Annotated in this window: 58 protein-coding genes and 2 tRNA genes (1 of these 60 only partly in view); 20 read left to right on the plus strand and 40 right to left on the minus strand. The window is 45.8% G+C overall.

The features are described from left to right. Window positions 1–724: 724 nt before the first annotated feature. From groL to ACFOEE_RS13235, 3 genes are all read right to left on the minus strand, one after another. A complete protein-coding gene (gene groL / locus ACFOEE_RS13225; protein WP_377125016.1) occupies window positions 725–2,371 on the minus strand; it encodes a chaperonin GroEL in 1,647 nt (548 codons plus the stop codon). A gap of 47 nt (window positions 2,372–2,418) precedes the next feature. Further along, window positions 2,419–2,706, minus strand: a complete 288-nt coding sequence (locus ACFOEE_RS13230) for a co-chaperone GroES (protein ID WP_377125018.1) — start codon at window positions 2,704–2,706, stop codon at window positions 2,419–2,421. A gap of 115 nt (window positions 2,707–2,821) precedes the next feature. Continuing rightward, window positions 2,822–3,283 carry an FxsA family protein gene (locus tag ACFOEE_RS13235; protein ID WP_377125020.1) on the minus strand — a complete coding sequence of 154 codons (462 nt, stop codon included), beginning with the start codon at window positions 3,281–3,283 and terminating at the stop codon, window positions 2,822–2,824. Between the two features lie 169 nt (window positions 3,284–3,452). Between ACFOEE_RS13235 and cutA the strand changes: the two genes are divergently transcribed. The 6 genes from cutA to ACFOEE_RS13265 all read left to right on the plus strand — a co-directional run bounded on the left by cutA (window position 3,453) and on the right by ACFOEE_RS13265 (window position 8,415). Next, window positions 3,453–3,776 carry a divalent-cation tolerance protein CutA gene (cutA, locus tag ACFOEE_RS13240; protein WP_377125022.1) on the plus strand — a complete coding sequence of 108 codons (324 nt, stop codon included), beginning with the start codon at window positions 3,453–3,455 and terminating at the stop codon, window positions 3,774–3,776. Beyond that, window positions 3,776–5,587, plus strand: a complete 1,812-nt coding sequence (locus ACFOEE_RS13245; protein WP_377125024.1) for a protein-disulfide reductase DsbD — start codon at window positions 3,776–3,778, stop codon at window positions 5,585–5,587. The genes cutA and ACFOEE_RS13245 overlap by 1 nt, the downstream gene beginning before the upstream one ends. Before the next feature lie 185 nt (window positions 5,588–5,772). After that, window positions 5,773–6,219: a type II 3-dehydroquinate dehydratase gene (aroQ, locus tag ACFOEE_RS13250; protein WP_377125026.1), complete on the plus strand. Its 447-nt coding sequence runs from the start codon at window positions 5,773–5,775 to the stop codon at window positions 6,217–6,219. A 35-nt stretch (window positions 6,220–6,254) separates the two neighbouring features. After that, entirely contained in the window at window positions 6,255–6,716 is a 462-nt protein-coding gene (gene accB, locus ACFOEE_RS13255; protein WP_377125028.1) for an acetyl-CoA carboxylase biotin carboxyl carrier protein, read from the plus strand. Between the two features lie 20 nt (window positions 6,717–6,736). Further along, window positions 6,737–8,080 (plus strand): acetyl-CoA carboxylase biotin carboxylase subunit, encoded by a 1,344-nt coding sequence (gene accC, locus ACFOEE_RS13260; RefSeq protein ID WP_377125030.1) that lies wholly within the window; start codon window positions 6,737–6,739, stop codon window positions 8,078–8,080. Between the two features lie 258 nt (window positions 8,081–8,338). Continuing rightward, window positions 8,339–8,415: transfer RNA gene (locus ACFOEE_RS13265), tRNA-Ile, on the plus strand. A 525-nt stretch (window positions 8,416–8,940) separates the two neighbouring features. Here ACFOEE_RS13265 and ACFOEE_RS13270 read toward each other — a convergent pair. The 3 genes from ACFOEE_RS13270 to ACFOEE_RS13280 form a co-directional block, all read right to left on the minus strand. Continuing rightward, window positions 8,941–9,252, minus strand: coding sequence for an Arm DNA-binding domain-containing protein (locus ACFOEE_RS13270; protein ID WP_377125032.1), 312 nt, complete (start codon window positions 9,250–9,252; stop codon window positions 8,941–8,943). A gap of 232 nt (window positions 9,253–9,484) precedes the next feature. Beyond that, complete coding sequence (locus ACFOEE_RS13275) at window positions 9,485–9,928, minus strand: hypothetical protein (protein ID WP_377125034.1); 444 nt, start codon at window positions 9,926–9,928, stop codon at window positions 9,485–9,487. Window positions 9,929–10,450: 522 nt separating this feature from the next. Then, the gene (locus ACFOEE_RS13280) at window positions 10,451–12,073 is read right to left on the minus strand and encodes a hypothetical protein (protein ID WP_377125036.1); all 1,623 of its coding nucleotides are present in this window, start codon (window positions 12,071–12,073) and stop codon (window positions 10,451–10,453) included. Between the two features lie 909 nt (window positions 12,074–12,982). Here ACFOEE_RS13280 and ACFOEE_RS13285 point away from each other — a divergent pair. Continuing rightward, on the plus strand, window positions 12,983–13,222 hold the full coding sequence (locus ACFOEE_RS13285; protein ID WP_377125319.1) for a LuxR C-terminal-related transcriptional regulator: 240 nt from the start codon (window positions 12,983–12,985) through the stop codon (window positions 13,220–13,222). A gap of 163 nt (window positions 13,223–13,385) precedes the next feature. On the opposite strand, the gene lepB is transcribed toward ACFOEE_RS13285, so the two are convergent. After that, window positions 13,386–14,060, minus strand: coding sequence for a signal peptidase I (gene lepB / locus ACFOEE_RS13290; RefSeq protein WP_377125038.1), 675 nt, complete (start codon window positions 14,058–14,060; stop codon window positions 13,386–13,388). Window positions 14,061–14,199: 139 nt separating this feature from the next. After that, the gene (locus ACFOEE_RS13295; RefSeq protein WP_377125040.1) at window positions 14,200–14,820 is read right to left on the minus strand and encodes a dUTP diphosphatase; all 621 of its coding nucleotides are present in this window, start codon (window positions 14,818–14,820) and stop codon (window positions 14,200–14,202) included. 97 nt (window positions 14,821–14,917) lie between these two features. Here ACFOEE_RS13295 and ACFOEE_RS13300 point away from each other — a divergent pair, with 97 nt between their 5' ends. Continuing rightward, a complete protein-coding gene (locus tag ACFOEE_RS13300) occupies window positions 14,918–15,553 on the plus strand; it encodes a peroxiredoxin-like family protein (protein ID WP_377125042.1) in 636 nt (211 codons plus the stop codon). Window positions 15,554–15,571: 18 nt separating this feature from the next. Here the strand turns inward: ACFOEE_RS13300 and ACFOEE_RS13305 are convergent, their stop codons facing one another. The 3 genes from ACFOEE_RS13305 to ACFOEE_RS13315 form a co-directional block, all read right to left on the minus strand. Further along, window positions 15,572–15,940 carry a hypothetical protein gene (locus tag ACFOEE_RS13305; RefSeq protein WP_377125044.1) on the minus strand — a complete coding sequence of 123 codons (369 nt, stop codon included), beginning with the start codon at window positions 15,938–15,940 and terminating at the stop codon, window positions 15,572–15,574. A 41-nt stretch (window positions 15,941–15,981) separates the two neighbouring features. Continuing rightward, complete coding sequence (locus tag ACFOEE_RS13310; protein WP_377125046.1) at window positions 15,982–16,653, minus strand: SDR family oxidoreductase; 672 nt, start codon at window positions 16,651–16,653, stop codon at window positions 15,982–15,984. A 202-nt stretch (window positions 16,654–16,855) separates the two neighbouring features. Then, the gene (locus ACFOEE_RS13315; RefSeq protein WP_377125048.1) at window positions 16,856–17,656 is read right to left on the minus strand and encodes a VOC family protein; all 801 of its coding nucleotides are present in this window, start codon (window positions 17,654–17,656) and stop codon (window positions 16,856–16,858) included. 187 nt (window positions 17,657–17,843) lie between these two features. Between ACFOEE_RS13315 and ACFOEE_RS13320 the strand changes: the two genes are divergently transcribed. Next, window positions 17,844–18,218, plus strand: coding sequence for a diacylglycerol kinase (locus ACFOEE_RS13320; RefSeq protein WP_377125050.1), 375 nt, complete (start codon window positions 17,844–17,846; stop codon window positions 18,216–18,218). Window positions 18,219–18,243: 25 nt separating this feature from the next. On the opposite strand, the gene rarD is transcribed toward ACFOEE_RS13320, so the two are convergent. After that, window positions 18,244–19,155 carry an EamA family transporter RarD gene (gene rarD, locus ACFOEE_RS13325; protein ID WP_377125052.1) on the minus strand — a complete coding sequence of 304 codons (912 nt, stop codon included), beginning with the start codon at window positions 19,153–19,155 and terminating at the stop codon, window positions 18,244–18,246. A gap of 86 nt (window positions 19,156–19,241) precedes the next feature. Continuing rightward, window positions 19,242–19,697, minus strand: coding sequence for a thioesterase family protein (locus ACFOEE_RS13330; RefSeq protein WP_377125054.1), 456 nt, complete (start codon window positions 19,695–19,697; stop codon window positions 19,242–19,244). 510 nt (window positions 19,698–20,207) lie between these two features. On the opposite strand from ACFOEE_RS13330, the gene bamE reads away from it, so the two are divergent. The 5 genes from bamE (at window position 20,208) to ACFOEE_RS13355 (ending at window position 25,321) form a co-directional block, all read left to right on the plus strand. After that, on the plus strand, window positions 20,208–20,573 hold the full coding sequence (gene bamE, locus ACFOEE_RS13335; protein WP_377125056.1) for an outer membrane protein assembly factor BamE domain-containing protein: 366 nt from the start codon (window positions 20,208–20,210) through the stop codon (window positions 20,571–20,573). 173 nt (window positions 20,574–20,746) lie between these two features. Next, window positions 20,747–22,567, plus strand: coding sequence for a DNA helicase RecQ (gene recQ / locus ACFOEE_RS13340; protein ID WP_377125058.1), 1,821 nt, complete (start codon window positions 20,747–20,749; stop codon window positions 22,565–22,567). Between the two features lie 27 nt (window positions 22,568–22,594). Then, complete coding sequence (locus ACFOEE_RS13345) at window positions 22,595–22,876, plus strand: DUF3630 family protein (RefSeq protein ID WP_377125060.1); 282 nt, start codon at window positions 22,595–22,597, stop codon at window positions 22,874–22,876. A 142-nt stretch (window positions 22,877–23,018) separates the two neighbouring features. Then, complete coding sequence (locus tag ACFOEE_RS13350) at window positions 23,019–24,662, plus strand: ShlB/FhaC/HecB family hemolysin secretion/activation protein (RefSeq protein WP_377125322.1); 1,644 nt, start codon at window positions 23,019–23,021, stop codon at window positions 24,660–24,662. A 92-nt stretch (window positions 24,663–24,754) separates the two neighbouring features. After that, window positions 24,755–25,321: a mechanosensitive ion channel domain-containing protein gene (locus ACFOEE_RS13355; RefSeq protein WP_377125062.1), complete on the plus strand. Its 567-nt coding sequence runs from the start codon at window positions 24,755–24,757 to the stop codon at window positions 25,319–25,321. Here the strand turns inward: ACFOEE_RS13355 and ACFOEE_RS13360 are convergent, their stop codons facing one another. From ACFOEE_RS13360 to ACFOEE_RS13370, 3 genes are read right to left on the minus strand one after another with little or no spacing between them, the layout of a single operon-like run. Beyond that, window positions 25,322–26,383, minus strand: coding sequence for a succinylglutamate desuccinylase/aspartoacylase family protein (locus tag ACFOEE_RS13360; protein WP_377125064.1), 1,062 nt, complete (start codon window positions 26,381–26,383; stop codon window positions 25,322–25,324). Then, complete coding sequence (gene rimK, locus ACFOEE_RS13365) at window positions 26,370–27,275, minus strand: 30S ribosomal protein S6--L-glutamate ligase (RefSeq protein WP_377125066.1); 906 nt, start codon at window positions 27,273–27,275, stop codon at window positions 26,370–26,372. The genes ACFOEE_RS13360 and rimK overlap by 14 nt, the downstream gene beginning before the upstream one ends. Window positions 27,276–27,288: 13 nt before the next feature. Further along, window positions 27,289–27,717 carry an ATP-dependent zinc protease family protein gene (locus ACFOEE_RS13370; RefSeq protein WP_377125068.1) on the minus strand — a complete coding sequence of 143 codons (429 nt, stop codon included), beginning with the start codon at window positions 27,715–27,717 and terminating at the stop codon, window positions 27,289–27,291. 254 nt (window positions 27,718–27,971) lie between these two features. On the opposite strand from ACFOEE_RS13370, the gene ACFOEE_RS13375 reads away from it, so the two are divergent. Further along, window positions 27,972–28,949 carry a zinc transporter ZntB gene (locus ACFOEE_RS13375; RefSeq protein WP_377125070.1) on the plus strand — a complete coding sequence of 326 codons (978 nt, stop codon included), beginning with the start codon at window positions 27,972–27,974 and terminating at the stop codon, window positions 28,947–28,949. Between the two features lie 38 nt (window positions 28,950–28,987). Here the strand turns inward: ACFOEE_RS13375 and ACFOEE_RS13380 are convergent. Next, window positions 28,988–29,062 (minus strand) — tRNA-Arg (locus tag ACFOEE_RS13380). Between the two features lie 204 nt (window positions 29,063–29,266). Here ACFOEE_RS13380 and ACFOEE_RS13385 point away from each other — a divergent pair. After that, a complete protein-coding gene (locus tag ACFOEE_RS13385; protein WP_377125072.1) occupies window positions 29,267–29,449 on the plus strand; it encodes a helix-turn-helix domain-containing protein in 183 nt (60 codons plus the stop codon). A gap of 204 nt (window positions 29,450–29,653) precedes the next feature. Here the strand turns inward: ACFOEE_RS13385 and ACFOEE_RS13390 are convergent, their stop codons facing one another. From ACFOEE_RS13390 to ACFOEE_RS13415, 6 genes are all read right to left on the minus strand, one after another. Then, the gene (locus ACFOEE_RS13390) at window positions 29,654–30,454 is read right to left on the minus strand and encodes a phosphotransferase (RefSeq protein WP_377125074.1); all 801 of its coding nucleotides are present in this window, start codon (window positions 30,452–30,454) and stop codon (window positions 29,654–29,656) included. Beyond that, window positions 30,444–31,067, minus strand: a complete 624-nt coding sequence (gene pnuC / locus ACFOEE_RS13395; protein WP_377125076.1) for a nicotinamide riboside transporter PnuC — start codon at window positions 31,065–31,067, stop codon at window positions 30,444–30,446. Before pnuC ends, ACFOEE_RS13390 begins: the two co-directional genes overlap by 11 nt. Window positions 31,068–31,071: 4 nt before the next feature. Further along, a complete protein-coding gene (locus tag ACFOEE_RS13400; RefSeq protein WP_377125325.1) occupies window positions 31,072–31,326 on the minus strand; it encodes a YkoF family thiamine/hydroxymethylpyrimidine-binding protein in 255 nt (84 codons plus the stop codon). A 98-nt stretch (window positions 31,327–31,424) separates the two neighbouring features. Continuing rightward, a complete protein-coding gene (locus ACFOEE_RS13405) occupies window positions 31,425–32,795 on the minus strand; it encodes a Gfo/Idh/MocA family protein (RefSeq protein ID WP_377125078.1) in 1,371 nt (456 codons plus the stop codon). A 103-nt stretch (window positions 32,796–32,898) separates the two neighbouring features. Then, complete coding sequence (locus ACFOEE_RS13410) at window positions 32,899–33,969, minus strand: phosphotransferase enzyme family protein (protein WP_377125328.1); 1,071 nt, start codon at window positions 33,967–33,969, stop codon at window positions 32,899–32,901. Between the two features lie 43 nt (window positions 33,970–34,012). After that, complete coding sequence (locus ACFOEE_RS13415; RefSeq protein WP_377125080.1) at window positions 34,013–34,906, minus strand: sugar phosphate nucleotidyltransferase; 894 nt, start codon at window positions 34,904–34,906, stop codon at window positions 34,013–34,015. Between the two features lie 176 nt (window positions 34,907–35,082). On the opposite strand from ACFOEE_RS13415, the gene ACFOEE_RS13420 reads away from it, so the two are divergent. Continuing rightward, window positions 35,083–35,520, plus strand: a complete 438-nt coding sequence (locus ACFOEE_RS13420) for a hypothetical protein (protein WP_377125082.1) — start codon at window positions 35,083–35,085, stop codon at window positions 35,518–35,520. Window positions 35,521–35,568: 48 nt separating this feature from the next. Here ACFOEE_RS13420 and ACFOEE_RS13425 read toward each other — a convergent pair whose 3' ends face one another. From ACFOEE_RS13425 to trmJ, 9 genes are all read right to left on the minus strand, one after another. Continuing rightward, window positions 35,569–36,999, minus strand: coding sequence for an NAD-dependent succinate-semialdehyde dehydrogenase (locus tag ACFOEE_RS13425; protein ID WP_377125084.1), 1,431 nt, complete (start codon window positions 36,997–36,999; stop codon window positions 35,569–35,571). Between the two features lie 90 nt (window positions 37,000–37,089). Then, on the minus strand, window positions 37,090–37,428 hold the full coding sequence (gene fdx / locus ACFOEE_RS13430; RefSeq protein ID WP_377125086.1) for an ISC system 2Fe-2S type ferredoxin: 339 nt from the start codon (window positions 37,426–37,428) through the stop codon (window positions 37,090–37,092). Between the two features lies 1 nt (window position 37,429). Next, entirely contained in the window at window positions 37,430–39,292 is a 1,863-nt protein-coding gene (gene hscA, locus ACFOEE_RS13435; protein WP_377125088.1) for a Fe-S protein assembly chaperone HscA, read from the minus strand. Window positions 39,293–39,339: 47 nt separating this feature from the next. Further along, window positions 39,340–39,864 carry a co-chaperone HscB gene (gene hscB, locus ACFOEE_RS13440; RefSeq protein WP_377125090.1) on the minus strand — a complete coding sequence of 175 codons (525 nt, stop codon included), beginning with the start codon at window positions 39,862–39,864 and terminating at the stop codon, window positions 39,340–39,342. A 71-nt stretch (window positions 39,865–39,935) separates the two neighbouring features. Then, window positions 39,936–40,259, minus strand: a complete 324-nt coding sequence (gene iscA, locus ACFOEE_RS13445) for an iron-sulfur cluster assembly protein IscA (RefSeq protein WP_377125092.1) — start codon at window positions 40,257–40,259, stop codon at window positions 39,936–39,938. A gap of 14 nt (window positions 40,260–40,273) precedes the next feature. Next, entirely contained in the window at window positions 40,274–40,657 is a 384-nt protein-coding gene (gene iscU / locus ACFOEE_RS13450; RefSeq protein WP_377125094.1) for a Fe-S cluster assembly scaffold IscU, read from the minus strand. 53 nt (window positions 40,658–40,710) lie between these two features. Next, window positions 40,711–41,925, minus strand: a complete 1,215-nt coding sequence (locus ACFOEE_RS13455; RefSeq protein WP_377125096.1) for an IscS subfamily cysteine desulfurase — start codon at window positions 41,923–41,925, stop codon at window positions 40,711–40,713. A gap of 23 nt (window positions 41,926–41,948) precedes the next feature. Then, the gene (gene iscR, locus ACFOEE_RS13460; RefSeq protein ID WP_377125098.1) at window positions 41,949–42,440 is read right to left on the minus strand and encodes a Fe-S cluster assembly transcriptional regulator IscR; all 492 of its coding nucleotides are present in this window, start codon (window positions 42,438–42,440) and stop codon (window positions 41,949–41,951) included. Window positions 42,441–42,632: 192 nt separating this feature from the next. Then, a complete protein-coding gene (gene trmJ, locus ACFOEE_RS13465) occupies window positions 42,633–43,367 on the minus strand; it encodes a tRNA (cytosine(32)/uridine(32)-2'-O)-methyltransferase TrmJ (RefSeq protein ID WP_377125100.1) in 735 nt (244 codons plus the stop codon). 294 nt (window positions 43,368–43,661) lie between these two features. On the opposite strand from trmJ, the gene suhB reads away from it, so the two are divergent. Beyond that, complete coding sequence (gene suhB, locus ACFOEE_RS13470; RefSeq protein WP_377125102.1) at window positions 43,662–44,465, plus strand: inositol-1-monophosphatase; 804 nt, start codon at window positions 43,662–43,664, stop codon at window positions 44,463–44,465. 62 nt (window positions 44,466–44,527) lie between these two features. Here the strand turns inward: suhB and ACFOEE_RS13475 are convergent, their stop codons facing one another. From ACFOEE_RS13475 to queA, 7 genes are all read right to left on the minus strand, one after another. After that, complete coding sequence (locus tag ACFOEE_RS13475; protein WP_377125104.1) at window positions 44,528–45,328, minus strand: substrate-binding periplasmic protein; 801 nt, start codon at window positions 45,326–45,328, stop codon at window positions 44,528–44,530. Window positions 45,329–45,406: 78 nt separating this feature from the next. Next, window positions 45,407–47,206, minus strand: coding sequence for a bifunctional diguanylate cyclase/phosphodiesterase (locus tag ACFOEE_RS13480; RefSeq protein WP_377125106.1), 1,800 nt, complete (start codon window positions 47,204–47,206; stop codon window positions 45,407–45,409). 286 nt (window positions 47,207–47,492) lie between these two features. Continuing rightward, window positions 47,493–48,437 carry a protein translocase subunit SecF gene (gene secF / locus ACFOEE_RS13485; RefSeq protein WP_377125108.1) on the minus strand — a complete coding sequence of 315 codons (945 nt, stop codon included), beginning with the start codon at window positions 48,435–48,437 and terminating at the stop codon, window positions 47,493–47,495. Window positions 48,438–48,446: 9 nt separating this feature from the next. Next, complete coding sequence (gene secD, locus ACFOEE_RS13490) at window positions 48,447–50,306, minus strand: protein translocase subunit SecD (RefSeq protein WP_377125110.1); 1,860 nt, start codon at window positions 50,304–50,306, stop codon at window positions 48,447–48,449. A gap of 17 nt (window positions 50,307–50,323) precedes the next feature. Further along, window positions 50,324–50,662, minus strand: coding sequence for a preprotein translocase subunit YajC (gene yajC / locus ACFOEE_RS13495; protein ID WP_377125112.1), 339 nt, complete (start codon window positions 50,660–50,662; stop codon window positions 50,324–50,326). Between the two features lie 159 nt (window positions 50,663–50,821). Further along, window positions 50,822–51,946, minus strand: a complete 1,125-nt coding sequence (gene tgt, locus ACFOEE_RS13500) for a tRNA guanosine(34) transglycosylase Tgt (RefSeq protein ID WP_377125114.1) — start codon at window positions 51,944–51,946, stop codon at window positions 50,822–50,824. 190 nt (window positions 51,947–52,136) lie between these two features. Further along, the gene (gene queA, locus ACFOEE_RS13505) at window positions 52,137–53,177 is read right to left on the minus strand and encodes a tRNA preQ1(34) S-adenosylmethionine ribosyltransferase-isomerase QueA (RefSeq protein ID WP_377125116.1); all 1,041 of its coding nucleotides are present in this window, start codon (window positions 53,175–53,177) and stop codon (window positions 52,137–52,139) included. Window positions 53,178–53,404: 227 nt separating this feature from the next. On the opposite strand from queA, the gene ACFOEE_RS13510 reads away from it, so the two are divergent. Together ACFOEE_RS13510 and ACFOEE_RS13515 are read left to right on the plus strand one after the other, a co-directional pair. Then, the gene (locus ACFOEE_RS13510; protein ID WP_377125118.1) at window positions 53,405–55,918 is read left to right on the plus strand and encodes an EAL domain-containing protein; all 2,514 of its coding nucleotides are present in this window, start codon (window positions 53,405–53,407) and stop codon (window positions 55,916–55,918) included. Between the two features lie 273 nt (window positions 55,919–56,191). Then, window positions 56,192–56,389 carry a hypothetical protein gene (locus ACFOEE_RS13515; protein ID WP_377125120.1) on the plus strand — a complete coding sequence of 66 codons (198 nt, stop codon included), beginning with the start codon at window positions 56,192–56,194 and terminating at the stop codon, window positions 56,387–56,389. Between the two features lie 117 nt (window positions 56,390–56,506). Here the strand turns inward: ACFOEE_RS13515 and ACFOEE_RS13520 are convergent, their stop codons facing one another. Beyond that, window positions 56,507–56,616, minus strand: the 3' portion of a protein-coding gene (locus tag ACFOEE_RS13520) for a hypothetical protein (protein ID WP_377125122.1). It continues 796 nt past the right edge of the window; only the last 110 of its 906 coding nucleotides appear in the window; the start codon falls outside the window, past its right edge; it ends in the stop codon at window positions 56,507–56,509.

Genomic DNA, 56,616 nt, shown 5'->3' on the forward strand with positions numbered 1-56,616 from the left:
GACTGTTATAGTCACTCAGTTACATTTGAGACTCTAAATTTTTGTGCTTCGCTGCAGCGCAGCTTAGCTGTTAGAACTCAACCTGTACGAGTGCCCACACAGATGATTGCTTTAAATTGTTAAAGAACAGTACGAACTTTCAAAGTTCGCCGCGATTCGTTTCGCGGCAGGGATGCGCATCTTACGTCATCCACATTTATTGTCAACACTTAATTTGTTATTTCTTTCGAAGCTTCAAACTCAGTTTTACTCGACTCAACTTTAACTTCGTACTTTGCTTTGCAGCGCCGTTGTCCGTCTCAGTGGATGCGCATTATAGGCAGATCTAATTTTGGATCAAGCGATTTTTTGAAAAAACTTAGAAAAACGGTTCGTTCGGACAAAAAACAAGCTAATCGTTTCAAAAGCGCACATTTTATCACCGTTTTAAGCTCGTATTCGCTCAATCGCAGTGCTCTATTCATGTTTATTGCCTTACTGTCTGCCGCTCAACATGTCGTACGTCTTCATTTTATGATCCTATTGATCGTAAAGATCTCGGCTTTTATCCCTTAAAAGACAAAGACACACCACAAAAGCCGTCGTGCATGAGAATAAAAAAGATATTTGGATGGGTTTCACTGAGTAGAGAAAAGATAAAATAACAAGGGTTTGAAAAGCAAAATGCCAGTTAACTTAGTTAACTGGCATTTTTAGCATTAGCTGCGAATCGAGCTAGCTGGGCTTACATCATGCCCATGCCACCCATTCCGCCCATGCCACCCATATCTGGAGCAGCTGGTGCATCTTTCTTAGGTACTTCAGCAACCATAGCTTCAGTCGTGATCATTAGACCTGCAACCGATGCTGCAAATTGTAATGCAGAGCGCGTTACTTTAGTTGGGTCAAGGATACCCATCTCTAGCATATCAGCGTAAACACCTGTCGCTGCGTTGTAACCGTAGTTACCTTCGCCCGCTTTGATATTGTTTACTACGACAGAAGCTTCGTCACCCGCGTTAGATACGATTTGACGTAGTGGCGCTTCCATTGCACGAAGAGCCACTTTAATACCGTGGTTTTGATCTTCGTTATCACCAGTGAGGTCTTGTAGCTTAGAAGCAACACGTACCAGTGCCACACCACCACCAGGAACCACACCTTCTTCAACCGCAGCGCGAGTTGCGTGTAACGCATCTTCAACGCGGTCTTTCTTCTCTTTCATTTCAACTTCAGTGGCAGCACCCACTTTGATAACCGCTACGCCGCCAGCCAACTTAGCCATACGCTCTTGTAGCTTCTCTTTATCGTAGTCAGATGTTGCTTCTTCGATTTGTGCTTTGATTTGCGCGACGCGGCCGTCGATTGCAGTTTGGTCGCCCGCACCATCGATAATAGTCGTGTCATCTTTAGTGATCACGACGCGTTTCGCAGTACCTAAGTCTTCCGCAGTAGCTTTGTCTAGCTCAAGGCCCACTTCTTCAGAAATTACAGTACCGCCAGTTAGGATAGCGATGTCTTGAAGCATCGCTTTACGACGGTCGCCGAAACCTGGCGCTTTAACCGCTGCTACTTTCACGATGCCACGCATGTTGTTCACAACTAGCGTTGCTAGCGCTTCACCTTCAAGGTCTTCAGCGATGATTAGTAGTGGTTTACTTGCTTTTGCAACCGCTTCAAGCGTTGGTAACAACTCACGGATATTAGAAATTTTCTTATCAACTAAAAGAATGTATGGGCTGTCTAGTTCAACCGCACCTTTCTCTGGGTTGTTGATAAAGTATGGTGATAGGTAACCACGGTCAAACTGCATACCTTCAACCACATCAAGTTCATTCTCTAGTGATTGACCTTCTTCTACTGTGATAACACCAGACTCACGGCCGACTTTTTCCATTGCTGTTGCAATAATGTCACCGATTTCTACGTCTGAGTTAGCAGAGATAGTACCTACTTGAGCAATCGCTTTAGTGTCTGCACAAGGTACTGATAGGGTTTTTAATTCAGCAACCGCAGCATTCACTGCTTTGTCGATACCACGCTTGAGGTCCATTGGGTTCATACCCGCAGCAACCGCTTTTAAGCCTTCGTTAACTATAGCTTGCGCAAGTACCGTTGCAGTTGTTGTACCGTCACCCGCTGCGTCATTCGCTTTAGACGCAACTTCTTTCACCATTTGCGCGCCCATATTCTCGAACTTGTCTTCAAGTTCGATTTCTTTCGCAACAGAAACACCATCTTTAGTGATAACTGGTGCGCCAAATGATTTGTCTAATACAACGTTACGGCCTTTTGGACCTAAAGTGACTTTTACTGCGTCTGCCAGAATATTCACGCCTTTAAGCATTTTGCTGCGTGCATCACCTGCGAAACGAACTTCTTTTGCTGCCATGTTTAAATTCCTCTAAATTCGGTTAAATGAAATAAATTGAGTCAGACTTAGCCAACGATGCCAAGAATGTTATCTTCACGCATGATCAAGTATTCTTGACCTTCGATTTTCTCAGTTTTTTCAATGTAAGAGCCGAACAACACAGTGTCGCCAACCTTCACTTCCAGCGCTCGGACTTCACCATTGTCTAACATGCGGCCATTGCCAACAGCAATAATAGTACCGCGAGTTGATTTCTCTGCGGCTGAGCCAGTTAAAACAATTCCGCCAGCTGACTTGGTTTCTTCATCAAGACGCTTAACGATTACGCGATCATGTAAAGGACGAATGTTCATTTATTTAGTTCTCCTAACAGTTTCCTGATTTAACGACAGAAAATTTGTTTAAATTTAGTTGCCACTTTTATGGGGCTTGTGAAACTAAAACCCAAGAGGTGGATATTAAAATTTTTTAATCTTTACGCTCAAATTCACCTTCGATGGTGCTATTTTGCTGCGGCTGTGACCGCTCAGTGGAATAGTGTGATGTATGGCTATAAGCAGCACCACGCGCCACATGCACTGTTGCTTGACGCATAAGCCCTGCTGCGAGCTTGGCGCGCACCAGAGGGGTTAATAGTAAAAAACCAAGCGCATCGGTCATAATGCCTGGTGTCATAAGTAATACCCCAGCAATCACCACGCATAAACCATCAAACAACTCTTTTGCTGGCATTTGACCGCGCGCCATTTCTCCTTGCACTGAACGTAGCGCCTGAGTACCTTGCTGTTTCACTAATTTTGCACCAAGCACAGCAGTTGCGATAACCAGTGCAATAGTAGCCCATCCGCCAATCACTTCGCTTACTTGGATAAGTAGCGCAATTTCTACAATTGGCACGGCAATAAACAACAAAAACAATAATCGAAACATAACTTCTCCTCAGACAATGAATGAGATCTATGGGTAATACGGTCTAAATTCAAGTAACATGCGGCGGCAATGGCTGGGATTGTTCGCAAAGACAAGCAGGCTCAATACCATACACTTTTCGGCGAGCTTTGGTTAGACTAAGCACAGCACAATTATTGGCTGAGAAATTATGACAGCGACTGCTTATCGACTGGTGTTAACCACCTGCGCAACTTTGCAACAAGGTAAAACCTTGGCTAATGCCTTGGTAGAACAGAAATTAGCCGCCTGTGTGAACTTACTGCCTGAAATACACTCTATCTACCCATGGCAAGGAAAAATTTGCCACGACAGTGAATGCAAAATGATCATTAAAACCCACTGTGACAAACTTGCCGCATTGCAGCAATTACTACTTCAATTACATCCTTATGATGTGCCAGAAGTCCAAGTAATTGCTGTTGTGGATGGTGCTCAGGCTTATTTTAATTGGATGGACGAGGTACTCAGTTAATGCGTTATTGGCTCGTGCTTTTTTTGGGACTGTTATTGCTCCCCGCACATGCAAACAACTCGGTGCTCAACAACTTGTTGGCACCTAAACAACACACCTTCTTACCTATAAATGAAGCATTTAAACTCGACTTTGACCAACAAGGGCAGACTTTGTTTATCGGGTGGGATATAGCGCCAGAATATTATCTGTATAAAAAGAAGTTCGAATTTATTGCCAAAGGCGCCACCATCACAGTGCCCGATCTAACGCATGGGGAGGAAATCGAAGATGAATTCTTTGGTGTTACCGAAGCGTATTTTGAGCAGTTTTCTGTCGTCGCCAAACTCAGCGATATCGGTGATGATGCTGTTGTAAAAGTACGATATCAAGGCTGCGCTAAAGCTGGTTTATGTTATCCACCGGAAATTGTCACCATTCCACTGACTAAAATCGCTGGGAGTTCAACGACCGCAAACAATGCCAGCGCAGCTAACATTGCCGCTGCGGTGTTAACCGAACCTGCGGCAAGTACCAAAGAACCAGTGACAAATAATGACGACAAATCCTATACCGAACGCCTTGCAGACCAAAGTTTACTGACCAACATTGGGTTCTTTTTTATCGTCGGCATAGGTTTGGCCTTTACGCCTTGTGTGTTCCCCATGTTCCCTATTCTGTCGAGCTTAATAGCAGGGCAAAAGGGGCTATCGACCCGTAAAGCCTTTAGCTTATCGTTTGTTTACGTTCAAGGTATGGCTGTTACCTATGCAATTCTAGGCTTAGTGATCGCCCATTTAGGCGGCAAAGTACAAGGCTACTTGCAACAACCTGCGGTTTTAATCAGTTTTAGCCTGTTATTCGTCTTATTGGCACTCTCTATGTTTGGCTGGTTCGAACTACGTTTACCAAGCAAATTTACCGAGCGAATCACTGCCGCTAGCAATCGCCAACAAGGCGGCAGTATTGTCAGCGTGTTCTTGATGGGCGTACTGTCAGGCTTGATTGCCTCACCTTGCACCACAGCTCCACTTTCTGCGGCCTTATTATATGTGGCACAAAGTGGCGACTATCTGGTAGGTGGTTTGACTTTATATGCACTCAGTTTAGGTATGGGATTACCGCTATTATTACTGGGGACGTCTGGCGGTAAATTACTACCAAAAGCCGGTGGCTGGATGGAACAGGTTAAAAAGCTGTTCGGTTTCATTATGCTCGTTGTGCCACTTATCTTACTTGAGCGGATCTTACCTGCAGTTTGGCTGTGGTCACTGACCGCTGTATGGGCGATTATGCTTGCCCTGTACTTACATTACTGGCAAAGCAACCTGCCACAAAGCAAAGCTAAAACTTTCTTATGGGCAGCAGCGCTTGCGGCATTTATGTCTGGCGGCTTAATTGTCTATCAACAATTTGTCAAACCTGAAGCGGTTGTGCAGCTAAAAACCCACAAAACAGGCGAATTTACCTTGTTGGCCGACTTAGATGCGCTACACAAAGCAGTTGCACAAGCCAATGCCGAAGGTAAAGTCGCGATGGTGGATTTGTATGCTGAATGGTGCGTAGCGTGTAAAGAGTTTGAGAAATACACTTTTCCCAAACCGCAAGTTCAAGCCGCTTTTGCCGATTTTGCGCTATTTAAGCTCGATTTAACCGAAAGTGATGCGCGTAGCATTGAGATAATGGAAGCCTTTAACGTGTTTGGCTTACCGAGTATTTTGTTTTTCGATGCTAATGGCGAAGAATTACCACAGTATCGGGTAACTGGCTTTGTAGGCGAAGATGAATTTGCCAGCCATTTAACCAAAGTGAGCAACGCCGTTTTGCGTTAATCTTCTCCAAGGGGCCCTGCGCCCCTTCTCATTAGACCAGTATTTTGCTGCTATTTAACTCGAACGCTCTATAATAGTGCACGAAAGTGAGAAAAATTTGCTATTTGTTGTTGAACGGCTTAATTTAACAAACAAATTTTAATGAAAAATCTGTTTGTTTTCTTATCTCAGGGACTTCGCGAATTATGACAGCAAAGTTAAAGATTTTAGTTGTAAATGGCCCTAACTTAAATATGTTAGGCAAACGCGAACCTGAACGATACGGCACGCAAACGTTGCAAGATATAATGGCAACCTTGCAAGTCACCGCACAACAGCATGAAGTTCACCTCGAACATGTACAAAGTAATAGCGAAGCTGAGTTAATTAATGTCATTCACGGCGCATGGCAACAAATTGATGTCATTATCATTAACCCAGCAGCATTTACGCATACGAGTGTGGCACTTCGCGACGCACTATTAAGTGTCGCTATACCGTTTTATGAAGTGCATTTAACCAATGTGCACGCACGCGAGCCATTTCGTCATCATTCTTATTTTTCTGATGTCGCGGTGGCTGTCATTTGTGGTTTAGGTGCAAAAGGGTACGAAGCAGCGCTACTGTCTGCCATCGACCGTTTTGCAAAGTAAAGATTAATAAAATTAACTAACAGGCGGGTCAAGTTATGGATATTCGCAAAATCAAAAAGCTTATCGAATTAGTAGAAGAATCAGGTATTGCCGAGCTTGAGATCACCGAAGGTGAAGAATCAGTTCGCATCAACCGCTATAGCAATGCGCCTGTGATGCAAGCTCCAATTCACTATGCAGCAGCACCAGCCCCAGTCGCAGCACCAGCGGCGGCACCCGCGGCAGTAGAAGCAGCAGCTCCAGCAGCGGCAGCAAAACCTGCTGGCCACGAAGTGAAATCACCTATGGTTGGTACATTCTACGCAGCAGCTTCTCCAGAGGCGGCAGCTTATGTCCAAGTAGGTTCGAGCGTTAAAGTCGGTGACACACTATGTATCATCGAAGCGATGAAGATGATGAACCAGATCACCTCAGACAAAGCCGGTGTAGTGAAAGCAATCCTAGTTGAAAACGGCGAACCTGTTGAATTCGACCAACCGCTATTCATCGTCGAATAATCGCGCACGAGGTCAACGTTATGTTAGATAAAGTGCTCATCGCAAACCGTGGCGAAATTGCGCTACGGGTATTGCGTGCTTGTAAAGAACTCGGCATTAAAACCGTTGCCGTCCACTCCACTGCTGACCGCGACCTAAAGCACGTGCTTTTGGCGGACGAAACTATTTGTATCGGTAAACCAGCGGCATCTGAAAGCTATTTAGATATTCCGCGTATTATTGCCGCGGCAGAAGTGACCGACTCGGTTGCCATTCACCCAGGCTATGGCTTTTTGTCAGAAAATGCTGATTTTGCTGACCAAGTTGAGAAAAGTGGTTTCATCTTTATCGGCCCTCGTGGTGATACAATTCGCTTAATGGGCGACAAAGTATCTGCTATCGACGCCATGCGTAAAGCAGGCGTACCTTGTGTACCAGGCTCTGACGGTCCACTTACTGCAGATAACGAGCGCAACCTGCAAATTGCTAAACGCATTGGTTATCCAGTTATCATCAAAGCCGCAGGCGGCGGTGGTGGTCGCGGTATGCGTGTAGTACGTAATGAAGGCGAGCTGGTAAACGCCATTGCCCTGACTCAATCTGAAGCGAAGCAATTCTTCGGTAACGGCATGGTTTACATGGAGAAATTCCTTGAAAACCCTCGTCATATCGAAGTGCAAGTACTGGCTGACGGTCAAGGTAATGCGATTCACTTAGGTGAGCGTGACTGTTCAATGCAACGTCGCCACCAAAAAGTGGTTGAAGAAGCACCAGCACCGGGTATTACTGCTGAAATGCGTAAAAACATCGGCGATCGCTGTGTGCGAGCTTGTGTTGAAATCGGTTACCGCGGCGCAGGTACATTCGAATTCCTATATGAAAACGGCGAGTTTTATTTCATCGAAATGAACACCCGTATTCAGGTAGAACACCCTGTAACAGAAATGGTTACTGGTATCGACTTAGTGAAAGAGCAGCTAAAAATTGCCGCTGGCCAACCGCTGTCGATTACCCAAGAAGATGTGGTGATCCGTGGCCATGCGATTGAATGTCGTATCAACGCTGAAGATCCTGAAACCTTTATCCCATCACCGGGCAAAATTACTCGCTTCCACCCAGCAGGTGGTTTAGGGATCCGTTGGGACAGCCATATCTACGCAGATTACTCTGTACCACCGCACTACGATTCAATGATTGGCAAGCTCATCACCTACGGTGAAAACCGTGATGTAGCCATTGCTCGCGCCCGTAATGCGTTAAACGAGTTAGTGATTGACGGTATTAAAACCAATACCCCACTTCACAAGAAGATCCTTGCGGATGAAAATTTCAAAAATGGTGGCACCAACATCCACTATTTAGAGAAAAAATTAGGTTTAAAATAACCCATTCTCCAAGCCGGCATGCGCCGGCTTTTTTCTTTCTAAATCCGCTTAAATCACCCAATATAAAGTCACATAACAGAAACGGCCTCCCTTGCGGCAAGCAATTTCGCCCAAAGCGGCCAAGATGTGGATAATTTGAGCAATTGATTGATAGTCAGTTAATTTTTTGCCTTATCAATAGTGACAAGAACGGCAAAACTTCTTATACTGCCTGCGCTTTGATAAATGCCGCAATGGCATCAACAGCATATTCCAAATGGCCCTATAGCTCAGTTGGTTAGAGCACCCGACTCATAATCGGTAGGTCCCTGGTTCAAGTCCAGGTGGGGCCACCATTTATCTACAAAGAAAACAGCAAAATCAACAACTTAAACCAAATCAGTACGTTTCTGTTCCACTTTTGTTCCACCCTTTAGTTTATTTGTTCCACTCTTTTTGTCAATCTGCCCTATCTGAAACGTTTATAGTTGATGTAATAAACCTAATAAGTCTAACAAAATCCACATAAACGTCTGATCTTGTGGAGGCAGACCGCTTAGAACGTATTATGCCCACTCAATTTTTGCACTGTTTAAATTTAGATGCTCCTTCTGCAAAATAATACCTATGATGTGATTCGTGTCACCATATACAATTCACCTCTATTAGTATCAATAATGTCAAACTCATCTTTGTTAAGCTGTTTAAGTCGGCTTCTGAAATCTCTCCTATAGCGACTGTATGTATCAATGAGACTAGACATATTCTTACGCTGACACAACAGCAAATATTCCTCAGATGTGACTCGCTTAGCTTCAGACAGAAGCATGTGAACTTCAAGCGGTAATCCTCCCATTTTTAACCGTAGCTAAAAGTAGAGGTTAAGCAGCCATTAACGGTGGTTTCCCTCCGTTAGCCTGATGTGGCCGCTCATGATTGTTATGTCTTAATTCTCGCAATGTTTTATCAGCAAGTACCTTTGCCATTGAGACGGTGAGTTGGCCTACTTCACCAAGCTTACGTTTAATATCTTTACCATTACACTTAGCTCTAAAATAATAGCTCTTTCTGCCCGATGGCCGTACTTGCAACTTTAAATGCGAATGATGGCGGTCTGTGTAAATCTGAATGTGCTTTTTAACAGGTAAGTTACTAACTAATTGGTCTGTGAATGATCTTGTTAATTCAGGCATGTTTCACCTTTGTTCCACTGATTTAAAATTAAAAGAGGGTGGAACAACGCGGCTCAAAGCCGCTAAAATGTGGGGATGAGAAAGCCCTTACACACAATAAGAACTTGATTTTAATGCATTTTTAGCCCAGGCGGGGCCACCAAATTAAGCCCTTGAACCGTAAGGTTTGAGGGCTTTTTCTTTTCTATCATTTACTGAGCGCGACTGCTTACAAGACCGCTTACACTACAAATTATTTAGGGTTAACTGTTTCTTCTTGAGGGTGAGTCCAGTAAATATTTCCTTCAACTTTCTCAAGGTTTAACTCTTCACGTAGCTCATCTCTGAGAGATGCGAGCAAAGGATCGAGTTCAGCTTTTCCGTTAGGCTTTAGCAATTCATCTACAATGCCATGCAACATTTCTACTTGGCTTTTGTTACCTAAGAACTGAATCGCTATGGTTGCTTCTCGAAGATTCCCAGCTCCTTCATGTTTTTTAGGATTATTTGAAAACATCATGAGAGACCGAAATGACGAAACAAGGTATTCAATTCTCATTTTTTTCCTCTGCTCTGCGAGTTGTCTAGAAACCGCCCATTGATGAGATAAAAATGCTATACCTATTGCCACGATTGCAGGGATAACAACTTTCCAAAATTCGACTGATGAAATAACACCAATAAAAACATCACTCATTTAAAGTTTCCTTAGATCGAAATTAACTAATTCCACTAAATCAAAATAAGGTTGTTTTTGGAAGATAAATTCTACCTAAAATTGAATTACCCCAATTAAAACGCTACAAGTTCCAGCTTGGGAAGGCTGCCATAATCAGGAGGGGTATCCATCTTGATATTGTCTTTCAGTATGCCTTGCATCAAACAGCGCGATCTTGCATACAAGCACGCCTATTTGGCTAAGCGAAACGCAGAACGGAACCGTTCTTGGATTCTGAAAGTAATTGCGTATCTCAAAAAAAATGCATAAATGAGCTTTTTAGATAGCTAACACTGCCTGGCTGTGCGCTAAGAATAACAGCGCACAGCTCCATCAAAACAAAGTAACTGACGATTCAGTCTTCTGCTTTTTAATATTAATTTGAGAACACTAAAGACAGTCGGGTTTTAAACAAGAATTACCTCAAAAAATTAAAAATGAGTTGGAAAAATAAATTTGAACCATGGCTTCAAAGGCGCTAGTACATGTAGCTTCATCTTTTCATTGTCCTGTTAAATTATTTGCTTGTACTTTTTTAAAATGAACACTACCAACAATATGAGGTGCTATTTTGCATGGAAGTTGAGCAGAGAAACCATCACCCTCTACCAAAATGAATTTTTTCGTTTCACAGGAAGAAAAATAACTTTCTAATAGTTGATAACCCGAGTTGCGAATATCTATGCCGTTGAGCTTTTGTATATAGCCAGTCGCATTTTTAAAATCTGGAAGACAGCTATCTTGGTAGTACATTCTTACTTGCTGATGGCGAGTTTCAAATGAAATTTGGCCATTACATGCACTCAACATCAAATGCTCAAATACGGTTGTTCTTATAACTTCGCTAGACATCATTTCATTGACGAAAACTTCTCCAATTAGATTATTAAATCCGTCTGCTATTTGTTCCGGCACAAGTTCAGCGGCATCTCCCGTTAATAGTTTGACCGCATTGCGATTTTTAATTGAAATATAGTTGATAAAATAATCAGCATCACTACTGCCGCTATTTTTTAGCTGACTTCGCCAGTAACGGAAGAAATTTGCATCACCTATTAAATTGCTCAAGAAGGCATGACCACAACTGTAGCGGCCTTGCCAATCAAATTGATTTGGGATGACTCTATGGCTGTAGCCTAGTAGACAAGATAATTTTTGTTGATTATTTCTGATTAAAAATACACTCTCGTCGATCATCTTCAAACGAAATCTTGCTATATTTGCAGCATAATCCGCCGCCCCTTCTTTAAGCCATGCAGCTTGGCTTGAGTGGTTAGTTGTCCAACTATGGAAAACTTCATGGGCGATAAAATCTAAAATTTCATTGGCCAAGGATTCATCGTAATCCAGATATTGTTCACCTCCAAATCTGAACAAAAATGTACTATTATCATGCACCCCGCCATCATAGAAAGGATATTCTGACCTTTCAAAACTGACTAGTATATTAAAACGATAGTTACCTCCCGATTTTAAATTTTTCTTATAAAAATAAAAAAGCAACGGAAAATTACGCCTAACCAAACCCTCAATCCACTTAGGTGTAGCTTCGTTAAAGATAAAGTTAAATTTATTTATACTTTTTTCAACAACACCCTTAGCATTAAAGTCAAGAACAACAAAAGCATTTGAATCATCTACTTTATATTTATATCCATGCAAAGCATCTTCAGCGAAATAATGAATGCAATTACTTGCAACTGAACTCCAGTGCGCTTGATGCTTAAACTTGACTTGAATGGGTGTTATGGAATACAAATGTAGACCGTGCTTTTTACCCAAGTTTACATAAGGTGCGTATGTAGCGTTGAATGTTGAATTAAGAGGTTTTAATGATAATTTAGACCCAGTTTCACTAGAGTTATCAATAGCAATATGACCGTCATCAGTGCGTTTCACTTCTGAGCCTTCACCGTCAAATGCCCTACTGGCAGAGTAATAGGCAGCGAGTTTAATTAGCTCAACATTATCGCGCGTTTTATATAAAACTGAAATACGGTTATTATTTTCCTTTATATTGATATCAAAAGTTGCATTACAAACTTCTTGGCTTAACGCTGAGGTTGAAAACAACAATAATGCAAATTTTAGTTTTACATAAGGGGATAGCTTTCGTTGTAACACTTCGCACATTGCTTCAAATTTTTTATGGGAAGCAATAGCGGCTCACCACTATGAAAAGAAACCTCTACGAGATTGATCTTTACCTGACTAATTGATCTCAACAAAAAACCAACAAGTTCATTTATTATTCTCTTTGAAATTAATAAAGACCATTCTTTGTATAACTTGTCACCGCTAAAAAAACAGTAGCAATACGAACAAGCTAAATTGTATCGCTCCGATACTTTCAATATTACTTGCAACCTATCGATTGATTTTAACATTTTATTCTCGCAGCTTTTCAAGATTAAAACCAAGAAAAATTAAAGGTATTTAATTTCAATGTATTTAATTAAAATGATTGCCAATGTATAACACTTAAATTATCCATGGCAATCACACGAGAGAGTTAACAGGTTTGTCTATAGTGACCAGAACCAGACTGAGAATACCCACTACCATCATTTCTTTGGGTATAACCACCTGTACCTGTCATTGAATGGCCAGGGTTTCCACCACCTCATTTCACTAATACACCAAAAAGTCAGCCCTTTAGAACATCTCGGGTATACCTATAATGAGTTATAAGTTCTCAAACTCAGATTGGCTTTTGATGACTTTTCACCTCAGATTGGCCCGCCAAAAAGAGGTACAAAAACATTAGCACCATTGCCATAAAGTGAAACCATCCGAAAGGGTAGTTTTTCATAAAGACTTACTACGCCATCAACCAATAAAAACAAAAATCAATATAAAACAAAAACATAATATAAAATTCATCCTTTAAAATATCTCGCTTGGTCTAAGCAGGTTGAGAAAGTGAGTAAACGAGGAAGAGAAAAAGAAGATAAAAGCAACTTTTCAGCATTGAATAGAAAGAAAATGAAATATAGGATGGTTCATAGAAATGTAGGAAATGAGGAGGCGCGTATGCACAGCATCAGAAATAGGTTGTCGAAAAGAGAGTGCGATGTTTTCCGCTTTCTCCTCAGTGGATATTCTTATCAAGGTATCGCAGAGAGACTATTTATTACGAAAAATACTGTTAAGTTTCACGCTAGTAATATTTATAAGAAATTGAATGTATTAAATAGGATTGAACTCGCGGCCCAATATCTCCCCCTGATAAATATCGATATACAAACCATAGAGGAAAGCAAAGTGAAATGAGGGTTTAGTTGTGCATACTCCGCACCATATTAGGTAACCCTCCTCGACTTAGGCTCCCTCAGTAAACTCATCAAGCGAGGGCCAAAGTGACCCGCGCATTACCAAATAATAACGTTGGCTGCATGACGTGTTGACCTTGACGAGTTACCTTTACCAACGCGCTCTAGTTATAGAGGTCTTTTATTACCCTGTCTTGACGTGGCAAATAGTGGTTGTCCCAATCAAGTGAAAACGCCACATAGGTGGCCTTGCCGAGTAGTTCATTTCTTGGTACTAAGCCATATACCCGCGAGTCGGCGCTACTGCGGCGGTTATCGCCAAGCACTAAATAGTGGTCGGCCGGAATCGTAACCGCAGCAAAATTTGCCAAGGCTGCAGGGCGTGTTGTATCGAGTTGAATCGCGTGGTTAAGGGTGCCGAGTTGTTCACGGGCGATAAGCACTGCGGCGCTTTCGCTATCAAGCTGATACGTAAGCGGTTTACCATTTAAAATCACCACCTCATCACGCATAGCGATAGTATCACCCGGCAAACCGACTACCCGTTTAATTAAACGCTCATCCGCAGCACTGGAATCAAACACCATAATATCGCCTCGGGCAGGCTCACCGGTGCGTAATAGCGAGTGATTGGTAAACGGCACGCGTAAATCGTAAGCCATTTTGTTCACGGTAATGCGGTCGCCAATTTCTATGGTCGGCTGCATCGAGCCGCTTGGTACGGTATACCAATCGGCAAAGGCGCTACGAAACACCGACATCAAGCCGATGAATAAAATAAAGTTACGGTTTTCTTTGAGAAATTGCATGGTACGTGTTGAGAAAGGCTGTGCGCTCATCATCATTTCCTTGCTGTTATTAATAGCAAGTTGGAGCGTGGTAACGCAGATTTAGTTCGCTGAATTTTGCGCTAAAGGTGTAAATAAATATTACTAACTTGTCGAACTGGCAGATAGCCTGCCAGTTCAACTTGCAAGATTAGGCAGGATAACGCGCTTGTAATCCGGCATAAACTTGCTTGGCGAAATCGGCGTGGTTGGTGTCAAGTGCTTTGACCACATCCATCAGATGTTCGTTGTCTTCTTTGCCGTCCCACACTTTGATGTAACTACCGTCTTTGTAGCCGTGATCTTGGCGGAAGAAGTTCAGGGTATTTTTACCCACATAACCGCGATAGAGGTCATCTAAGTCCATGCCGATTTGTGCCATACAGCCAGCAAAAGCGTGCGCATCAAAGGCCTTATCAGCCACCGCAGCAGCGGCAAGTAGCTCTAAAGTGGCTTTAAAATCTTGCGCTTGGGTTGGCGCTGCAAGTTCTGCTGCTAAGCCTTCAGCTAAAGTGGCGAACGACGTTTTGCCATCAATACGTAGTGACAAACCAAAATGGAAAATATCCACCAGCTCTAAAATCACTTGTTCTACATCTGGAGTTTGTTTTTTCCACCATTTCCAGCCGTAGTGGTCAAGCATTTCAGCACACTCAACCCAAATTGCGCGGTACCATTCAAAGCCCTGCTCAAACCAGTTTTCGTGGACTTTAGTGTTCATGGCGTGTTGCATTTCCAGCATCACGGTCAGCTTAGTGATATTTGCAGACATGGCTTTCTCTCATGGTATTTTTGAACGCTTATGATACCCGAATGAAAGTTTTTCGTCACTTCCACTGTCTTCTAGCAAACACTAAACTGGAGGCCGTATGCGTTTATTTCACGTCGTTGTTGCGACACTATTTTGTTTGATTTCGCCACTTACGGTTGCAGCTAGCGCAACCAATATTTTTGATGCACCAGAACAAGTCAGCCCGTTGTTACCTGGTTTGAGCTTACCGGCTGCCACTTTAAAAAACAGCCAAAATGAATCCATCACCATTAAAACCCTGACCGAGGGTAAGCTATCCGTACTGGTGGTTTATCGCGGTGGCTGGTGTCCGTACTGCTCCAGACAGCTGGCTGGCTTACAAAAACTTGAAGCAAAGTTGGCAGCACTGAATGCACAAGTGATTGCCATTTCACCCGATGCACCGGAGCAACTGGCGAAAAGCACGATTCCAAACCCTTTTTATACTTTACTCTCTGACGATTCGTTAGCGTTTAGCCAAGCCCTCGGCTTAGCCTATTATCTCGATGATAAAACTGCATTGGCGTATCGTAACAAAATGGGGGTGAACTTTGTTGCCCTTGATGGTACGGAAAAGGTGGCGTTACCTGTTCCAGCGGTGTTTGTGGTTGATAAAAACGGTTTGGTGCAATTCCAATACGCCAATCCAAATTATAAAGTGCGCTTAAATGAAGCTGTGCTGCTGGCTGCAGTGCAAGCCGCCAGTGAAATCTAACGGCTTAGGTGGGTGAGCTTATTGCTCATCCACCTCGAAGTCTAAATCAAAGGTTGGCATCATCTCTAAAGGAGGTGATACAAATAGCAATTCGTCGTCAAAACTCACCACCGCATTCAGTACTGGACCGTGATTTAACACCAGTTCAGCCACCGCCAAAGACACATCTAAAGATTTATAATCTTCACCCAAAGCTTGTAAACTAAAGCGCTCAAGCGGAATACTGACGCTCTCTTCGCTGCTCGGGTTTTGGCAAAGTAGCGCCAGTAAATTTGCATCCAACGGGGTGCTGAGTTCAAGATCCGGCTGTTCAGGTGGGCGCGAAGCTAAGTTGCCGTCTAGTTTAAACAAAGGTAATTGCAAGTGACTGTTTTCAGCTAATTCCATATTTTTCTCTTCTCGTTAGGCGGGTATGACCCTACCTGCTACTACCAAGGCAACTCGTCGCCATTGCTGTGCCAAAAGCGGCCACTGTTTGCTAAGTTTAGCTCAGATATACGAGAAATGAGACGCTCAGCTGACTGTTCGGCGGAAATATCACCAGCAAAGTTCACCATTTGCGTTTGTACAAAGCCTGGATGCAATAACGCCACTGCAACACCACGCGGTTTTAGCTCATGAGCCAAGCTTACACCGGCAGCATTGAGTGCCGCTTTTGACATCCGATACCCGATATAACCACCGGAGCCATTGTCTGCGATAGAGCCCATGCGGCTAGTGATCATCGCCACTTTGCTGCCCGGCTTTAACGCATGTTGCAGCGCATGGGTGACGCGTATCGGTGCTACTGCATTCACCTGTAATTGACGCTCAAGCGCAGTAAAATCCATATTGCTGAGCGTTTCATTATGAAAAATGCCGGCGTTATTAATTAAAATATCAATCGGCTTATCATTAAACTGCGCCGTTAAGGCTGCCACTTGCGCTGCATTGGCGACATCCACAGCCGCGATAACGGTTACGCCAAGTGCCAACAACGCTTCCGAAGGCGTGCGCACAATAGCGGTAACTTGATAACCTAAAGCCTGATACTGGCGGCAAAATTCAAAACCAATACCGCGATTTGCGCCTGTGACCACCACATGACCCACTGTTGCCATCGTTTCATCCTGATTAAAAACACCAAAAACCAAAGGGCATTATATACTCACATTACTTGGCATGGCAGGTAGGCAATAAGTAAACGTTTCTCCAATCACATAGCTAGCCAATGTGATTGGACTGAAGGAGCGAAGCCAACACTGCAGGTAACAAGGTACAGTCCCAGCTGGTAATAACGGCTGTGCTTATTCACACCTTGCGTTAATCATCGCACACATCATTCATGCACGACTGCAAAATTGAACACACCGCCCCACTTGGGTCAGTGATCACTGCAAAACGCCCGACTTCTGGAATATCAGTTGCTGGCACGCACACTTGGCCCCCTAGCTGCTCGACCTTAGTGAGCATGGCATCGGTGTTGGCTACGGCAAAATAAATCATCCAGTGCGGCGGAATGTTGCCCCACTCTGCGGTCATTTGCATCATCCCCGCGATTGGCGAACCATCAACACAAAATAGCGTGTAGTCAAAACCTTCCATAGGTTTAAGCTCAGCTTGCCAGCCAAACAAACCACAATAAAAGCTGCGGCTCTGCTGCGCATCTTTAGTGGCTAATTCATGCCAATACGGCACATTGGTTTCTAATTTACGTTGCGTGCCAGGATGGCCATTCGCTTGCCATAATGAAAACACTGCGCCACCGGGTTCTTCCAGCATAACCGTGCGCCCAGCTGCGGGAACATCATGCGGCTCACACAGTACTTTGGCGCCCAAACCTATAGCTTTTTCTGCCATTGCATCAACGTTATCTACAGCCACATAACCCAGCCAATGGCTTGGCACACCTTGCTCAGCTTGCATCGGCATCATTTGATACATAGCCGCCACATCGACGCCTTGTTTTTGCATCAAAGTGTAATAAAAGTCCTCACCAATGGGCTGATCCACTGCCGTCCAATCGAACAAATTAAGATAAAACGTTTTCGCGGCCTGCCAATCATTGCTGCAAAGCTCAGCCCAGCAAAAGGTGTTAAGCGGCGAAGCCGATACAATTGCCATATTCAGTACTCCAATTATTTTGTTCTCACAGTTAAGCAAAGCTGGCTGATTGTGCAAGTCAGCCCACGATTTTTTACAGATTTCTTAGTTGAGTTCGTGACATGCTTCATATACTCTTTCCAGCCGTCGATCTGCCCCTTAGGCAGGCACATGTGCTCGCCCTTGCAACTCATTTGTGGAGCTTATTTTGAACAATAAACCCAACGGCAGCGGTCTTGGCCGCATCGTCAAAGCCACCAATTGTTCGCGTAAAGGTCTTAGTGCAGCTTGGTTCAATGAAGCCGCATTTCGCCAAGAGGCAATGCTTGCCATGCTGATGTTACCGCTGTCTTTTTGGCTGGCCGATTCTCCATCGCACTGGGCATTGCTGGTGTCGGTGTTATTGCTGGTATTGATTGTCGAGTTACTGAATTCTGCGATTGAAGCGCTGACCGATAGAGTCAGTTTAGAACGGCATGTATTATCAGGACGCGCTAAAGATATGGGTTCAGCGGCAGTAACCTTTAGTTTAGTGATTGTCGCGCTCGTCTGGGGTAGCGCGCTTTGGACAAAGCTCAGTTAACTAAGCCTTGTCCGCGTATCGTTAGTTATGCGTTTGCAACCGCAGCGCGTTTGTTTTTGTGGCGTTGTCGTAACGAGTCCCAGCTAAATAGCGCCAAAGCACTCCAAATACAGGCAAATGTCACCACCCGCTCAGCACTGAACACTTCGCCATACAGCACCACTGCCAAAATAAACATTAAGCTTGGTCCAATATATTGGAAAAAACCTAGTGTTGATAACGGAATGCGCTTTGCTGCCGCAGTAAAACACAGTAACGGTAAAGTGGTAACAATACCTGCGCTAATCAGTAAGGTATTAGTCCACCAATCATTGGCAAACATATCTGAGCTGCTGCTCGGCTCTGCCAAAAACCAGTACAACAACGCAAATGGTGTCAACAGTAATGCCTCTAGCAACAAGCCGGGTAAAGACTCGACCGCGAGCTTTTTACGCAGCAGTCCGTAAAGCGCAAAAGACCCCGCCAGCGCAAACGCAATAACCGGGAACGAGCCAAAGCTTATCACTTGGATGATTACACCCGTTGCCGCCAGTGCAACGGCTATCGCTTGCCATTTTCGTAAGCGCTCGCCCAAAAACAGCATGCCTAACAGCACGTTGAGCAGCGGGTTAATATAGTAGCCAAGGCTTGCATCTAACATATGGTGGTTATTTACCGCCCAGATAAATAACCCCCAGTTAAAACCAAGCAAGCCCGCGGTCAACGCTAACATCGCAATTAGCTTTGGCGAGCCAAGCACCACGCGTACTTTTGCCCACTGTTTAATAACGACTATAATCAAAGCCATAAACAGCACTGACCACACCACGCGGTGCAATAAAATTTCCATTGCGGCGATATGCTGCAACTGTTTAAAGTAAATCGGCGCCAAGCCCCACATTAAAAAGGCACCACAAGCTAGTAGATATCCCCTTTTCTCACTTGCCTCTGTCGACATGATATTCCCATCAAAGTATCCCAAGGGCATCATTATACAGCTTGCTTGTGACAATACGATCAGAACACGGCAAGCCGCAAAACACGCTAACCAACCAAATAAGTGGCGGTGCCAAAAGCGATTTGCGTACCTTCTTCGTTATGTAGCTCCATCCGGCACACGCATACTTTATTACCGGAGCGAATTAAATGCGCGGTGGCGGTAAACAGCGTGCCGCGACCAGGGCGTAAAAAGTCAGTACGGATATCTATGGTGCCAAGGGTAGCAAGTTTGCTTGGTACGGTATGGAGTTCGCTGTCAGGCAATTTATCTATAATGGACGCTGCTGCCAACATACCACCGACATTATCCAGTACTGCAGAAATCACCCCACCATGCAAAATGCGTTGAGTAGGGTTACCTATAAACTGATCTTGCCAAGGCAGAGTTATCGCCGCTCGCTCTGGGTTTAAAGTCTGTACGGCAATGCCCAAAAACTGATTGTATGGCATTTGGCTGACAAAAATGTCCGCCACTTTTTCAATGAGCGTTTGTCTGTTCATGGTTGAATTGGCTCGCAACTGGTCAGATGAGATAGACGTTAGCCGCTTTTTGCGCACTGTGCAAGGAAGTTAAAGAAGCCTCATAACCTTTGTATGTTTCTTATGCAAAAAAGTTTTATTGACACCAAAGTTAGAATAAATAATCCATTCGCATCAAACGGAATAGTCGAATATCTTTAAGACTATAAATATAGATATTAAAATCATGCCATTACCTTAATTAGCCCACAGAGCACCTTGCGACCTAGCCAAGCGACTGATACAAAAAGTACACAAACCCCGCATTACGCGCAATAAACCAATACTTTAGCATTAAAAATAATTTGTAACCCGAAAGTTTCGCTTCGATAATGGCCGCCTGAAGCTACCTTCTTCTGAACATTGTAACCACACAATCTGATAATGCAGTGAACAGGAATAGCACTGAGCCAATCGCCAAATAACTCGATATGGCTAGGCTCCAAGCTCAGCTTCTAGGTGTAAGGATCTCAATACTTTTAAGGAAAATGTATGAAAAACAAGTTTATCATCGCGTTGTTTGCGTTAGTTTTAGCCGCATGTAGCAGCACACAATCGGGCAAAGATTTTGACATGGAAGTTGTTAAAAGCTTTAAAAAAGGCCAAACCACTCAGGAAGATGTTCGCACTGCAATTGGCGACCCAACGGGTATGGACGACATGGCTAATGGCGATGTTGTTTGGACTTATGAATATTACGAAAACAAAAGTAGCGGCTTGAGCTACGTACCTGTTGCTGGCGTTTATGCGGGTGGCTCAAAAGGCGAGCAAAAGTTTGTCACTATTAAGTTTGATGCTAAAGGCGTCATGAATGGCTTATCCATGCGCGAAGTCAACAGCGGCTCTTCACATTTCTAACCCCCAGCTATCGATTTTTTGAAGCTTCTGCGCCATTAACCCATTAGGTGATATGGCGCCTACAATTTTTAAAGTCACGCCATTAGGCTTAGCACCACATTCACACTTTGCTGGCCGCAAAACTCTGCAAAAGTGCAAGACAAGCTTGCCCAAAAAACGCTAGAATGCCCGCCATGAGTGAAGTTGCATCCATCAATCCAACGCCCGTTACGCCTCATTCCGTACTAAAACAAACATTTGGCTACCATGAATTTCGTGATGGTCAATTGGCGGTTATTGAAGCGGCGCTGAGCGGTCAAGATAGCTTAGTTTTACTACCCACGGGTGGGGGGAAATCGCTTTGCTATCAAGTTCCTGCTTTGGTGATGTCGGGGCTGACTGTGGTGGTGTCGCCGCTTATCTCTCTGATGCAAGATCAAGTTGCACAGCTGCAAGCGCTCGGTATTGCGGCCGAATTCATTAATAACAGTGTGCAGCGGGACGAACAGCAGATTATTTACCAACGCCTCCATCAGGGCGAAATCAAACTGCTCTATGTGGCACCAGAAAAAATCCTCCAATACGAGTTTTTAGAGCGCTTACAGCACTTACCCATCGCGTTATTTGCTATTGACGAAGCCCACTGCGTATCACACTGGGGTCATGACTTTCGGCCACATTATTGCCAGTTACAGCGGCTCAAGCACGAGTTTCCTCGTGTCCCTATGATGGCACTCACCGCCACAGCTGATACTGCAACTCGTCGTGATATCGTGCAGCAGCTCGGGCTGGTGCAGCCGTTTATTCATACTGGCAGTTTTGACCGTCCGAATATCCGCTACACCATAGAAGAAAAATTCAAACCTATGGCGCAGCTGATGCGTTACTTGCGCTCGCAACAAGGGCAGAGTGGGATTATTTATTGCACCAGCCGCAAACGCGTTGACGAAGTGGCCGAAAAACTCGCTGAAGCCGGCTTTAACGTCGCAGCCTATCATGCGGGGCTGACTAACGAAGCGCGGCACATGGTGCAAACCGGTTTTGCCCGCGATGATATTCATATTGTGGTGGCAACCGTGGCCTTCGGCATGGGGATCAACAAACCCAACGTACGCTTTGTGCTGCATTACGATATCCCAAAAAGTATTGAAGGCTATTACCAAGAAACCGGCCGTGCTGGCCGTGATGGCTTGGCTGCTGAAGCGATTTTGTACTACGACCCGGCAGACATTGGCCGCGTGCGACGCTTTTTTGAAGATATTGAAGATGAGCAACGCCGCCGCGTGGAAGAGCAACGCTTTGCCGCGATGGCGAGCTTCGCTGAAGCACAAACTTGTCGGCGCCAAATTCTCCTGAACTATTTTAGCGAATATCAGCGCCACCCTTGTGGCAACTGCGATATCTGCCTAAATCCTCCCAAACGTTTTGACGGCACTTTGGTTGCCCAGCAAGCGCTCTCTTGTGTTTATCGCGCGGAGCAAAGGTTTGGTTTTGGATATATTGTTGAGATCCTCCGTGGCGCCAACACCAGCCGTATTCGCGATAATTTACACCACCAGCTTAGTACTTATGGCATAGGCAAAGAGCATAGCAGTGAGTTTTGGTTGAGTGTGCTGCGCCAATTGGTGCACCTTGGTTTACTTGAGCAAGATATCACCCAAGGTGCGGCGCTACGTTTAACCGAAGCCGCACGTTCGGTACTACGTAGTGAATATGCGCTGCAACTGGCAGAGCCACGCTTGCAGGCCGTACACGTTTATGAAGATAAACTGGCCAAGTTTAATTACGACCGTAAACTCTTCGCTAAACTTAAAAGCTTACGTAAAGAGCTGGCCGATGCCGATGATGTGCCGCCATACGTGGTATTTAATGATAAAACATTGGCAGAAATGGCGCAGAAAACCCCGACCACAGACAGCGAATTTTTGCAGATCTCCGGTGTTGGGTTTACCAAACTGATGAAATATGGCGGCCCATTTATGCAACTGATCGAAAATCATTTGGCACGCGACTAACCATCTAACGCAATTGAGATCCCATTTATGCCGATATGCCAGCTTGACGCCCAACACCAAATCTTACTACTCAGCCCTGAGATTTTCCCTCATAGTGACGAATTTGCACTTTGGGCGCGCATTTTTCTTCACCATCCTGAGATCCAAATAGTCGAAATTAACCTCGGCGCAGATCGCCACCAAGCCCGTTTTCATTTTGCTGAGGAAGGCTTTAACCTCAACTTTGAACATTATTCCGAGAGTCTATGGATAAGCCCAGAAGGACAGCAGGCTGCAGCTAAGCTCCCAGATTTACAAAACATTTTTTAAGCAAAGTTGTCTTTTCGGCGTTAGACTAAAAGTTAAAGCAAGCAACTTTGGAGTCATTATGGCGCATATCATCGACATTCCATCAGCCTCATTACGCATTTGCCAAGTCAGTCGGTATTTGCTTTGCGCGCTAATCGCATCGATGATATTTCAGCTCTCTGCGCAAACGCTACCAAGTACCGCAAGTTGCGGTAATCAACATCACTTAGAACAAGATAGGGTGCCTTTAAGCCGCCAATTGAATGATGAAACGGCTCTGCCAGAGGCCAATGGCGCAACCATACATGTGATTAACTTACAACAGCTCAATGTCTTTAATACGGATTTACCGGAGGAAGACAATGCGTTGTTTCGGTTTGCTAATCGTGCTCATATTCAAACTAAACCGGAAGTGATCCGCAGTATCTTGTTATTTCAAGAAGGTGATGTCTATGAGCCCAAGCTATTACGCGAATCCGAGCGTTTACTGCGCCAGCAAGCCTATTTGTATGACGCTCGGCTTTATGCCAATGTGGCTTGCAACGGGGATATCCATGTTACTGTCGTTACACGCGATCTCTGGACTTTGTTACCGGATCTCGGCTTTCGCCGCAGTGGTGGAGACAACGCGTCACGCATTGGCTTTCGCGAAAGCAACTTGTTTGGCTATGGTAAACGTTTATCCCTCACCTATACCAAAGACGTTGACCGCAGTGGTTATACCTTTATTTATGAAGACCCCAATATCCTCTCTAGCCGCTACACTGGGCGGTTACAATATGCCGATAACGACGATGGCGAATTACATTATGCCTCAATCGCTTACCCATTTTTTGCCACCGACACTCCCTATTCTTACGGAGCGCTAAGTTACAGTAACCGGCGTACAGAATCCCAATATGAGCGTGGCGAAATCATCAACGAGTTTGAGCAAAAAAGTACCGTACAACAGATTTTCTTCGGCTACGCAGATAAACTGAGCCACAACTGGACGCGCCGCACCTTGTTTGGTTTGCAGCATGAAGAAGAAAGTTTCTATGCACTGCCCACGACCACCTTGCCAATCGCCACCGAGCGCAGCTTGCTTTACCCTTATGTGCAATGGCAATGGTTTGAAGACAATTTCACTAAAGTGCGTAACTTTGACTCCATTTTTCGTACTGAGGATTTAAATCTGGGTTGGAGCTTAGATGCCAAACTAGGCTATAGCGATAACCATTGGCAAGACGACGACAGCAAAGCGACCTTTGCTATCAGCGCCAGTCGCGCCATGTATCTTGATGAGCGCAGTCTGTTGCGCTTTGCTCTGAACAGCCAAGGGCAATATTTGACTGAACAAAGTGCTTGGCAAAATCTGATATCGAGTGCCACAGTGCAATATTACCTGAATACCAGTTACCGTGACACTTGGTATGCCAGCCTGAGTTTACAAACTGCCAGCGAGCTTACAGCCGATAAACAGCTGACCCTTGGCGGGGAAACTGGCCTACGTGGCTACCCTACCAAATATCAGCAAGGCGATAGTCTATTTTTAGTCAATTTAGAAAAGCGCTATTACTGGGAATATGACCTTTGGCAATTGTTCAAAGTGGGCGGCGCGGCGTTTTTCGATATTGGCCGCGTGAGCGGCCGACCACTCTTTAACCAAGACCACCGTGTGCTAAAAAATCTCGGTGTGGGTTTACGCTTAGCCCCTAGCCGTGCTAACGCCAATTTGATGTTGCACTTTGATGTGGCTGTGCCTTTAGATAAAGCTGATGATGTTGATTCAGTGCAGTGGCTGTTTACCGTCAAAGAACGTTTTTAACCCGCGAATCGTCGCACAGAGGTACATTGAGTCGCATTTATGGCTAAAATTGCTTATCCTTAACGGGCTTTTTTATCTTCTTTGGAGTTATTGTGGGCACGGAACTTCTTGCCTTAGCAAAAAGTCAGATCCATCTGATTGTGACAGCCTTTGCGCTACTTAGTTTCCCCTTTTTGCAATCGGCTGCGGTACGTTTACTGAGCAAAATCACACGCGGCAAAATTGACCAACATCGCCAGTATCGTGCTGAGTTATTGTTGAAAATTATCGTCGCTATTTTGCTGTTGTGTTTACTGTTGGTATTTTGGGGCTTTGAACTACGTGAATTGTTTGTAGTTGGCTCCTCGCTGTTTGCCGTGGTGGGTGTCGGCTTGTTTGCAGGTTGGTCACTCCTGTCTAATCTGACTTCGTTTCTTATCATGTTTGTGCAAAACGATACCAAAGTAGGCAATTGGGTGCGTGTGATTGACGGTGCTAACTTTGTTGAAGGGCGCATTTTAGAAATGGGCTTGATGAATGTGGTGCTGCAAAATATCGATGGTCATCGAGTGGTTTATCCAAACAATTTGTTTGTCACTCGACCTGTGATGGTACTTAATAGTGAGCCGAAAAAGCCTAAAGTCATTGCGGCTAAACGAACTTTAGGCCCTAAAAAGTAATCAAGAATTAGATAACACCTCAGCGGTTTTGAGCTCATCAAAATCGCTGAACTCATCAATAAAGCTTTCCAACTGTTGCTCGACCAAGCTGTTGGCGTGAGCAAAATAAGCTAAATGGAATACCGCATCCCCTTCATTCACCAGTGGCAAAGTTTGTTGCCCAATCACTATCCCGCTACGCGGTGCTATAACTTGTAACTCATTGCTACCTAAAGGATTGTCGATAAACGCTAAGGTTTGCCCCTTAGCCACCCGTTCACCCAGACTAACCTGAGCACGCACGATACCATCGGTATCCGCCCGCACCCAGCTGGTTGCCGCAGCGATAACAGGCTCAGCTATGGTTTTTTTACGCCGACCTTTAATCATTTTCAGTTTTCGCATTACGTTTTCTACCCCCATTAACCCAGCCGCAATGGCTAGCGGGTCAAAGCGCAGCGCTTCACCTGCTTCATAGGTCACCACAGGGATACCCATGCTAGAGGCTTCACTGCGCAAGGAGCCATTGCGTAGCGAGGCATCAATCACCACTGGCGTGCCAAATGCTTTAGCCATTTCAGCGGCTTCGGGGTGAGAAAGATCAGCCCGCACTTGCGGCAAGTTTGAGCGGTGGATAGCGCCTGTGTGTAAATCAATGATATGAGTACACTTGGCAGCCACTTGGCGGAAAAACATATCGGCCATCCGCGCCCCTAACGAGCCGCGCACAGAACCTGGAAAACAGCGATTGAGGTCACGCCTATCCGGCAAATAGCGAGATTTGTGGATAAAACCAAACACGTTCACTACCGGCACTGCGATTAAGGTGCCTTGTAAAGAGCGCGGGTCAATTTTGGCTAGTAACTGGCGCACTACTTCAACGCCATTGAGCTCGTCGCCATGGATAGCTGCACACACCAAGAGTACTGGCCCTTTGAGCACGCCATTGACGACTTCAATCGGGATAGTCAGCGGCGTATGGGTGTACAATTTTGCCACTTCGAGGTCAAGCGTGCGCCGCTCGCCAACCCCGATACAAGCATCTAGTAAGTTGAAAGGTTGATTTATCTTACCCTTCGGCACGCACTGCTCCTTTGTGTTGCGCTGTGGTTTTCTCAATAAACTCTATGATCAAAGAAGCAATGTCCTTACCTGTGGCCTTTTCAATGCCCTCTAAACCCGGCGAAGAATTGACTTCCATCACTAGTGGGCCGCGCTCTGAGCGTAGTAAATCCACCCCAGCAACACTTAAACCCATAGCCTTGGCGGCTTTGATAGCCGTTTTACGCTCTTCTGGGGTAATGCGGATAAGACTTGCTGAACCACCACGGTGTAAATTAGAGCGGAACTCGCCCTCTTGCGCTTGACGTTTCATGGAAGCAATAACCTTGTCACCAATTATAAAGCAGCGAATATCGGCACCGCCCGCTTCTTTGATGTATTCTTGCACCATGATATTGGCTTTAAGACCCATAAAGGCCTCAATCACGCTCTCTGCCGCTTTACGGGTTTCCGCCAGCACCACACCGATACCTTGCGTCCCTTCGAGCAGTTTGATCACCACTGGCGCACCGCCAACCATATCCAGTAAATCTTTTACATCGTCAGGTTTTGAGGCAAAGCCGGTAATTGGCATACCGACACCTTTGCGAGACAACAATTGTAGCGAGCGCAATTTATCGCGCGAGCGACTGATTGCGACCGAGCCATTGAGTGCATAGACACCCATCATTTCAAACTGACGTAGCACCGCACAGCCGTAAAACGTCACAGAAGCGCCAATGCGCGGAATAATCGCATCAAAATGCGTTAACTCCTGCCCTTTGTAATGGATCTCTGGCTTATCGGAATTAATGTTCATATAACAACGTAACGCGTCGATCACTTCGACTTCATGACCACGTTGCTGCGCGGCTTCAATTAAGCGCTGAGTTGAATATAGGCTCTGATCGCGTGAGAGCACACCTATTTTCATAATGTTTGTTGTCCTATTGTCCAGTTAGAAAAGATGCCGCAGGGTCTACGGAAATGCGCCCTGCCATGGCAGTACGGCCAAGCAGCATCCTAAATTTCATTGAATCACGGTTCGTTAGCGTGATCTCGATAGGCCATGATTTACCAGCAATATGCAATTGGCTGGCTATCACAAAACGGCTTTCCTTATGGCCACCGGAATCGGTAACATTGCGTTTATCGATAATTTTCGCTTCACACCTATGGGTGATGTCGCTGTTGTTTTGCACTGGGTGTAACCAAAATTCAACCCAAGGCTCGCCGTCTCGTTCAAAGGTTTTTAACTGGTACGCATGCAAACAAGATGTCCGTGCCCCAGTATCCACTTTTGCTTTTATTCGCGCGATCCCTAAGTCCGGCAAAGCCACCCATTCGCGCCACCCTACTTGGATTTGTTTTGCCATTGTCTAAACTTTTTAAAAAAGTGCTTTATACGCTATCAGTTACAATATGCCAGCAAGTTATTTTTATCTACCTTATTAATGATTTCGATTGACCTTTGTCGTATTTACTTCAAAGATGATAAGAAAAATAACCCGTACCTGATCGCCTGTTTTGCATACGTCTACACAGTGATACCTTACTGTTTGAGCTTAGCGCCTGAATATGACGTTGCAAGTACCATATAGGGATCATATTTACTTTTGGGAGCAAGACTATGGGTACCTTTTCAGGTTTAGTTCACGCCATTCACCTAGATGGTCAAGGTGGCTATATCGCGGTGGAAGATTTAACAGCAGCGATTGCCAATGCCACACCACAACAACCTTTGTGGGTGCATCTCGATTTCAGTGACCAAAGCTCTATTCATTGGCTGGCATCATTGCAACTTTTTACTGATTGGGAACTTGAAGCCCTGTTAGCCGATGAAACGAGACCACGACTCACTAAAGCTCAGCAAGGCGATTTTTTGTTCCTGCGTGGTGTTAATCTTAACCCCGAGCAAGACCCAGAAGACATGGTCGCCCTACGTTTATTTGCCAGCGAACGTTTGATGATTAGTTGTCGGCGACGTTCTATCAAATCTGTGCAGGATGTATTTGCACTGCTCAAACAAAATCAAGGCCCGCGCAGTGTATCAGAACTCGTATGCGAAATTGCCCACTGCTTAACGCTGCGTATGCAAGACATTATTTACAGCTTGGATGACCAACTCGACGTTATCGAAAATATCGTTGAGACCTGCCCGCCCCCTTATGACACAGCAGCGCTGGCGCTTATTCGTCGTCAAGCTATCGCTCTCAAACGCCATATCCGACCGCAGCGCGATGCTGTGAACCAGCTGGGTTTAGCCAAACTAACTTGGCTACAAGAGTCCGACAAACCTAAACTGGTCGAAGTCTCAAATGATTTGACGCGCTACATTGAAGAGCTAGAAACCAGCATTGAGCACGCTACTGTGATCCACCAAAGTATCGCCAGTCAAATGTCTGAGCAACTAAACCAACGCATGTACGTGATGTCGGTGGTCGCAGCACTGTTCTTACCACTGGGCTTTTTAACCGGTTTACTCGGTGTCAATATCGGCGGAATTCCTGGCACTGAGAGCCCATTTGCATTTGGCTTGTTCGTGCTAATGCTGTTCGTACTCACATTTGCGATAGGTATTTACTTCAGAGCGAAAAAATGGCTGTAACAAGAGCCATGGTAAGCATTTTATGACGGGGGCGCTAATGGCGCTCTCGACAGGGATCGAACCTGTAACTTAGCCTCCGGAGGGCCACGTGATATCCATTTCACCACGAGAGCAACACTGCTGTTCCTAAGAACCCCGCCATAATAAAGATAACTGCTGAAAAATGCTAGTTTTGTGCAATCGTATGGGCAATATTTAAGCAAAACACAAAAATTACTATACAGACTGTAAAAAACACGTTATTTAACTATCCTTTAAAAATAATAAATAGGTATGGGTTGCCAAGTTACAGCCCTGTCATCAATGAGGTATACAAAATGTCACAAATGACAACTGAACAAGTCGCAGAGTTTTTGGGTGTAAAAGTGGAGCGCGTAAGACGTTTGGCGCGGGAAAATTTGTTAGTTGCCAAAGGACAAGACAGTAGTGGTGAACCAACGTTTGAGAAGACTGACGTTGAGAAGTACAAAGAACTTGCTGAGCGTTTAGGCGGTATCTAACTTAACCTAAGGTTTGGCTAAGAAATAGATTAATCAATTGTTTTTAAAGTAATAATTTACTTTACCCCCTCATCTAGCCAGCAAGTTTTAAGGATAACAAGGCGAATTTACGCACCAATAGCTGGCTATTGGCAGTGAATTCAACGCGGTTAGCGTTAAAATTGGCTGCTAGAGAGGTATGAGTTATCCGACGCGCAGGTGAATTTACCAAGTGTATAGCTGAGCCGTTAAGTCGGCCGCTATCCCCTTGTGCCCACGCTTGCTGTACCAATCTACACAAAGTAATAAATACGCTTGCCGATAGTCTGTGAGCTTTTCCATATTAAGTTGCTGGTAAGCTGCTGTTGCAAAATAGTGGCTGAGCATAGCCTCTGCTTCTACTCGCTGTAGCGCTAAACTCACAGTTAATGCCGCAAAATCAAAATAAATGTCGTTATAACCGGCAAACTCAAAATCAATCAGGCGAAAATCCTCACCATCAAAGAGGATATTTTCTATTACTAAGTCGTTATGGCAAAAACCTAAAGTACTTGGGTAGGTACGTAAACGCTCGGCTAACTGACCGCGCTTTGCCGACGCGATTAACTGTTCAACATGTGTCAAACTAGCCAATAACGCACTGAGATCCATCACCACGCCAGCACGGTTATCAGCCTGGTGTTGATGTAAAGTGCGCAGCATCATGATTAACACTTGCCAATCTCGGCCTTGATAGATCTCACCCCGCCAGTATTCAAACAGCGCAAGTTTATCCTCCTCACACCACACCAGCGGCGCGGTTGTCAGTGCCAAACCCGCCAATTGCTGTTGTGCTTGTAGGGCCTTGGCCGGAAATGCCTCGCGATATCGTTTGAGGAGAAATAACTGCGATGAGGTACTTAACAAATAGTTGTCGTTGCTGAGCCCGCGCGCTAGTTTTTCTAGCGTCAAGTTCATATCTGGATGATATTGTGGGGCAGCAGAACACAAAAGCTTTTGCGCCGCTGCAGCAAGCTCAGAGTTCAACTAAACGTCTACCACTACGTTGCTCGTACTCTTCATACCAGGTTTTAAAACCCCATACCGCCATAAAGGTATAAAACACAAACATCGCCAACGTTGGGTAGTAGCCTTTGACATAATATAAATACATAGACGCAGCATCTATCACCACCCAGTAGAGCCAGTTTTCCAACACTTTTTTGGCAACTAAGTAAGTTGTTACTATCGCAAAACAGGTAGTAAAACTGTCAAGGTAAGCCATTTCAGCATGAGTATAATTATCCATGATGTACCCAGACACTAAGGTTGCAATTCCAGTGAGACTAATAATCAACACATGGCGCTGTAGGGACCAAGAGACTATGGATAAAGACTTAGACTGACGGGGATTTTGCCACCAGTACCAACCAACCACCGCCATCACCATGTAGTAGACATGCAGCAATGACTCCATTAGCAAGGCCCCATTCCAATACAATAAGGTATATATAAAAGTACTGAGAAACGCGGCAGGCCAACACCAAGAGTTTTCACGAATGGCAAGCAACAAATAAGCAACCGACAATGCCACAGCGAGATATTCCCACTGCGACATCGCAGTAAAACCTGCCAGTGTCTGATTGGTAAATTCGTTCATGCTATTAACTCGCTGGCGAGAGATCACCACCAATAAACTTACAAACAAATACGGCTTTGCCAAAAGTTTGGTGTGAACGTTTAATTTCTGCACTCACCACTTGCATCACTAAATCATAGTCACCAAACACTTGAGTCGACATCGTGTTGGTTACCACAGTTAAGCCTTGATGCTGGTTAAGGCGGTCAATAAAGTCTTTGATAAACGGAATGTAATCACTGTGTAGTGGGTATTTACTGATCTCGACTGAGAGCTTCATCACGTCGTTAGCCTATACTTTTAAATCTAACCTTATTGTAACTGATATTGCTGGCAAATACCTCGCTTTGACGGCGCGATTGCGCCGCCAAATGCTTTTTATGCACCGACAATACCCAGTGGTGTCGCGGTTTGCCAAGCACCGCGAGTGAAGTCAGGGATATTGACCGACTCACTGCGATTAGCTACCGATTGCGCCGATAAAGGCGAGATCACCGACCATGCCGCTCCATCATAGACGTCCTGATCTAACGCTTCGCCATTGCGTAGACAATAAATCATGCGCCAGAACATTAAAAAGTCCATGCCTCCGTGGCCACCGTTACGCTCGGCTTCTTTGCCCATTTTCACCCATAGTGGATGGTCATAGCGCAGATACCAGCTGGTCATATCGTAATCCCAATCGTGATAATTACCGCTGCCGCCTTGTTCTAACGCGATACGATTAGGGAAGCCAGCAAATACACCGTTAATACCTTGGATCAAGTTATGACGTGAATAAGGGCGCGGGGTGGTGGTATCGTGCTGCACCATAATAGAACGCCCTTTCACGGTTTTTATCAGCGTGGTGTTCATATCACCTGAGATATATTTGAGTTGATTACGCTGATGATCGGCTGGAAACTCTCGTTTGGCATAGGCAGCGCGACCAAGCGCTGGCGAGCTCATTGAAGTAAGATAATCAAAACGGTCACCGCGGTTAATATTCATATACTGCGACACCGGCCCTAAGCCGTGAGTCGGATATAAATTGCCATCACGACGCGCATGCCAAGCCGTGCGCCAGGAGCCGGTACTATGCTCAATTTCCTTCATTTGCCAACGCAATTCGTGAATGTAGGCTGCTTCACCGTGCAATAGCTCGCCAAATAGGCCCTGACGCACCATATTGAGTACCATAAGTTCATCACGACCGTAATTGACGTTTTCCATCATCATACAGTTTTTCTGGGTGCGCTCTGCGGTATCAACGATTTGCCACATTTCTTCCATTGTCAGCGCCAGCGGCACCTCAACAAAAGCGTGCTTACCGCTTTGCATAGTGTCAATCGCCATCGGCGCATGCCATGCCCATGGGGTTGAGATAATCACGATATCGATATCGTCACGCGCTAGCATGTCCTTGTAAGCGTACTCGCTGCCGCGGTACAAAGCGGGTGCGGGTAAGCCTCGTTCAGCTAAGTAAGCGGCTGACTTATCGAGCATTTCGTCATGAGTATCACACAGTGCAACAATTTGCGTACCTTCGATATGACTCATACGTTTAACATGCCCACTACCACGCTGGCCCACACCAATAAAGCCAACTCTAACGATTTCCATTTTAGGGGCAATTAAGCCAATCACAGATTGGCCTTGGCGGCTCGGCTGCAAAGGTGTGCTTGCCGTAGTATTACAGCCAGCGACCACCCCGGCGGCCGCAGCGACACCAGCCGCTTTTAAAAAGTCGCGACGATTAAACTGTTTCATAGTTTTCCCTGGTTTTTCTATTTTTGCTGACGCTATCGAATGGTGTCCTCAAAAGCAAAACAATGCGATGGAGAAAACAAAAAAAGCGCCGAAGCGCTTTTAGTTAAAGTTGTTCCAACATACCTTTTAAGGTCTGTTCATGACGCACAATGTCGCGATATAAAGCAAACTGGTTGCGCGCCCGTTGCAAGTTATGCTCGGGGTGTTTGATAGCAAAGTAATTATCACCATCTAAATAATCGGTTAAAAAGCGCAAGCCAATCATAAATGGCAATACTTTCGCCCCAAGCCAAAAGCTCAGTAATTCTTGCTCGGTAATAAAAGGCGTAAGCGGCTTGGCATAACCTTTCACCAAAGCGTGGAAAATATCGTGGCGCACTTTAACTTGCTCAAGTGCGGTTGAGTCTTCTGCTTCTGGCGAGCAACAGGTACGGACCATATCACCAAAATCACACAACCAATAACCCGGCATACAAGTGTCTAAATCAATTACTGCTTTGGCACTTTCAGTGTTTTTACAAAACAACATATTGTTGATTTTAGTATCGTTATGGCAAGGACGCAGCGGGACATTCGTTAAATTGTCGAGTTCATCCGCCAGACTAAATTGATCAAAACAAAAGGCGATTTCATTTTGGCAAGCGGCCACTCGCCCTACAACATCCGCAGCGATTTTGTGCTTAAACGTTGCAATACGCATCGATAGGTTGTGGAAATTTGGAATAACTGGATACAACTGCTCCGCATCAAAATCTTGCAGTGCCGCGGCAAATTGACCAAAAGCATTGGCGGCGATTTCGGCTTGCGCCGCATTTTGCACCACTTCTTCTGAGTAACTACCGCGAATAAATTCCAAAGCACGCCACTTTTCACCCTGAATATCAATTAAGTAGTCGCCACTTTGGGTCGGAACATGTTTAATGATCTCAAGTTGATATTGATCACTTGCGGCTTTGTGCGTTAAGTGCTGCTCAATTAAACGGGCATTATTCACCAACTGTTCTGGTTCTGGAAAAACGTCAGTATTGAGTTTTTGCACAACCAACGCCTGCGCTTTATTGCGCAGTAGCATAGTAGTATTGATATGGCCATTGCCGATAGGATTGAGTTTTAACCCTTCAGTACTTAAGCCGAACTGTTCAGATAACTGCGTAGCCAACGCCGATGTATTCATATCCAATGTACTCTTAGGATCAAAAACTGCGATAGGAGAGTGCTCATCCGTGACGTAATTCATGTATTTGTTCCGCAACGTGGTTTAATTCTTCTCGGTAGGTGATGCCAAGCCAAGGTTGGGTGGCCGTATACACTTGTATTTCAAGCTGATGCTGGTCAATGGCTTGCTGGATCCCATCCGGCAAATAATACTCTTTTCTGACACCGTTGTCATAGGTATTTAGGAACTCTAAAAAATCCGCATTGAGTACGGGCACAAATGCTGGCGTTATCCCCCAAATGGTCATTGAGGCTAATGCGTTTTCCGCTAGCTCCACTTTAGTACCATCGGGCGCGACGCCGTGTAAAAGCTCATCACTCAAAGTAATGTTGGTATGCTCTACCACCGACTGGAGTTTGCCGTGCTGCAATTGGCAAATACCCCGATTTACCCCACCTTGTGCTGACAAAGTGTGTTGCAACGGATAAGCCACCATAGTACCGCAATCAGGTGCGGATTTAAAATGTTCGACTAACTGCTGATAGGCATGGTCGCCGTAATGATCGTCCGCGGTAATGACTATGCTTGGGCCTGTGATTTGATGCCGCGCACACCACAGCGCATGTCCAGTGCCCCAAGGTTTCTCTCGCGAAAGCGCAAGATGCTGGTATGGCTCAGGTAAATCGCTGATATGCTGCTCGACTAGCTCAACCTGCAACCTCGGTGGTAAACGCGCTAGTATCTGCTGTTCAACCACTTTGCGTACGGCGGCATTAATGATAAGTACTACGCGAGTCACTCCTGCGGCATAAGCATCAAGAATACTGAGTTCCATAATAGTACAGTCAAAGCCTGGTAAGTTGGCTATCTGTTTACCACCGCCAAAACGGCTACCTAAACCACCAGCAAGTATAAACAACGACACCTCTGTTGCGGCGCCTACTTCCTTTTGCATATCAGACCTGAATTAAACCATGAAGGGTGAAAGTCTACCGCGCTTTGCCATAATTGCCAATGGCAGTACCTGAGTGCTAGACATAAAGCCGATATACGCAATTGTACAAGAGTTGCCCTGTGGTGATAATAGTTCTAGTATCTAAGTACAATAACTTCTGAGCACAAGTAATAAGCATGAGCAGCTACGCCTCACATCAATACACAAGCCGCTTGCTGTCTAATTTTAACCCTGTATTTATCGGGCTGCTCTGTGTGCTGCTTTATGAATTGGCCTTCCACTACGGCAATTTTTTTAACTTCTTTGCCATACCTGCCGATTTAACTGCCGACAGTCCATTTTATTATGCCGTACTTAGCTATGACCTGCTGTTAGTCACCTTGATAAACTTAGCCGTACTGTTTTTATACCAAAAACTGACGAGCACACATTTATCGATTAAAACATTAGCTTTGATGCAATTCGCTTGTAGCGTGTTTGTGATCACCACAACTGGCATTACTGCCGACTTTTCCTCTGCTTACGCGATTTATCAAAATATCACTACGCTTTATATGTGCATTGCCCTAGTTGCCTTAGGCAGCCTATTCAGTCATGCGACAAAGAAAGCATAGCAGCGCGCTGTTCAGGCGCTGCCATTGCTTGCGCTTGGGTTATCTAAGCTAAAACTGCTGGCACAAGTATTTGGTTTCGAGGTATTCGCTGAGACCTTGTGCTGCACCTTCGCGGCCAAGTCCAGATTGTTTCATGCCACCAAACGGTGCGACTGGATTGGAGATAAGCCCAGTATTAACTCCCACCATACCGTACTCCAACTGACTACTAACGCGCTCCACTTGTGCCATATCTTGACTGAAAAAATAACTCGCCAGCCCTTCTGGCACGGCATTAGCAATCGCAATGGCATCCGCTTCGCTGCGAAAGCGTTGCACTGTGATAATGGGTGCAAATAGTTCTAAGTTGGCAATCGCCATTGCCTGATTGACTTCAGTTAAAATCACCGGCGCCATAAATGGGCTGGGAAGTGGCTCTGCGCGATAATGGCACACCGCACCTTCGCTGAGTGCCTCTGCAATACGACGCTCTGCGGTGGCTTTGGCGGCCGGTGAAATCAGCGGCCCTAAATCAGTATCTGGCTCAAGGCCATGGCCGATTTTCAGCTTGGCTACCCGCGCCGTCAATTTGGTAATAAACTCATCAAAACACGGGCTTTCAATTAAAACTCGGTTAGCCGCCACACAGGTTTGCCCTGCATTACGGAACTTAGCCACCATCAAAGCGTCAATCGCGGCATCTAGGTCGCTACTGGCAAAAATGATAAACGGCGCATTGCCGCCAAGTTCCAATGACAAACGTTTAATGGTATTGGCACTTTGTGCCATCAAGCTGCGCCCAACCGCTGTTGAGCCAGTAAAGGTGACTTTACGCACCACAGCACTGTCGCACATAGCTGCGGCAAAACCTTTGGCATCCAAACTATGCACCACTTGCCACGCTTCTGGTGCAAACCCCGCTTCTTGCGCTAACTGCCAAAGTGCCATGGCTGATAGTGGCGTCAGCTCTGAGGGCTTAAGCACAATACTACAGCCCGCCGCCATGGCTGGCGCCACTTTACGGGTGATCATCGCAAGCGGAAAATTCCACGGCGTAATGGCAAATACCACGCCAATCGGCTGTTCAATAGTGGTGAGCTTTTGCGCCACATTAGCGCTTGGGATCACTTGGCCATAACTGCGTTTTGCTTGCTCGGCAAACCAAGACACAAACCCCGCCGCATAGCTAACCTCAGCTCGCGCTTCACCAAGCGGTTTACCGCATTCCAAAGTCACTAATCGCGCCAACAATTCGCTATTCGCGATGATAAGCTCATACCAACGCTGGAGCTGCTGACTACGCTGATGGGCACTCAGCGCCTTTTGAATATCAAACCCAAGTTGTGCCCGCGCTAAAATTTCTGGTACATCTTGCTCATTACATACAGGTAATGCAGCCAGCGCCACACCTGTGGCTTTGCAATAAACCGTGAGCCTCGAAGTCGCCGGTTGCTCAGGGGTATGCCAAAGATGACCAAAACGCGTGTTAATCGCGTCCATTGTGCACTCCTTTATCGTCTACAAGGTAGACTAAAAGGTAACCTAAAAAGTGACCCAAAAGCAAAAACCGCAGCTGAGCTGCGGTTTTTGTTAGTGGTCTTCGTTAACGATATTGAGATTATATTTGGGGATTTCAACCACCAAATCCTCGTCCGCGATGATAGCTTGGCAACCTAAGCGCGATTCCGCTTCAAGGCCCCAAGCTTTATCGAGCATATCTTCTTCCAGCTCGTCACTTTCTTCTAATGAGTCAAACCCTTCGCGCACCACAATGTGGCAAGTGGTACAGGCACAGGATTTTTCACACGCATGTGGGATAGCAATGCCATTGCGAAGCGCCACGTCTAAAATGGTTTCACCGCTTTTCGCTTCAATGGCAGCGCCGTCCGGACACAACTCTTGATGGGGTAAGAAAATGATTTGTGGCATATTAAACCTCGTCTATGGACTGCCCTTGCAGTGCCCGCTTAATTGATTCATCCATACGGCGTGAGGCAAACTCGCTGCTTGCTTTATCAACAACTTCAATCGCCAGTTTAATGTCATCTGGATCCGTCGCTGTTTCGCGCTGTTGGGCCAAATTATTCATAGTATCGCGCAGTACCGCCAGCTCTTGCTCATCAAGCAAATGGCTGTCTGTCGCTAAAGAGGCTTCTAACGCTTCTAATACGCGCAGTGCTTCAACTTGTTGCTCTTTCAGCATACGTTGCTGCATATCGCTACGCGCATGGCTAATCGACTCTTTGAGCATATTCGCCACTTGGTCGTCCGATAAACCATAAGAAGGTTTAACTTGGATCTCAGCTTGCACGCCGGTGGATTTCTCCATCGCAGTAACGCTCAACAAGCCATCGGCATCGACTTTAAAAGTAACGCGAATGTGCGCCGCGCCAGCCGCCATAGCCGGAATGCCCTTGAGGCTGAATTTCGCCAAAGAACGGCAATCATCGACCAGCTCACGCTCACCTTGTAACACATGTAAAGACATGGCGGTTTGACCGTCTTTGAAAGTGGTAAATTCTTGCGCGCGCGCGACAGGGATCGTAGTGTTACGTGGAATGATTTTCTCGACTAAGCCACCCATAGTTTCTAAACCGAGCGACAGCGGTAACACATCCAACAGCAACATTTCGGCATCAGGTTTATTGCCAACTAACACATCCGCTTGAATTGCCGCACCAATGGCAACCACTCGGTCTGGGTCAATTGAAGTCAGTGGCGTTTTGCCAAAAAATTCCGCAACTGCAGCGCGGATCACTGGCATGCGGGTTGAACCACCGACCATCACCACTTCTAAAATCTCATCGAATGACACTTCGGCGTCTTTGACCGCACGGCGACACGCGCGTAAGGTCTTTTTCACCAGTTCAGTGACTAAAGTCGCAAACTGTTCACGGGTTACCGTGACTAAGTGTTTTTCACCGCGCAGCTCAAGTCCAACATTGACTTTTTCGTAGCTGCTAAGCGCTTCTTTACACGCTTTGGCTTTATTAATAAATAGTCTGTGCTCTTGGTTTGACAGTTCACTGAGGCCAGTTTCAGCCTTGAAATGTGCAACCAGCACAGCATCGAAATCATCACCACCTAGGCTTGAATCGCCACCAGTAGCGAGTACTTCAAATACGCCTTTGTTTAAGCGCAAAATCGAAATATCAAACGTGCCACCGCCTAAATCGTAGACCGCAATCACTCCTTCTTGACCTGAATCCAAGCCATAAGCCACTGCGGCTGCAGTTGGCTCATTGAGTAAGCGCAGCACTTTTAAACCAGCAAGTTCTGCTGCATCTTTGGTGCTTTGGCGCTGTGCATCATCGAAATAAGCAGGCACTGTGATCACGGCACCAGACAGTAACTCGCCACCAAAACTGGCTTCTGCACGCTCACGTAATTCCGTAAGAATTTGCGCTGAGGCTTGGATTGGGCTGACCTGACCTTGTTGCGTTGCTATCATTAGGCTGCCGCTTGACTCATCAAACTGATACGGCAATTGGCCGTAGCTGCTGACCACTTCTGCAGCGGTTTTACCTAAGAAGCGTTTTACTGAGATAAGGGTATTACTTGGGTCATCCGTTGCCATTGCCATCGCATCTGCGCCGACGGTAATGTCGGTGGCGCCATAATGCACAACTGAAGGCAACATTGCCTGTCCGTGTAAATCAACTAAAGTCTTGGCTTCGCCGCTTTGTACCGTAGCGACCAAAGAGTTAGTGGTGCCAAGGTCAATGCCGACTGCAAGTTTATGTTGGTGAGGTGCCGCGCTCTGCCCCGGCTCAGCAATTTGCAATAGTGCCATAGTGCTCTTCACTCATCGTCCGACGACGGTAGTTGGTCGGTGTGTGATTAATCAAATAAACTGTCTTCAATCCGCGCGAGTTCTTCACGCAACTTGTAAACAAATTTTAGCTTACGAATATGATCTGCGGCTTGCTCTAACTGCGCCGCATCGTTGCTACCTAACAAGGTGCCCAGTTGAGCGCTATAACGCACATCTAAAGTTTTGATCTGATCTTCGAGATCCGCTGCCGCCGCTTCTGGGTCGGCCGCATCACGAATTTCCGCCAGCGCCTCGCGCAGCTCCATTTGCTCCATCAGAAACATCGGGTCTTGCAAGGTTTGTTGCTCAGCACGAATATCCACGCCTTGTTCGCTTAACATATATTCGGCGCGCTTTACTGGGTGCTTTAAGGTCGCAAAGGCATCATTGATCTCTGCGGTCTTTTGCACCGCAAGTAATTTGTCACGTTCGCTGCCACCGGCAAATTTATCAGGATGCACGGCTCGCTGGAGCTCGAGATAGTGTTGATTCAGTTTTGCTAAATCAAGTTGATAACTTGGGGCTAAGCCAAATAGTTCAAAGTAGCGCATGGCGTCCTATCTTCTGGATGCAGCAAAGCCCCACCATGGCAGGGCTTTGAACTTAAACAACAGGCACGGCGTTAGACAGTAAAACTCTCGCCACAACCGCATTCGTCTTTTTTGTTCGGGTTATTAAACTGGAACCCTTCATTGAGACCTTCACGGGTGTAATCCAGCTCAGTACCATCTAAATAAATCAGACTTTTCGCGTCGATGATGATTTTCACGTCTTTGTCTTCAAACACTTCATCACCTTCGTTGAGATCATCAACGAACTCAAGTACGTACGCAAGACCAGAACAGCCAGTGGTTTTCACGCCAACGCGCAACCCTAAGCCTTTACCACGATTTTTCAAAAAAGCCTGCACGCGGCTTGCTGCTGCGTCGGTTAGTGTCACTGCCATAGTTACTGGTTCTCTTACTTTGCGTGTTTACTCTTGTAGTCAGCAATTGCCGCTTTAATGGCGTCTTCAGCCAAAATCGAACAGTGGATTTTCACTGGTGGCAACTCAAGCTCAGCACTGATATCCGTGTTTTTGATTTGAGCTGCTTCATCTAGTGATTTACCTTTCACCCACTCTGTTACCAAAGATGAAGAGGCGATTGCACTACCACAACCGTAAGTTTTAAACTTTGCGTCTTCAATGATGCCATTGTCAGATACTTTGATCTGTAACTTCATCACGTCACCACACGCTGGTGCGCCAACCATACCGGTGGCTACACTTGGATCATTCTTGTCGAATGAACCAACGTTACGTGGGTTTTCTACGTGGTCGATAACTTTGCTACTGTATGCCATAACGCTTTCCTCACTACGCACGCCGCGCTTTACATCGCGGCACGCTTAAATGCTTAATGATGTGCCCATTCAACGCTGTTCAGGTCGATACCGTCTTTGAACATTTCCCACAGCGGAGACATTTCACGCAGACGACCGATAGAGTCTTTGATTAACTTAACGGTGTAATCTATCTCTTCTTCAGTGGTGAAACGACCAATGCTGAAGCGGATAGAGCTGTGCGCTAATTCATCATTACGACCTAACGCACGTAACACATAAGAAGGCTCAAGGCTTGCTGAAGTACAGGCTGAACCTGATGAAACCGCAATGTCTTTCACCGCCATCAGCAGTGATTCACCTTCAACATAGTTGAAACTGATGTTCACAATACCCGGTACAGATTGGTCTACGGTACCGTTGAAGTACACTTCTTCAATATCCATCACACCGTCAATCAAACGCTTACGTAGCGTGGCAATGTGAGCATGGTCTTGTTCAAAATCTTCTTTAGCGATACGAAACGCCGTACCCATACCCACGATTTGGTGCGTTGCTAACGTACCAGAGCGCATACCACGCTCATGACCACCACCGTGCATCTGCGCTTCTAAACGCGCACGCGGCTTACGACGCACGAATAACGCACCAATGCCTTTAGGGCCGTAAATTTTGTGAGCAGAGAACGACATAAAATCAACAGGTAAAGTGGCTAAGTCGATTTTCACTTTGCCTGCACTTTGTGCGCCATCAACGTGGAACATGATTTTACGGGCGCGGCACAAGTTACCAATTGCTTCGATATCTTGGATAACACCCAGCTCGTTGTTGACGTGCATTACGCTGACTAAAATGGTGTCATCACGCATTGCGGCTTCAAGCTTAGCTAAATCAAGTAGACCGTTATCTTCGACGTCCATATAGGTTACTTCAAACCCTTGACGCTCAAGCTCACGGCAGGTATCCAACACAGCTTTATGCTCGGTTTTTACGGTGATGATGTGCTTGCCTTTCTTTTGATAGAAATGCGCCGCACCTTTAATCGCTAGGTTGTTTGATTCAGTTGCGCCTGAAGTGAACACGATTTCACGTGGATCGGCATTGATTAAGTCAGCAATGTCGTTACGCGCTTGATCAATCAACTCTTCTGCCTGCCAACCAAAGCGGTGTGAACGTGATGCTGGATTACCAAAGGTGCCATCCATCGTCAGACACTGCATCATCGCTTCTGCGACACGCGGATCCACAGGGGTGGTTGCTGCATAATCTAAATAAATCGGTAACTTCATTTCTTTCTCCGCTCCACGCCAACTTAAAGTTGACAGCTGACCTGAATGTTATTCAATTGCTGCATCGCACTTTTGACCTGGTTGTCTTGTCGAGATGCGACAGATTGCACATCGGTATTCGACACCAGCTCAGCGAGCGTAATACTATTTAAAAATTCTTCGATCCGGACGCTTAAGTCAGACCATAATGAGTGGGTTAAGCAACGTAAGCCACTTTGGCAGCCCCCCGTGGCACCGTGACAGCGGGTTGCGTCAACGGATTCGTCGACCGCATTAATTACATCGCCTACGGAAATCGTATCAGCGCCACGACCAAGCAGATAACCCCCACCCGGACCACGCACTGAACTGACCAACCCATGTTTGCGTAAACGCGCAAACAATTGCTCTAAATAAGATAAAGATATTTCCTGACGCTCGGAAATATCAGCAAGGGGAACCGGCCCAATACTGGCATGCAACGCCACGTCCAACATGGCCGTCACCGCGTATCTACCTTTTGATGTGAGTTTCATGCTCGCCCCTTGCTAAAAATCAGACCGCAAATTGTAATTACCTGACTAAGATAGTCAAGTATTGTTGCAGGATTTAGCAACAAATACTTGATTAAAACAGTCAAGTATTACCTCACATTGTAATTACCTGAGTAATTTAGTCAAGTATTATCCAATTTTCTCTGCATACTGTCTCTACGCAGATAGTCGTAACTACTTATCAGTCTTGTCGGTAGAGCGATTAATTGAGGTCAAAATACCACGCAAGATATTGAGTTCTTGGTCTTCTGGGCGAGCGCGGTTAAACAAACGACGTAAACGCGTCATCACAATACCGGGATGCTGTTTGATGATAAATCCGGTCTCGTTCAAGGTGTGCTCTAAATGCTCGTAGAACAGCTCCATTTGCTGCGCACTTGGATAACGGGTTTCGTCTTCTACTACTGGCTTATCTTGCAAGTCTAACTGTGCCATGCGGGTTTCGTAGCACAGTGTCATCACTGCCATCGCGAGGTTTAACGAGCTATATTCTGGATTAGCCGGAATACACACATGGTAATTACATAGCTGTAGCTCTTCGTTGCTCAGGCCACTATTTTCGCGGCCGAATACCAAAGCAACAGGCCCATGCTGTGAGCCTAATACCAGCTTTTGCGCACATTCACGTGGCTCGACCATAGGCCAAGACAAAGTCCGCGAACGCGCACTGGTGCCGATTGTTAAAGCACAATCAGCGATAGCTTCTGCCAGCGTGGCAACGGTTTTACTTTTGCCCAGTACGTCAGTAGCACCTGCCGCCAAAGCACTCGCATGACTGTCGATTTCACATGCGGGATCAACTAAGATCAGTTGCGACAAACCCATGGTTTTCATGGCGCGCGCAACCGAACCAATATTGCCGGAATGGGAAGTGTTAACAAGGACGATGCGAATATCACTTAATGCCATCAGAGCACTCTCTTACAGTTCACGAAGGTTTTAACGGGCGCGGATTTTATCACAGCCAAACTCCCGCACCTAGTGTTTTGCACATTTCGTCAGCGTTCGACCAAGTGCTGCTGCACGCTAGTTTGCCTATCATTGCCCAATAAAGCGCCAAGCTGTCAAAATTTTACCTTTTACAACAGAGGTGTACAAATTTCAGCCAATAAATTTTCATTCTGTTGTTTACAACTAGACAAAAATCTCTAAAATACGCCGGCTTGAAATATTCCTGTTCTTTTAAAACCTAAAGGTAATGCTATGCATCCAATGTTAAACATTGCGGTACGCGCTGCGCGTAATGCAGGTAAGGTGATCCTTCGCGCCTGTGAAGATTTGTCAAAAGTTGAAGCCGAGCAAAAAGGCACAAATGATTTTGTAACCAACGTTGACAAAGACGCCGAAGCGGTAATCCGTGACACCATTTTAAAAGCGTATCCAAATCACGCAATTGTGGGTGAAGAACTAGGTCACACAGAAGGCTCAGATGCAGACTACCTTTGGGTTATCGATCCTCTCGATGGCACCACCAACTTCATCAAAGATATCCCACACTTTGCGGTTTCTATCGCGTTAAAAGTGAAAGGCCGTGTTGAGCAGGCTGTGGTATTCGATCCAATTCGTGGTGAGTTATTCACTGCTAGCCGTGGTCAAGGTGCGCAACTTAACAGCAAGCGTCTGCGCGTATCTAAGGCGAACGAGTTGACAGGTACTGTGTTAGCGACGGGCTTCCCATTTAAACAAAAGCATCACATGGATGCCTACACTGAAGCGTTCAAAGCGTTATTTATCCACACTGCAGACATCCGCCGTGCGGGTTCTGCGGCACTAGATATGGCGTATGTGGCAGCGGGTCGTATTGATGGTTTCTTTGAAATTGGCTTAAAGCCTTGGGACACCGCAGCAGGTGAGCTGTTAGTTAAAGAAGCTGGCGGTATGATCACTGACTTCGCAGGTGGCGCTAACTACAACCGTAGCGGCAACATCATTTGTGGTTCACCTAAGTTATGCCAAGCGATCGTTAAAGAGATCCGCCCAGTATTAACTGAAGCACTATTGAAGTAATTCTCCATTTCGAGGGCGCGAGGATCGCGCCTTTTTTCTGCCTGCTGGTTTTATCTTTGCCGTTAATCACTAAAAAACGGATTCTGCAACGGCAGCTCAATTGCCTCTTTTAATGGTAGCGCGGCCAAACTTTGCGCAAAATAACGTTCAAACAACGCATCAAATCGCCCATCCGCTTGAATGATTGCCAAGCCTTTCTCAAGCGCCTCAGCCAATTCTGGTTTGCCTTTATTGACAAAGAAATAAAACGCGGTGGGGTAACTGAGATACAAATTCGGCACTATAGCGAGCGGATACTGCTTAAATGACTGGAGTTCAGAGGCAGCTTCAATAAAAGACCGTGGAAAATAATCCGCTTGGTGAGCAGCAACCATAGCAAACATGGCGGGATACTTGGCAATAGGGCGTACGGCTAAATCATTATGAGCAAGAATTTTTGTATCAGGCCAATCATGACCTTGCACAGCGAGCAGCGTTTTTAAGTCGTTAAGGGTGCGAATATGGCTAAAGCGTTCAAGCTGATCTCGATTTACCAGCAACACCCGTTTACCTATATAGCCTTTAAACAGCGGCACCTTAATGGCGGTGGCCAATAGCTCTCGCTCTGGGCTGGTCATACTCCAATGCACATCCACTTTGCCTTGCGCCAGCATCATTAGCGTCCGCTGCTGATGAGGATGAACTTGGATAGGCTCTATATTTGCGGGATAGTTGGCGGCATTTAACGCCAACGCTAACACTTCAAATAGATATAAATCGCGGTCATATTGCACGCGCTGCTCTTTGGCAACATACACCACCGGCGTGGCGCTCCAAGTCCAACATGAGCCTAACAATAACATACTGCCGATAAGCCACTTCATGTTTCACCCCCTGAAGTTGCGTCTGCACTTACTCGCTTACGCTACACAGCCTGGAATATTTACTCAAGTGAATTATTGTCAGTATGGCAATGCGTTAGCTTTTTCCGCAGTGCGATTAATTCGTACCACAGGCACGGTTGGCTTACGGCGATTACAAATAAACAGGTAACTGTTGCGATAACGTTTGGCTTCTTTCTTGGCATCCGTTGCTAGCGCGGCGACTTGATGGCTATTTTGGCAATGCTCCAAATCGGGTCGCACTAAACCAATCGACAAAGTCAGTAATGGCACAAACTGCTTTTGCCCTTCGCGATTGGTTGCCCAGTAGCCGCCTGATTTGACATGCTCTGGAGTAAAGAAAGCTTTCGATTGGGCTTCAAAACCCTCAATGATGTCATGGCAAAGTTGTTCGGCGTCATCGCCGTCAAACACCACCATAAAATCATCCCCCCCAATATGGCCGACAAACGTTGGGCTGTAACGGCAGACTGCCAAAGTCACATCAGCCAAGAGCTTAATCACGCTATCACCACTGGCGTAACCGTATAAATCGTTAAATTGCTTGAAGTGGTTTAAATCTATATAAGCCAACGAGAAAGTTTGCTGAGTACGTAAGCGCTGCTCTATGGCTTCGTTAATGGCCACATTTCCCGGCAACATAGTGAGTGGATTGGCGTGCTGGGCATGGCGAATTTTTTCTTCGGTAATATGTTTGAGAATATCGCGTAGCGGCGCCAAACCAAGATAGCGGCCATCACGAGTAATAATGATATGACGACGGATATCAAATTCATGCTCGGTGATTTGCTGGCTCACTACATCCAGTTTGTCATTTTCATCTACGATGAGGGGTTGTTTATCCATCAGCTCAGTGACGGCCTTTTTGGCAAATAACGCATGCCCATACGGGCCTGCAAACACTTCGGTTAATTGGTCGCGGTGCAGCAGCCCAACTGGTCGCTGCAGCTCATCGACTACCGCTAAACTGGCGAGGCGCTTATCTTGTTCAAATACTTGATGGGCATCTTTGCACTTGGTGAGGTTTGTGATGGCGCGTTGATCTACCACTAAGTTGCCGATCACCAACGAGGATTGTAATGCGGTGCGTGGCCCTTCCAGTTTAAATTGGGCTAATTTGGCATGGCTTAATTCTTTGCTGGGACTAAGTGTCGGGCGCTCTAATAAATAGCCTTGCGCGTGTGCGATACCAAGGCTTTCTAACAGTTTTAGCTCTTCAAAGCGCTCAATGCCTTCGGCTATCACAGCGGTGCCAGTGGCTTTGGCAAGCTCCACTATGGTCTTTAAAAACTCACGTTTGACTATGCTTTGGTCGCAATGGTCAACAAAGTAACGATCCAGTTTGACAAAATCTGGGCAAAGTTCCGACCATTGCTTAAGGCCCGAATAACCCGCGCCCAAGTCGTCAATCGCAATACTCAGGCCTAGCTCACGATAGTGGGCGATGTTTTTCAGTAATAAAAAACCATCGTCGACTTTATCTTGCTCTGTGATTTCTATCACTACTCGATTGGCAGCAAGGCCGTACTTTTCAAGCAAGTGTAGGGTTTCACCACGGGGATGATGCGGATCTAACAAGGTAATGGGGCTAACGTTGATAAAGAGTTTACCCGGCAAGTCTTGGTCAACAAAACGTGCAATGGCGTTTGAGCGACACAGCAACTCCAGCTCAGATAGCCGCTCTGCTTGTTGCGCTGCACGAAATAAGGCGTCAGGTCGCTCCAACAAAGAACCTTTTGGTCCACGACTGAGCGCCTCGTAACCTAAGATCTGACGTTTTGCCATATCAATGATGGGCTGGAAAACTGTTGTTATTTCGCCTCGTGCAATGATGCTGTGTAATGCCTGCTGTTCGCTCACCGCGTCAAACCTAAAGAACTTGATTAAAAGTTGACTGACGTTAGCAGGGGTTTGTGACAAATATATGTCATTCGGATGACTTGTACCTAAGTTACTGGTTGAATAGTTTTCAAGCAAGCAATGCTATCTCGCGGTACCTCAGGCAATAGCTGAAAGTGCAGCCAAAGCAGCTGCTAAGGTAAAATATTATCAATACCAACAAAATTGGGCGTGACTTGCGCAGCATAAAAAACGCCGTTGTTATACACAACGGCGTTGTCAGGTAAGTGCTTAACATTCACTGCCATTACGGCATAGAGTCAAACTCCGCACCTTCTTTTTCCACTTCAACTGGGATCAAGTCTTCTTTGCTGATCCCCATCACGATGGCGATTGAGCTGGCAATATATACTGACGAATACGTACCCACAAACACCCCGAATAACAGCGCTGTGGCAAAACCATGGATGGTTTGACCACCCCACACAAACAAGGCAATTAATACCAAGATGGTGGTTAATGAAGTGATCAAAGTCCGGTTTAACGTCTGCGTCAAAGAAATATCGACAATTTCAATGGTGTCATCAAGACGAATTTTACGGAAGTTTTCACGAATACGATCAGATACCACGATAGTATCGTTGAGTGAGTAACCTATTACCGCCAAAATCGCCGCCAAAATGGTTAAATCAAACTCAAGACCAAGGACTGAGAACAACCCCATAGTGATCAATACGTCATGGAACAATGCCAGAACCGCACCCACCGCAAAACGCCATTCGAAGCGAAAGGCAACGTAAACCAAGATACAGATCAGCGAAGTTAACATCGCCAAACCGCCCTGCTCTTTGAGATCTTCGCCCACACTTGGGCCTACGAACTCAATGCTGCGCATTTGGATATTCGGATCAACCAACTTAAGTACATTGATCAACTGGTTACCAATCACTTCTGCTTTTTGTTCGTCCTTACGTGGCGCTAAACGTACCAAAACCTCGGTACTGTTGCCGTAAAGCTGCACTGCAGCGTCAGCAAAACCGTTTTCGGCTAACACTTTACGTACTTTGGCTAAGTCTGCTGGCTGAGAAAAGCTCACTTCAACTGACGTACCACCAGTAAAATCTAAGCCAAAGTTAATGCCTTTGGTTGCCATCGACACCACAGACGCCACCATTAGCAGTACAGAAAACGCCATGGCGATATTACGTGCTGCCATGAAGCGAATGGTGCCTTTAAGATTTAATAATTGCATCTTCGCCTCCTAGATTGACAACTTAGTGACGCGGCGGCCACCAATGATCAGGTTAACCACTGCTCGCGTACCAACAATCGCAGTGAACATTGACGTCATGATACCTATCGCTAACGTAACTGCGAAGCCTGCAATTGGACCTGTACCCACTGAGAACAGAATAATTGCGGCAATTAAGGTGGTGATGTTGGCATCAAAAATTGTACTGAACGCACTGTCATAACCACAGTGGACGGCTTGTTGTGGACTGCGGCCATCAGCTAGTTCTTCACGGATACGTTCGAAAATAAGCACGTTGGCATCCACCGCCATACCCACAGTCAGTACGATACCAGCAATACCTGGCAAAGTTAGCGTGGCGCCTGGGATCATCGACATCACGCCGACGATGAGCACTAAGTTTGCACCTAGTGCAAGGTTAGCTATCATGCCAAAGCCTTTGTAATACACCGCCATAAAGGCCAGTACAAATGCAAAACCTAGCACTACAGCGGTCATACCCGCATCGATGTTTTCCTGACCTAAGCTTGGGCCAACGGTACGCTCTTCAACGATTTGAATTGGCGCAACTAAGGCACCGGCACGTAGTAACAAGGCAAGATTATGCGCTTCAGCTGGACTATCGATGCCTGTAATACGGAATGAGCTATTTAAACGCGCTTGGATGGTTGCAACGTTAATCACTTCTTCCACTTTTGTTGGTGGTAGCGCTTTACCGTTTTCATCTTTCTTGCCTGATGGTTTGTACTCAATAAACACCGTAGCCATACGCTTACCGATAGCCCCCTTAGTGAAGGCATTCATCTTCGCGCCGCCTGCGCTATCTAGGTTAATATTAACCTGCGCACGTTGGTATTCATCTAAGCTGTTTTGCGCACCGGTAATATGGCTACCTTCTAAAATCACGCGCTTTTTCAGTACCACTGGATAACCATCTTTGTGGTTGATCACTTCACTGCCTGGTGGCACACGACCTTCGGCTGCTGCTCTAACATCAGCAGCTTCGTCTACTTCACGAAACTCTAGGGTAGCTGTTGCACCAAGAATCTCTTTTGCCAATGCGGTATCTTGTACACCCGGTAACTGCACGATAATACGCTCAGCACCTTGGCGCTGTACGTTTGGCTCAGCTACACCTAACTGGTTAATACGGTTACGAATGATAGTTTCGTTTTGCTTTATGGCGTAATCGCGAATTTCTTTGAGTTTTTGCTCACTCAAACTGACAAAAAACGCATTCGCATTGCTGCTGTCATCGACGATGACATTAAGTGGGTCACGTTTTCTCAAAAAGCGCTGCGCCGCGTCTTTATCGGCTTCGTCACGCATTTCAATCACCAGTCGCTCGCTGCCAGCAACGCGACGTACCGTACGGTAGCGCAGCTTTTCTTCACGCAGACTAGAGCGGAAATCTTGTTCCATTTGGTTCAACGCATTATCAAGCGCCGTTGCCATGTCCACTTCCATCGTAAAGTGCACACCGCCGCTTAAGTCGAGGCCAAGTTTCATTGGGTTACCACCCAAGTTCTTGAGCCACTCAGGTTGCGCTGGGGTCATGTTGATAGCAGAAATATACTCTGAACTCAGCTCGTTACGCAGTGCATCTTGCGCTTTTAGCTGTTCTTCAACGTTTTTAAAACGCACCAAAATTTGGCCGTTTTCTAACGCCGCCGATTTAGGCGTTAATCCCTGTTTTGTGATGATGTCATTCACTTGGTCCAACACGCTCAGATCAGCATTGGCGCCTTTAGTACCAGAAACTTGTATGGCCGGATCTCGGCCATACAGATTCGGTGCCGCATAAAGCAGGCCCATTGCCAATACAGCGAGGACAAGTAAATATTTCCAGAGTGGATACTTGTTTAACACTGTTTGGTCCTTTCTTATTATAGTGACTTCATGGTGCCCTTTGGCAGCACAGCGGTGATAGCCGCTTTTTGTACTGTCACTTCCGCTGAATCGTTTAATGCGATCACAACGAAATCTTTGTCGTCAGCCACTTTAGTGATGCGACCAACTAAACCACCTTGGGTTAATACTTCGTCGCCTTTGGCTAGTGCGCCCATCAGTTCACGATGATCTTTTACACGCTTTGCCTGTGGACGATAAATTAGGAAATAAAATACCAAGCCGAAAATACCCAGCATGATCAACATTTCCATACCACCACCCGCTGGTGCTGCGCCGCCAGTGCTGGCGTGAGCTGAAGAGATAAATAAACTCATTGTGCTTCCTCTTAGTTTCTTTAATTTTTAATTTTGTCTTACCCGCAGTGCTTGGCACTGCAGGTAGGCGGCAAGTAAGCTCATCCCAACAACATAGATTTGCTATGTGATTAGGGTGAATTAGCCGCCAACACCGCTGCAACTTTAAGTCACAGCGGTCTATTCGGTCTGTGCCAGCTCTGGCACTGGTTTACCGCGACGCGCATAAAAATCAGTGACAAATTCATCTAACTTGCCCGCTGCAATCGCATCACGTAGACCCGCCATTAAACGCTGATAGTAACGTAAGTTATGGATAGTATTAAGACGTGCACCCAAAATCTCGTTACATTTGTCTAAATGGTGCAAATAGGCACGCGAATAATTCTGACAGGTATAGCAATCACATTCCGCATCCAACGGGCTAGTATCGGTTTTATGCGCCGAGTTACGAATTTTTACCACACCATTAGTAACAAACAAATGACCATTACGCGCGTTACGGGTTGGCATTACGCAATCGAACATATCAATACCACGGCGCACCGCTTCAACCAAGTCTTCTGGTTTACCCACACCCATTAGGTAACGTGGTTTATCTGCTGGCATTTTATGCGCACAGTGATCAAGGATATTGATCATGTCTTCTTTTGGCTCGCCTACCGACAAGCCACCTAAGGCGTAGCCATCAAAGCCAATGTCTTCTAAGCCTTGTTGCGAAATCGCTCGCAGCTCTGGATACATACCACCTTGGATGATACCAAACTGAGCTGCTTTATTGCCTTCGTGGGCTTGTTTAGAACGCTTTGCCCAACGTAACGACAACTCCATTGAATCACGCGCTTGCTTTTCTGTCGCGGGATATGGCGTACATTCGTCAAAAATCATCACAATGTCTGAGCCGAGGTCGCGCTGCACTTCCATCGCACGCTCGGGTGTCAACATGATGCGCTCACCATTAACCGGCGATTTAAACAACACCCCTTCTTCACTGATTTTGCGCATTGCGCCGAGGCTGAACACTTGGAAACCACCTGAATCCGTGAGGATAGGTTTGTCCCAGTTCATAAAGTCGTGTAAATCACCATGTTGTTTAATGATTTCTGTGCCAGGGCGCAGCATCAAATGGAAGGTGTTGCCCAAACAGATTTGCGCACCCGTACCGGCTAATTCTTCTGGCGTCATGCCTTTTACCGTACCGTAAGTGCCAACGGGCATAAACGCTGGAGTTTCAACTACACCACGTTCAAATATCAAACGACCTCGACGGGCTTTGCCGTCAGTACAATCTAATTCAAATTTCATTTTGACCTCATTAAGTCGGAAAAACAGTCCAACTGATCGCGATTCAAACCCGATGTTTGCTCACAATCCAACATACTAAACCGCCCGATTTTACCTTGTTTGGTAATGCAATACTAATTATTGGGGCAAAAAGCCTGCTAAAAGGGCGTAAAATTAAAAAGCCCTGCGCATTGGCAGGGCTCTTGGGAAGTTACTTGAGTTGTTGCCTAGTGAGGAACATGGCATCACCGTAGCTAAAGAAGCGATATTGCTCTGCAATCGCTACTTGGTAGGCATTCATGATGTGTGATTGACCCGCAAAGGCACTCACCAACATAATCAAGGTTGATTCCGGTAAATGGAAGTTGGTGACCATGGCATCCACTACGTTAAACTGATAACCCGGATAGATAAAAATATCGGTATCACCGTAGAATGGGGCAATCTGTCCACCATTGGCTTTCGCCGCAGATTCCAAAGAGCGTACCGAAGTGGTGCCTACCGCAATAATACGCCCGCCTTTAGCTTTGGTTGCAGCAATTGCGGCCACTACTTCTTCAGGCACCTCAATGTACTCTGAGTGCATCACATGCTCTTCTACAGAATCAACCCGTACCGGTTGGAAAGTTCCCGCGCCGACGTGTAGCGTAACAAAGGCCGTATTTGCGCCTTTGGCTTTGATTTGCTCGAGGAGCTTTTGATCAAAATGCAACCCTGCCGTTGGCGCAGCCACTGCACCCGGTTTGGCACTGTACACAGTTTGATAGCGCTCTTTATCGGCCTCGTTATCCGGGCGGTCGATATAAGGCGGTAAAGGCATATGGCCGATGTCTTCTAACACCTCAAACACAGATTCGGCGCAATCAAAACGTAGCTCAAACAACTCGCCTTGACGACCTAACATAGTTGCTTCGACTTTGCCTTCAAGGATAAGTTTGGCATCCACTTTTGGCGCCTTGCTTGCGCGCACATGTGCCAGCACGCGGTGCTCATCGAGTACACGCTCGACTAATACTTCAATTTTCCCGCCTGATGCTTTTTGACCATACATGCGAGCTGGGATCACTTTGGTGTTGTTAAACACGATCAGGTCGTTAGCATTGATATATTCGAGAATATCGCTAAAGGTACGGTGAGCCAGTGCACCGCTATTCCCATCAAGCACCAATAAACGGCTAGACGTACGCTCCGCTTTTGGAAACCTAGCAATAAGTTCATCGGGAAGTTCAAAACTAAAATCTGCAACGCGCATGACGGACCTCTTTTTTCAAAATTGCCGCAAGTCTATTGTGCCCGTTTGCCATAATCAAGTGCTTGTCTCTTGCACAAATTCGCATTACTCTAGCCCTCTCACTGCAGGGTAAACCATAAGCTTGTTTAAAATTGGCTTACCTCAGATTATTTTTTCTTTCTTAGCAATGTATTAGGTCGAGGTTCAGGTGGCGCATCGGGTTATCATGGGAGTGGAGTTGTATCACCATGGCTGAACAGCTGACGTTATTAATTTTGAATGCCAGTGAAGCAGAGCGGGCAATTGTCAAAAAGACGCTCAGTAACCTCGACGTGTTTCAGTTTATCGAAAGCAGTGATAGCTTAGATGCGTTACAGATCCTCAAAGTGCGCGCGGTGGATGTCATTATCAGCGGCCTGAATGTCGGTAAAATAGACGGCTGGCGTTTTGCCCGTATGATACGTTCTGGTTTGCTAAAAACCCCGAAAAACACCCCAATCTTGCTTACACCACCAACTTATTGTGAGCGCATCGCCGAAACCACAGCCCGTAGTTATAGCATAGATGCGGTACTGCCCTTTGAACGTCAAGATATGTTACCGCAAGTGCTGGCGAACGTGTTGTCGACCCATTTGGAAAAAAGTAGCCGCCTCAATTTACTCTTGTTGGAGCCGCGTGAAAGCCGCGCCGCCGAAATTTGCCAACATTTAGCACTCAATTTTGCCTGTACTCATGTCACTTCGCCAAACGCTGCTTTGTCACTGTATTTGCAAAACAAATATGCCATTGTGCTGCTTGATGCAACCGCCACGCGAGCTGAAGCGGCCAAACAGTTGCTGGAAAATATCCTTAAACACAATCCTAACCAAGCGATTGTGACCATTATTGATAATCGCGATGCGGACTACGCCGAGCAGCTGCTGCTCTTGGGCGTCACCGATTTTGTGCGTGAGCCTTATGACATTACGATTTTAAGTAAAGTCTGTGACCATGCCGCGCGGCGCGAAGACTTTATGGTGAGCTACGCCGAATTTGCCGATAAAGTTGAGCAACTCAGTCGCAGTGAACAAAGATACAAGGATCTCTTCTCTGCCCACCAACGCATTTTGCTCCACCTCAATACAGTCGTCATGGAGCTTGATGAAGAAGGTAAAATTCGCTTTATTAACCCTGCTTGGGAGCAACTTTCTGGGCATGGCATTAAAGCCAGTTTAGGCATGAGCTTAACTCAATTTACCGCTACCACCAGTCAACGTGCATTAGCCAAAACACTCGCTATGGTACTGGCGAGTAAAGAACAGCAAACCCAAATTGAAATTCAGTTAAAACACAAATCAGGCCGAGAGGTATGGGTTGAGTGCCGCTTCCAAGTGATCAAAAACAGCACCAGCAAAGCCACGGTTACCGCCACCATAGACAATATTCATGAGCGCAAAGAAGCTGAACTACAACTGCGCCATTTAGCGCTACACGATACCTTAACTGGCCTCCACAACCGCTATTACTTTGACCAGCAACTGCAGATTTTGTGTGCCGACACCAAAGCCGGTGATGCTAACGCCGAACACGCGCTTATTTATATTGACCTTGACCACTTTAAAATCATTAACGATTCCAAAGGACACCAACAAGGCGATATCGTACTCAAAGAAGTCGCTGCGTTATTCGAGCACTGCATTGATGACGAGCATTTAATCTTCCGTATCGGCGGTGATGAATTTGCAGTGTTGCTCCGCAACAAATCCTTACTTGATGCCCATTTAGTTGCCGAAGGGATTTGTATGGCTATCGATAGTCACCAATTTCATTCTGAAGAACAAAGCTATTCCATCAGTTGCTCAATTGGATTAACGCAGATCACACTCGCCAACTGTGACCCTAGTGAATGTTTGAAGCAGTCTGATATCGCGCTTTATGTGGCAAAAAGCCTTGGCCGTAATTTGGTGCACTGTTACAGCAAAGAAGATTCCCATAACAACGCGATGCAAACAGGCTTGGAATGGGGCCACAATGTCCGTCAGGCACTGCAAAACGACCAAATTGAGTTGCATTATCAACCCATTTGGGATTTTAAACGCCGTTGCGTTGCTTACTTTGAAGCTTTATTACGGCTACGAATTAATGGTGAGCTGATTTACCCCAATCAGTTTATTCCCGCCTTAGAAATGCTTAACGACACCTTTTTGATGGATCAATGTGTTGTACGTCATGCTATCCGCGCAGTTTCTGAGCATCAGGCTTTAAATCAGGTGGCCATTAACTTATCGGCGCAATCTTTCCTCGATGAGCGTTTGTTACCGCATATTCAAGCTTGTTTAAGCGAATATCAGGTGTCACCATCACGCGTCATTTTTGAAATAACCGAATCTGCCAGTATCAACAATCTCACCGCCACCCGAGCTATGATAGAAAAGCTCAATGATCTCGGCTGTCATTTTTCCATCGATGATTTTGGCACTGGTTTTAGTACCTTTAGCTATTTAAAACAATTACCCGCCCAGCACGTCAAAATTGATGGCTCTTTTGTGCGTGATATGCTCAATGACCCAATTGACCACGCGCTGGTCAAAGCAGTCAATGATATTAGCCAATCTTTAGACAAGCGCTCTGTGGCCGAATACGTTGAAAATGAAGATATTTTTAATGCGTTATTGGAAATTGGCGTGGACTACGGACAAGGTTTTTATATTTCCAGACCTTTACCGATTAGCGCCTTGGCGGATGCACTAAAAACTATTTTGGTCGACAAAACAATCTGCTAACACTTTTAAACTATTTATTGCTTTCACTTAACTAAATAGTGGCTATACTTAAGCCTACAACACGATGTCGCCTAGGAATGGGAAATTCCAAAAAAAATAGCGACATCGAGCTAACTAAGATCAATCACTTAAATAAACCGAGTTGCTAACACTTTGTAATACATAACACTATTTTACCGAGTGACGCCAACAGCGATAAGCAATCGAAGTTTATGAAACTTTATCCAAGTGCTTGTATTAGTGAGCTTTTAATGGACTTATAGGAGGTTTACTATGTTTGCTCTGCTGTCATTTTTATTAATTGCGAATTTGTTTATCGCCCTTCAATGCTATAAAAATGCCCATGTGAAGGGATATCCTGTCAAGCTGTTTACTTTTTTAGGCTTTGTCCCTTACTTCAACTTGGTGGTTTGGGTCTACTTATTGTTTTTGCCCGACCTGTCCGAGTCACCCCAATTTAAGCAGTCATAGCTGCGTGTTGTCGGCAAAAAAGAGTAACGGGGCGTCAAAACGCCCCGTTGGTTTTATCACTACAGTGTTTTAGTACCAAGCATCTTTAGAGTTGACTCTCTTTAAAACTCAGTCTTTTTAAAACTGATAGTTTTGTGCTTTAGCCAGCAACTGCTCTGCTTTGAGCTTACCGCTCACGCAATCTTGTACATCTTCTTTGCTATACACTTGGACCACACGCTTATCAT

This window comes from Pseudoalteromonas fenneropenaei (assembly GCF_042643375.1).
GTDB lineage: Bacteria > Pseudomonadota > Gammaproteobacteria > Enterobacterales > Alteromonadaceae > Pseudoalteromonas > Pseudoalteromonas fenneropenaei.

Bases quoted from the DNA above. Each gene is read 5' to 3' on its own strand.
- ACFOEE_RS13230 (WP_377125018.1), bottom strand. From the start codon at position 2,706: ATGAACATTCGTCCTTTACATGATCGCGTAATCGTTAAGCGTCTTGAT.
- ACFOEE_RS13475 (WP_377125104.1), bottom strand. From the start codon at position 45,328: ATGAAGTGGCTTATCGGCAGTATGTTATTGTTAGGCTCATGTTGGACT.
- ACFOEE_RS13315 (WP_377125048.1), bottom strand. From the start codon at position 17,656: ATGGCAATTGTATCGGCTTCGCCGCTTAACACCTTTTGCTGGGCTGAG.
- yajC (WP_377125112.1), bottom strand. From the start codon at position 50,662: ATGAGTTTATTTATCTCTTCAGCTCACGCCAGCACTGGCGGCGCAGCA.
- ACFOEE_RS13410 (WP_377125328.1), bottom strand. From the start codon at position 33,969: ATGAATACATCGGCGTTGGCTACGCAGTTATCTGAACAGTTCGGCTTA.
- accB (WP_377125028.1), top strand. From the start codon at position 6,255: ATGGATATTCGCAAAATCAAAAAGCTTATCGAATTAGTAGAAGAATCA.
- tgt (WP_377125114.1), bottom strand. From the start codon at position 51,946: ATGAAATTTGAATTAGATTGTACTGACGGCAAAGCCCGTCGAGGTCGT.
- ACFOEE_RS13270 (WP_377125032.1), bottom strand. From the start codon at position 9,252: ATGCCTGAATTAACAAGATCATTCACAGACCAATTAGTTAGTAACTTA.
- ACFOEE_RS13425 (WP_377125084.1), bottom strand. From the start codon at position 36,999: ATGGACGCGATTAACACGCGTTTTGGTCATCTTTGGCATACCCCTGAG.
- ACFOEE_RS13405 (WP_377125078.1), bottom strand. From the start codon at position 32,795: ATGAAACAGTTTAATCGTCGCGACTTTTTAAAAGCGGCTGGTGTCGCT.
- aroQ (WP_377125026.1), top strand. From the start codon at position 5,773: ATGACAGCAAAGTTAAAGATTTTAGTTGTAAATGGCCCTAACTTAAAT.
- ACFOEE_RS13330 (WP_377125054.1), bottom strand. From the start codon at position 19,697: ATGAACAGACAAACGCTCATTGAAAAAGTGGCGGACATTTTTGTCAGC.
- suhB (WP_377125102.1), top strand. From the start codon at position 43,662: ATGCATCCAATGTTAAACATTGCGGTACGCGCTGCGCGTAATGCAGGT.
- trmJ (WP_377125100.1), bottom strand. From the start codon at position 43,367: ATGGCATTAAGTGATATTCGCATCGTCCTTGTTAACACTTCCCATTCC.
- recQ (WP_377125058.1), top strand. From the start codon at position 20,747: ATGAGTGAAGTTGCATCCATCAATCCAACGCCCGTTACGCCTCATTCC.
- ACFOEE_RS13285 (WP_377125319.1), top strand. From the start codon at position 12,983: ATGCACAGCATCAGAAATAGGTTGTCGAAAAGAGAGTGCGATGTTTTC.
- rimK (WP_377125066.1), bottom strand. From the start codon at position 27,275: ATGAAAATAGGTGTGCTCTCACGCGATCAGAGCCTATATTCAACTCAG.
- iscA (WP_377125092.1), bottom strand. From the start codon at position 40,259: ATGGCAGTGACACTAACCGACGCAGCAGCAAGCCGCGTGCAGGCTTTT.
- lepB (WP_377125038.1), bottom strand. From the start codon at position 14,060: ATGAGCGCACAGCCTTTCTCAACACGTACCATGCAATTTCTCAAAGAA.
- ACFOEE_RS13420 (WP_377125082.1), top strand. From the start codon at position 35,083: ATGAGCAGCTACGCCTCACATCAATACACAAGCCGCTTGCTGTCTAAT.
- rarD (WP_377125052.1), bottom strand. From the start codon at position 19,155: ATGTCGACAGAGGCAAGTGAGAAAAGGGGATATCTACTAGCTTGTGGT.
- ACFOEE_RS13235 (WP_377125020.1), bottom strand. From the start codon at position 3,283: ATGTTTCGATTATTGTTTTTGTTGTTTATTGCCGTGCCAATTGTAGAA.
- ACFOEE_RS13350 (WP_377125322.1), top strand. From the start codon at position 23,019: ATGATATTTCAGCTCTCTGCGCAAACGCTACCAAGTACCGCAAGTTGC.
- hscA (WP_377125088.1), bottom strand. From the start codon at position 39,292: ATGGCACTATTGCAAATTGCTGAGCCGGGGCAGAGCGCGGCACCTCAC.
- bamE (WP_377125056.1), top strand. From the start codon at position 20,208: ATGAAAAACAAGTTTATCATCGCGTTGTTTGCGTTAGTTTTAGCCGCA.
- ACFOEE_RS13305 (WP_377125044.1), bottom strand. From the start codon at position 15,940: ATGGAATTAGCTGAAAACAGTCACTTGCAATTACCTTTGTTTAAACTA.
- hscB (WP_377125090.1), bottom strand. From the start codon at position 39,864: ATGCGCTACTTTGAACTATTTGGCTTAGCCCCAAGTTATCAACTTGAT.
- ACFOEE_RS13510 (WP_377125118.1), top strand. From the start codon at position 53,405: ATGGCTGAACAGCTGACGTTATTAATTTTGAATGCCAGTGAAGCAGAG.
- ACFOEE_RS13385 (WP_377125072.1), top strand. From the start codon at position 29,267: ATGTCACAAATGACAACTGAACAAGTCGCAGAGTTTTTGGGTGTAAAA.
- ACFOEE_RS13375 (WP_377125070.1), top strand. From the start codon at position 27,972: ATGGGTACCTTTTCAGGTTTAGTTCACGCCATTCACCTAGATGGTCAA.
- accC (WP_377125030.1), top strand. From the start codon at position 6,737: ATGTTAGATAAAGTGCTCATCGCAAACCGTGGCGAAATTGCGCTACGG.
- ACFOEE_RS13415 (WP_377125080.1), bottom strand. From the start codon at position 34,906: ATGCAAAAGGAAGTAGGCGCCGCAACAGAGGTGTCGTTGTTTATACTT.
- ACFOEE_RS13275 (WP_377125034.1), bottom strand. From the start codon at position 9,928: ATGAGTGATGTTTTTATTGGTGTTATTTCATCAGTCGAATTTTGGAAA.
- secF (WP_377125108.1), bottom strand. From the start codon at position 48,437: ATGCAATTATTAAATCTTAAAGGCACCATTCGCTTCATGGCAGCACGT.
- ACFOEE_RS13300 (WP_377125042.1), top strand. From the start codon at position 14,918: ATGCGTTTATTTCACGTCGTTGTTGCGACACTATTTTGTTTGATTTCG.
- ACFOEE_RS13310 (WP_377125046.1), bottom strand. From the start codon at position 16,653: ATGGCAACAGTGGGTCATGTGGTGGTCACAGGCGCAAATCGCGGTATT.
- fdx (WP_377125086.1), bottom strand. From the start codon at position 37,428: ATGCCACAAATCATTTTCTTACCCCATCAAGAGTTGTGTCCGGACGGC.
- ACFOEE_RS13345 (WP_377125060.1), top strand. From the start codon at position 22,595: ATGCCGATATGCCAGCTTGACGCCCAACACCAAATCTTACTACTCAGC.
- ACFOEE_RS13370 (WP_377125068.1), bottom strand. From the start codon at position 27,717: ATGGCAAAACAAATCCAAGTAGGGTGGCGCGAATGGGTGGCTTTGCCG.
- ACFOEE_RS13295 (WP_377125040.1), bottom strand. From the start codon at position 14,820: ATGTCTGCAAATATCACTAAGCTGACCGTGATGCTGGAAATGCAACAC.
- ACFOEE_RS13245 (WP_377125024.1), top strand. From the start codon at position 3,776: ATGCGTTATTGGCTCGTGCTTTTTTTGGGACTGTTATTGCTCCCCGCA.
- iscU (WP_377125094.1), bottom strand. From the start codon at position 40,657: ATGGCATACAGTAGCAAAGTTATCGACCACGTAGAAAACCCACGTAAC.
- ACFOEE_RS13400 (WP_377125325.1), bottom strand. From the start codon at position 31,326: ATGAAGCTCTCAGTCGAGATCAGTAAATACCCACTACACAGTGATTAC.
- iscR (WP_377125098.1), bottom strand. From the start codon at position 42,440: ATGAAACTCACATCAAAAGGTAGATACGCGGTGACGGCCATGTTGGAC.
- ACFOEE_RS13515 (WP_377125120.1), top strand. From the start codon at position 56,192: ATGTTTGCTCTGCTGTCATTTTTATTAATTGCGAATTTGTTTATCGCC.
- ACFOEE_RS13455 (WP_377125096.1), bottom strand. From the start codon at position 41,925: ATGAAGTTACCGATTTATTTAGATTATGCAGCAACCACCCCTGTGGAT.
- pnuC (WP_377125076.1), bottom strand. From the start codon at position 31,067: ATGAACGAATTTACCAATCAGACACTGGCAGGTTTTACTGCGATGTCG.
- groL (WP_377125016.1), bottom strand. From the start codon at position 2,371: ATGGCAGCAAAAGAAGTTCGTTTCGCAGGTGATGCACGCAGCAAAATG.
- queA (WP_377125116.1), bottom strand. From the start codon at position 53,177: ATGCGCGTTGCAGATTTTAGTTTTGAACTTCCCGATGAACTTATTGCT.
- cutA (WP_377125022.1), top strand. From the start codon at position 3,453: ATGACAGCGACTGCTTATCGACTGGTGTTAACCACCTGCGCAACTTTG.